56 protein-coding genes and 2 tRNA genes (1 of these 58 running past the window's edge) are annotated in these 52,535 nt (G+C 66.7%); 30 read left to right on the top strand and 28 right to left on the bottom strand.

Translation table 11 applies throughout. From position 1 onward, the window contains the following. A protein-coding gene (locus tag ACIGKL_RS05510; protein ID WP_397485686.1) for an MBL fold metallo-hydrolase RNA specificity domain-containing protein crosses the window boundary here: on the bottom strand, positions 1 to 279 show its 5' portion. It extends 1,125 nt beyond the left edge of the window; 279 of the gene's 1,404 nt are visible here — the first part of the coding sequence; its start codon is at positions 277 to 279; the stop codon falls past the left edge of the window. Positions 280 to 469: 190 nt separating this feature from the next. On the opposite strand from ACIGKL_RS05510, the gene ACIGKL_RS05505 reads away from it, so the two are divergent. Then, positions 470 to 664, top strand: coding sequence for a hypothetical protein (locus ACIGKL_RS05505; RefSeq protein WP_021445475.1), 195 nt, complete (start codon positions 470 to 472; stop codon positions 662 to 664). A 4-nt stretch (positions 665 to 668) separates the two neighbouring features. Here ACIGKL_RS05505 and ACIGKL_RS05500 read toward each other — a convergent pair whose 3' ends face one another. Further along, positions 669 to 1,067 (bottom strand): quorum-sensing-regulated virulence factor family protein, encoded by a 399-nt coding sequence (locus ACIGKL_RS05500; protein ID WP_397485685.1) that lies wholly within the window; start codon positions 1,065 to 1,067, stop codon positions 669 to 671. A gap of 121 nt (positions 1,068 to 1,188) precedes the next feature. Between ACIGKL_RS05500 and ACIGKL_RS05495 the strand changes: the two genes are divergently transcribed. Next, positions 1,189 to 1,914, top strand: coding sequence for a tRNA-uridine aminocarboxypropyltransferase (locus ACIGKL_RS05495; RefSeq protein ID WP_397485684.1), 726 nt, complete (start codon positions 1,189 to 1,191; stop codon positions 1,912 to 1,914). Here ACIGKL_RS05495 and ACIGKL_RS05490 read toward each other — a convergent pair. Next, positions 1,829 to 2,800, bottom strand: coding sequence for a DMT family transporter (locus tag ACIGKL_RS05490; RefSeq protein ID WP_397485683.1), 972 nt, complete (start codon positions 2,798 to 2,800; stop codon positions 1,829 to 1,831). The genes ACIGKL_RS05495 and ACIGKL_RS05490 overlap by 86 nt on opposite strands. Positions 2,801 to 3,003: 203 nt before the next feature. On the opposite strand from ACIGKL_RS05490, the gene erdR reads away from it, so the two are divergent. Continuing rightward, positions 3,004 to 3,651 (top strand): response regulator transcription factor ErdR, encoded by a 648-nt coding sequence (erdR, locus tag ACIGKL_RS05485; RefSeq protein ID WP_021445471.1) that lies wholly within the window; start codon positions 3,004 to 3,006, stop codon positions 3,649 to 3,651. Positions 3,652 to 3,714: 63 nt separating this feature from the next. Here erdR and ACIGKL_RS05480 read toward each other — a convergent pair whose 3' ends face one another. Next, the gene (locus tag ACIGKL_RS05480; protein ID WP_397485682.1) at positions 3,715 to 4,641 is read right to left on the bottom strand and encodes a LysR family transcriptional regulator; all 927 of its coding nucleotides are present in this window, start codon (positions 4,639 to 4,641) and stop codon (positions 3,715 to 3,717) included. A 114-nt stretch (positions 4,642 to 4,755) separates the two neighbouring features. On the opposite strand from ACIGKL_RS05480, the gene fpr reads away from it, so the two are divergent. After that, complete coding sequence (fpr, locus tag ACIGKL_RS05475; protein WP_397485681.1) at positions 4,756 to 5,535, top strand: ferredoxin-NADP reductase; 780 nt, start codon at positions 4,756 to 4,758, stop codon at positions 5,533 to 5,535. A gap of 159 nt (positions 5,536 to 5,694) precedes the next feature. Here the strand turns inward: fpr and ACIGKL_RS05470 are convergent, their stop codons facing one another. From ACIGKL_RS05470 to ACIGKL_RS05460, 3 genes are read right to left on the bottom strand one after another with little or no spacing between them, the layout of a single operon-like run. Continuing rightward, positions 5,695 to 6,249 (bottom strand): peptidylprolyl isomerase, encoded by a 555-nt coding sequence (locus ACIGKL_RS05470; RefSeq protein WP_397485680.1) that lies wholly within the window; start codon positions 6,247 to 6,249, stop codon positions 5,695 to 5,697. 5 nt (positions 6,250 to 6,254) lie between these two features. Next, complete coding sequence (locus tag ACIGKL_RS05465) at positions 6,255 to 7,052, bottom strand: alpha/beta fold hydrolase (RefSeq protein ID WP_397485679.1); 798 nt, start codon at positions 7,050 to 7,052, stop codon at positions 6,255 to 6,257. A 10-nt stretch (positions 7,053 to 7,062) separates the two neighbouring features. Further along, on the bottom strand, positions 7,063 to 7,989 hold the full coding sequence (locus tag ACIGKL_RS05460) for a LysR family transcriptional regulator (RefSeq protein ID WP_397485678.1): 927 nt from the start codon (positions 7,987 to 7,989) through the stop codon (positions 7,063 to 7,065). Positions 7,990 to 8,074: 85 nt separating this feature from the next. Here ACIGKL_RS05460 and ACIGKL_RS05455 point away from each other — a divergent pair, with 85 nt between their 5' ends. The 4 genes from ACIGKL_RS05455 (at position 8,075) to rarD (ending at position 11,117) form a co-directional block, all read left to right on the top strand. Next, positions 8,075 to 8,389, top strand: a complete 315-nt coding sequence (locus ACIGKL_RS05455; RefSeq protein ID WP_397485677.1) for a 3-phosphoglycerate kinase — start codon at positions 8,075 to 8,077, stop codon at positions 8,387 to 8,389. Positions 8,390 to 8,524: 135 nt separating this feature from the next. Then, entirely contained in the window at positions 8,525 to 9,124 is a 600-nt protein-coding gene (locus ACIGKL_RS05450; RefSeq protein ID WP_397485676.1) for an FMN-dependent NADH-azoreductase, read from the top strand. A gap of 227 nt (positions 9,125 to 9,351) precedes the next feature. Next, a complete protein-coding gene (locus tag ACIGKL_RS05445; protein WP_397485675.1) occupies positions 9,352 to 10,224 on the top strand; it encodes a carboxylate/amino acid/amine transporter in 873 nt (290 codons plus the stop codon). After that, complete coding sequence (gene rarD / locus ACIGKL_RS05440; RefSeq protein WP_397485674.1) at positions 10,224 to 11,117, top strand: EamA family transporter RarD; 894 nt, start codon at positions 10,224 to 10,226, stop codon at positions 11,115 to 11,117. Before ACIGKL_RS05445 ends, rarD begins: the two co-directional genes overlap by 1 nt. Here the strand turns inward: rarD and ACIGKL_RS05435 are convergent, their stop codons facing one another. The 3 genes from ACIGKL_RS05435 to ACIGKL_RS05425 all read right to left on the bottom strand — a co-directional run bounded on the left by ACIGKL_RS05435 (position 11,118) and on the right by ACIGKL_RS05425 (position 13,559). Continuing rightward, complete coding sequence (locus tag ACIGKL_RS05435; protein ID WP_397485673.1) at positions 11,118 to 11,696, bottom strand: dihydrofolate reductase family protein; 579 nt, start codon at positions 11,694 to 11,696, stop codon at positions 11,118 to 11,120. A gap of 99 nt (positions 11,697 to 11,795) precedes the next feature. Further along, on the bottom strand, positions 11,796 to 12,203 hold the full coding sequence (locus ACIGKL_RS05430) for an anti-virulence regulator CigR family protein (protein ID WP_397485671.1): 408 nt from the start codon (positions 12,201 to 12,203) through the stop codon (positions 11,796 to 11,798). Between the two features lie 54 nt (positions 12,204 to 12,257). Next, on the bottom strand, positions 12,258 to 13,559 hold the full coding sequence (locus tag ACIGKL_RS05425; RefSeq protein ID WP_397485670.1) for a mechanosensitive ion channel family protein: 1,302 nt from the start codon (positions 13,557 to 13,559) through the stop codon (positions 12,258 to 12,260). A 162-nt stretch (positions 13,560 to 13,721) separates the two neighbouring features. Between ACIGKL_RS05425 and ACIGKL_RS05420 the strand changes: the two genes are divergently transcribed. Beyond that, a complete protein-coding gene (locus tag ACIGKL_RS05420) occupies positions 13,722 to 15,041 on the top strand; it encodes a DEAD/DEAH box helicase (protein ID WP_397485669.1) in 1,320 nt (439 codons plus the stop codon). A gap of 285 nt (positions 15,042 to 15,326) precedes the next feature. Here the strand turns inward: ACIGKL_RS05420 and ACIGKL_RS05415 are convergent, their stop codons facing one another. Together ACIGKL_RS05415 and ACIGKL_RS05410 are read right to left on the bottom strand one after the other, a co-directional pair. Beyond that, positions 15,327 to 17,159, bottom strand: coding sequence for an ABC transporter ATP-binding protein (locus ACIGKL_RS05415; protein WP_397485668.1), 1,833 nt, complete (start codon positions 17,157 to 17,159; stop codon positions 15,327 to 15,329). 35 nt (positions 17,160 to 17,194) lie between these two features. Further along, positions 17,195 to 18,259 carry a metal-dependent hydrolase gene (locus ACIGKL_RS05410; protein ID WP_397485667.1) on the bottom strand — a complete coding sequence of 355 codons (1,065 nt, stop codon included), beginning with the start codon at positions 18,257 to 18,259 and terminating at the stop codon, positions 17,195 to 17,197. Positions 18,260 to 18,388: 129 nt separating this feature from the next. Here ACIGKL_RS05410 and arfB point away from each other — a divergent pair, with 129 nt between their 5' ends. Next, positions 18,389 to 18,802: an alternative ribosome rescue aminoacyl-tRNA hydrolase ArfB gene (gene arfB, locus ACIGKL_RS05405; protein ID WP_397485666.1), complete on the top strand. Its 414-nt coding sequence runs from the start codon at positions 18,389 to 18,391 to the stop codon at positions 18,800 to 18,802. 111 nt (positions 18,803 to 18,913) lie between these two features. Here arfB and ACIGKL_RS05400 read toward each other — a convergent pair whose 3' ends face one another. Next, entirely contained in the window at positions 18,914 to 19,378 is a 465-nt protein-coding gene (locus ACIGKL_RS05400; RefSeq protein WP_397485665.1) for a methylglyoxal synthase, read from the bottom strand. Between the two features lie 13 nt (positions 19,379 to 19,391). Beyond that, positions 19,392 to 20,393 carry a type I glyceraldehyde-3-phosphate dehydrogenase gene (gene gap, locus ACIGKL_RS05395; RefSeq protein ID WP_397485664.1) on the bottom strand — a complete coding sequence of 334 codons (1,002 nt, stop codon included), beginning with the start codon at positions 20,391 to 20,393 and terminating at the stop codon, positions 19,392 to 19,394. A 130-nt stretch (positions 20,394 to 20,523) separates the two neighbouring features. On the opposite strand from gap, the gene edd reads away from it, so the two are divergent. From edd to ACIGKL_RS05375, 4 genes are all read left to right on the top strand, one after another. Beyond that, entirely contained in the window at positions 20,524 to 22,347 is a 1,824-nt protein-coding gene (edd, locus tag ACIGKL_RS05390) for a phosphogluconate dehydratase (RefSeq protein ID WP_397485663.1), read from the top strand. Continuing rightward, on the top strand, positions 22,344 to 23,300 hold the full coding sequence (locus ACIGKL_RS05385) for a glucokinase (RefSeq protein WP_397485662.1): 957 nt from the start codon (positions 22,344 to 22,346) through the stop codon (positions 23,298 to 23,300). Before edd ends, ACIGKL_RS05385 begins: the two co-directional genes overlap by 4 nt. Positions 23,301 to 23,371: 71 nt before the next feature. Next, positions 23,372 to 24,097, top strand: a complete 726-nt coding sequence (locus tag ACIGKL_RS05380) for a response regulator (protein WP_021443528.1) — start codon at positions 23,372 to 23,374, stop codon at positions 24,095 to 24,097. 19 nt (positions 24,098 to 24,116) lie between these two features. Next, positions 24,117 to 25,526, top strand: a complete 1,410-nt coding sequence (locus ACIGKL_RS05375; RefSeq protein ID WP_397486254.1) for an ATP-binding protein — start codon at positions 24,117 to 24,119, stop codon at positions 25,524 to 25,526. Positions 25,527 to 25,636: 110 nt separating this feature from the next. Here ACIGKL_RS05375 and rdgC read toward each other — a convergent pair whose 3' ends face one another. Then, positions 25,637 to 26,557: a recombination-associated protein RdgC gene (gene rdgC, locus ACIGKL_RS05370; RefSeq protein ID WP_397485661.1), complete on the bottom strand. Its 921-nt coding sequence runs from the start codon at positions 26,555 to 26,557 to the stop codon at positions 25,637 to 25,639. 286 nt (positions 26,558 to 26,843) lie between these two features. On the opposite strand from rdgC, the gene ACIGKL_RS05365 reads away from it, so the two are divergent. The 4 genes from ACIGKL_RS05365 to ACIGKL_RS05350 all read left to right on the top strand — a co-directional run bounded on the left by ACIGKL_RS05365 (position 26,844) and on the right by ACIGKL_RS05350 (position 28,696). Next, positions 26,844 to 26,919: transfer RNA gene (locus ACIGKL_RS05365), tRNA-Val, on the top strand. Positions 26,920 to 26,934: 15 nt separating this feature from the next. After that, positions 26,935 to 27,011, top strand: a tRNA-Asp gene (locus ACIGKL_RS05360). A gap of 187 nt (positions 27,012 to 27,198) precedes the next feature. Beyond that, a complete protein-coding gene (locus ACIGKL_RS05355) occupies positions 27,199 to 27,906 on the top strand; it encodes an FKBP-type peptidyl-prolyl cis-trans isomerase (RefSeq protein ID WP_397485660.1) in 708 nt (235 codons plus the stop codon). A gap of 346 nt (positions 27,907 to 28,252) precedes the next feature. Continuing rightward, positions 28,253 to 28,696, top strand: a complete 444-nt coding sequence (locus ACIGKL_RS05350; protein WP_397485659.1) for a YkvA family protein — start codon at positions 28,253 to 28,255, stop codon at positions 28,694 to 28,696. Here ACIGKL_RS05350 and ACIGKL_RS05345 read toward each other — a convergent pair. Then, positions 28,647 to 29,417 carry a substrate-binding periplasmic protein gene (locus tag ACIGKL_RS05345; RefSeq protein WP_397485658.1) on the bottom strand — a complete coding sequence of 257 codons (771 nt, stop codon included), beginning with the start codon at positions 29,415 to 29,417 and terminating at the stop codon, positions 28,647 to 28,649. The genes ACIGKL_RS05350 and ACIGKL_RS05345 overlap by 50 nt on opposite strands. Positions 29,418 to 29,568: 151 nt before the next feature. On the opposite strand from ACIGKL_RS05345, the gene ACIGKL_RS05340 reads away from it, so the two are divergent. Genes ACIGKL_RS05340 through ACIGKL_RS05330 form a run of 3 tightly spaced genes read left to right on the top strand, consistent with a single transcriptional unit; the run spans position 29,569 to position 30,729 of the window. Beyond that, on the top strand, positions 29,569 to 29,892 hold the full coding sequence (locus ACIGKL_RS05340; protein ID WP_397485657.1) for a helix-turn-helix domain-containing protein: 324 nt from the start codon (positions 29,569 to 29,571) through the stop codon (positions 29,890 to 29,892). Next, the gene (locus tag ACIGKL_RS05335) at positions 29,889 to 30,254 is read left to right on the top strand and encodes a hypothetical protein (RefSeq protein WP_122107526.1); all 366 of its coding nucleotides are present in this window, start codon (positions 29,889 to 29,891) and stop codon (positions 30,252 to 30,254) included. The genes ACIGKL_RS05340 and ACIGKL_RS05335 overlap by 4 nt, the downstream gene beginning before the upstream one ends. Then, positions 30,247 to 30,729, top strand: coding sequence for a sel1 repeat family protein (locus ACIGKL_RS05330; RefSeq protein ID WP_397485656.1), 483 nt, complete (start codon positions 30,247 to 30,249; stop codon positions 30,727 to 30,729). The genes ACIGKL_RS05335 and ACIGKL_RS05330 overlap by 8 nt, the downstream gene beginning before the upstream one ends. On the opposite strand, the gene ACIGKL_RS05325 is transcribed toward ACIGKL_RS05330, so the two are convergent. Both ACIGKL_RS05325 and ACIGKL_RS05320 read right to left on the bottom strand, forming a co-directional pair. Continuing rightward, positions 30,718 to 32,472: a bifunctional diguanylate cyclase/phosphodiesterase gene (locus ACIGKL_RS05325; RefSeq protein ID WP_397485655.1), complete on the bottom strand. Its 1,755-nt coding sequence runs from the start codon at positions 32,470 to 32,472 to the stop codon at positions 30,718 to 30,720. The two genes, ACIGKL_RS05330 and ACIGKL_RS05325, sit on opposite strands and share 12 nt — an antisense overlap. A 102-nt stretch (positions 32,473 to 32,574) precedes the next feature. Further along, positions 32,575 to 34,656 (bottom strand): carboxy terminal-processing peptidase, encoded by a 2,082-nt coding sequence (locus ACIGKL_RS05320; protein WP_397485654.1) that lies wholly within the window; start codon positions 34,654 to 34,656, stop codon positions 32,575 to 32,577. Positions 34,657 to 34,785: 129 nt separating this feature from the next. Here ACIGKL_RS05320 and ACIGKL_RS05315 point away from each other — a divergent pair, with 129 nt between their 5' ends. The 3 genes from ACIGKL_RS05315 to ahpF all read left to right on the top strand — a co-directional run bounded on the left by ACIGKL_RS05315 (position 34,786) and on the right by ahpF (position 38,177). Then, positions 34,786 to 35,748, top strand: a complete 963-nt coding sequence (locus tag ACIGKL_RS05315) for a zinc-binding dehydrogenase (RefSeq protein WP_397485653.1) — start codon at positions 34,786 to 34,788, stop codon at positions 35,746 to 35,748. Positions 35,749 to 35,903: 155 nt separating this feature from the next. Then, positions 35,904 to 36,467: an alkyl hydroperoxide reductase subunit C gene (gene ahpC, locus ACIGKL_RS05310; RefSeq protein ID WP_397485652.1), complete on the top strand. Its 564-nt coding sequence runs from the start codon at positions 35,904 to 35,906 to the stop codon at positions 36,465 to 36,467. A 153-nt stretch (positions 36,468 to 36,620) separates the two neighbouring features. Continuing rightward, positions 36,621 to 38,177: an alkyl hydroperoxide reductase subunit F gene (gene ahpF / locus ACIGKL_RS05305; RefSeq protein ID WP_397485651.1), complete on the top strand. Its 1,557-nt coding sequence runs from the start codon at positions 36,621 to 36,623 to the stop codon at positions 38,175 to 38,177. 148 nt (positions 38,178 to 38,325) lie between these two features. Here ahpF and ACIGKL_RS05300 read toward each other — a convergent pair whose 3' ends face one another. Then, positions 38,326 to 39,168, bottom strand: a complete 843-nt coding sequence (locus tag ACIGKL_RS05300; RefSeq protein ID WP_397485650.1) for a bifunctional allantoicase/(S)-ureidoglycine aminohydrolase — start codon at positions 39,166 to 39,168, stop codon at positions 38,326 to 38,328. A 143-nt stretch (positions 39,169 to 39,311) separates the two neighbouring features. Here ACIGKL_RS05300 and ACIGKL_RS05295 point away from each other — a divergent pair, with 143 nt between their 5' ends. Then, positions 39,312 to 40,166: a LysR substrate-binding domain-containing protein gene (locus tag ACIGKL_RS05295; RefSeq protein WP_397486253.1), complete on the top strand. Its 855-nt coding sequence runs from the start codon at positions 39,312 to 39,314 to the stop codon at positions 40,164 to 40,166. Positions 40,167 to 40,244: 78 nt separating this feature from the next. Here the strand turns inward: ACIGKL_RS05295 and ACIGKL_RS05290 are convergent, their stop codons facing one another. The 6 genes from ACIGKL_RS05290 to ACIGKL_RS05265 all read right to left on the bottom strand — a co-directional run bounded on the left by ACIGKL_RS05290 (position 40,245) and on the right by ACIGKL_RS05265 (position 45,519). Then, complete coding sequence (locus tag ACIGKL_RS05290; RefSeq protein WP_397485649.1) at positions 40,245 to 40,898, bottom strand: HAD family hydrolase; 654 nt, start codon at positions 40,896 to 40,898, stop codon at positions 40,245 to 40,247. Beyond that, complete coding sequence (locus ACIGKL_RS05285; RefSeq protein ID WP_397485648.1) at positions 40,898 to 41,884, bottom strand: ABC transporter ATP-binding protein; 987 nt, start codon at positions 41,882 to 41,884, stop codon at positions 40,898 to 40,900. Before ACIGKL_RS05285 ends, ACIGKL_RS05290 begins: the two co-directional genes overlap by 1 nt. A gap of 47 nt (positions 41,885 to 41,931) precedes the next feature. Then, entirely contained in the window at positions 41,932 to 42,726 is a 795-nt protein-coding gene (locus ACIGKL_RS05280) for an ABC transporter permease (RefSeq protein WP_397485647.1), read from the bottom strand. Next, positions 42,713 to 43,555: an ABC transporter permease gene (locus ACIGKL_RS05275; protein WP_397485646.1), complete on the bottom strand. Its 843-nt coding sequence runs from the start codon at positions 43,553 to 43,555 to the stop codon at positions 42,713 to 42,715. The genes ACIGKL_RS05280 and ACIGKL_RS05275 overlap by 14 nt, the downstream gene beginning before the upstream one ends. Next, the gene (locus ACIGKL_RS05270; RefSeq protein ID WP_397485645.1) at positions 43,552 to 44,358 is read right to left on the bottom strand and encodes an alkaline phosphatase family protein; all 807 of its coding nucleotides are present in this window, start codon (positions 44,356 to 44,358) and stop codon (positions 43,552 to 43,554) included. The genes ACIGKL_RS05275 and ACIGKL_RS05270 overlap by 4 nt, the downstream gene beginning before the upstream one ends. 102 nt (positions 44,359 to 44,460) lie before the next feature. Continuing rightward, complete coding sequence (locus ACIGKL_RS05265; RefSeq protein ID WP_397485644.1) at positions 44,461 to 45,519, bottom strand: ABC transporter substrate-binding protein; 1,059 nt, start codon at positions 45,517 to 45,519, stop codon at positions 44,461 to 44,463. 315 nt (positions 45,520 to 45,834) lie between these two features. On the opposite strand from ACIGKL_RS05265, the gene ACIGKL_RS05260 reads away from it, so the two are divergent. The 4 genes from ACIGKL_RS05260 to ACIGKL_RS05245 all read left to right on the top strand — a co-directional run bounded on the left by ACIGKL_RS05260 (position 45,835) and on the right by ACIGKL_RS05245 (position 48,390). After that, positions 45,835 to 46,551, top strand: a complete 717-nt coding sequence (locus ACIGKL_RS05260; protein WP_397485643.1) for a UTRA domain-containing protein — start codon at positions 45,835 to 45,837, stop codon at positions 46,549 to 46,551. Positions 46,552 to 46,751: 200 nt separating this feature from the next. Further along, positions 46,752 to 47,126, top strand: coding sequence for a YciI family protein (locus ACIGKL_RS05255; RefSeq protein ID WP_397485642.1), 375 nt, complete (start codon positions 46,752 to 46,754; stop codon positions 47,124 to 47,126). Positions 47,127 to 47,159: 33 nt separating this feature from the next. Beyond that, on the top strand, positions 47,160 to 47,942 hold the full coding sequence (locus ACIGKL_RS05250) for a DUF899 domain-containing protein (RefSeq protein WP_397485641.1): 783 nt from the start codon (positions 47,160 to 47,162) through the stop codon (positions 47,940 to 47,942). 25 nt (positions 47,943 to 47,967) lie between these two features. Further along, complete coding sequence (locus ACIGKL_RS05245) at positions 47,968 to 48,390, top strand: YybH family protein (protein WP_397485640.1); 423 nt, start codon at positions 47,968 to 47,970, stop codon at positions 48,388 to 48,390. A gap of 7 nt (positions 48,391 to 48,397) precedes the next feature. Here ACIGKL_RS05245 and ACIGKL_RS05240 read toward each other — a convergent pair whose 3' ends face one another. Both ACIGKL_RS05240 and ACIGKL_RS05235 read right to left on the bottom strand, forming a co-directional pair. Then, positions 48,398 to 48,901 carry a hypothetical protein gene (locus tag ACIGKL_RS05240; RefSeq protein ID WP_397485639.1) on the bottom strand — a complete coding sequence of 168 codons (504 nt, stop codon included), beginning with the start codon at positions 48,899 to 48,901 and terminating at the stop codon, positions 48,398 to 48,400. Between the two features lie 115 nt (positions 48,902 to 49,016). Continuing rightward, complete coding sequence (locus ACIGKL_RS05235; protein ID WP_397485638.1) at positions 49,017 to 49,553, bottom strand: tetratricopeptide repeat protein; 537 nt, start codon at positions 49,551 to 49,553, stop codon at positions 49,017 to 49,019. Positions 49,554 to 49,834: 281 nt separating this feature from the next. On the opposite strand from ACIGKL_RS05235, the gene ACIGKL_RS05230 reads away from it, so the two are divergent. Then, complete coding sequence (locus tag ACIGKL_RS05230) at positions 49,835 to 50,965, top strand: M14-type cytosolic carboxypeptidase (protein ID WP_397485637.1); 1,131 nt, start codon at positions 49,835 to 49,837, stop codon at positions 50,963 to 50,965. Between the two features lie 121 nt (positions 50,966 to 51,086). On the opposite strand, the gene ACIGKL_RS05225 is transcribed toward ACIGKL_RS05230, so the two are convergent. Beyond that, positions 51,087 to 52,346 (bottom strand): OprD family porin, encoded by a 1,260-nt coding sequence (locus tag ACIGKL_RS05225; protein WP_397485636.1) that lies wholly within the window; start codon positions 52,344 to 52,346, stop codon positions 51,087 to 51,089. Positions 52,347 to 52,535 lie beyond the last annotated feature (189 nt).

The following is a 52,535-nucleotide window of genomic DNA, read 5'->3' as shown; positions in this document are numbered from 1 at the left end:
CAGCTCGCCGCTGGCCTCGGTGACATGGATAGCGCCGCGGTAACCCTCGGCCACCAGGCGCGGCAGCAGGCCGCTGTGGTCGAGGTGGGCGTGGGACACCACCACCGCATCCAGGCTGCGCGGGTCGAAGGGGAAGGCGCTGCGGTTGTGCTCCTCCTCCTCGCGGCGGCCTTGGTGCATGCCGCATTCGAGCAGCACCTTGGCGCCGTCGCGGCTCTCCACCAGGTAGCAGGAGCCGGTGACTTGGCGAATGGCGCCGAGAAAGCTCAGTAGTGCCATGATCCTCATCTCCAGTAGGCGACGGCCCATCTTGCCGAGCCGCGCGGACGATGCCGTTGATGCAGGTCAGTATGGTCGCTGGCGCGCCGTTCGTCCGGGCGAGCCGGCCATGGCGCGTCGTCTGATTTACTGGAGGGGTGAGGGCGCGTCGTCTGGCGCAGGTGCACGCAGAGGAAAGGGAGGGGCAGGCATGCCCAAGTTGATTCTGGAGATAGATGTGGATTTGTACCGCCTGCTGCAGCAGGCGGCGCGTACCAATCAGTTGAGCCTGGAAGACGAATGCCTGCGTCGCCTGGAGGGCGGCGTGCGCCGTTCGCGCTATATGGAGGCGCTGCTCGCCGAGCTGCGCGCCGACGATGCGCAGCGCCGGGCCGAGAAGGGCTGAAGGCTTACAGGCCGCAGTCGGCCCGGTCGAACTGCTCGGTGGTGACCGGGCGGTTGCTGCGGTACTCGCTGAACTGGTAGCGCAGCTGCGCGCCCTGGGCCAGCAGCTGGCGATAGCCCGGGTTGCGGCATACGCTGGCGGCCAACTGGGCGCGCACCGTGTCCGGATTGCCGCGCATCTGCGCGGCGTGGGCCGGCCGGACGCTGAGGTGGTTGACCAGGGTGTGGCCTTCGACGGTGTAGCCCTGATCGAGAATGTCCTCGTTGATCGCCCGCGGCGTGCCCTCGCTGCTTTGCCGGGCGACCTGCTCGAGGGCGCGGGTCAGTTCGAGCTCCTTGAGCGAGGCGGCCTGGGCGGCGACGGGCAGGGCCAGGGCGAGGACGAGGGCGGTAACGCGGGACATGCGGATTCTCCTGAACGAGTGCGGGCTTTGACCCGCCAGGCGTGGCCGGGTTCAGCGCCTGGCGCATCATAGCCTGCCCGGCTTTGTTAAACTGCCGCGTTTTTTCTGCCGAGCCTTGTTCGTGGACCAGTCCCATCCCCCGCATGCCGTCGCCCGGCTGCGCGCCGAGCGCCTGGCGCGCAGCGTGAAACCCTTCGTCGCCCGCGGCTCGCGCGCCGAGCGCTGCCCGGCCTGCCGGGTGCAGCCGGACTACTGCCTGTGCGCCTGGCGCCCGCGGGTCGCGGCGGATGCCGGCATGTGCCTGGTGATGCACGATATCGAGGCGCTCAAGCCGAGCAACACCGGCTGGCTGATCGCCGACGTGGTGGCCGACACCCACGCCTTCGGCTGGACGCGCACTGCGGTCGATCCGGCGCTGCCGGCGCTGCTCGCCGAGCCGCAGTGGCAGCCCTACCTGGTGTTCCCCGGCGAGTACGCCGCGCCCGAGCGGGTGGTGGACGAGGTGCATCTGGCGCCGGGCAAGCGCCCGCTGTTCGTGCTGCTGGATGCGACCTGGACCGAGGCGCGCAAGATGTTTCGCAAGAGCCCCTATCTGGACGCGCTGCCGGTGCTCAGCCTGACCCCGGCGCAGCTGTCGCGCTACCGCCTGCGCCGCTCCAGCCGCGGCGAGCACCTGTGCACCGCCGAGGTGGCGGCCATGTGCCTGGAGCTGGCCGGCGACGCCCGCGCCAGCGAGGCGCTGGACTGCTACCTGGATGTCTTCAGTCAGCACTACCTGGCGGCCAAGCGGCGCCTGCCGCTGGATCTTTCCGACGCGCTGCATCGGCGCCTGCAGGCATTGCGCTGAGCGCGGCCGGCAGCGGCTTGGGCCACAGCTGGGCCAGCAGCATGCCGGCGAACATCAGCGCGCAGCCCAGGTAGCCGCGCAGCGCCAGCACCTCGCCGAGCAGCAGGGCGCCGGCGATGGCGGCGAACACCGCCTCCAGCGAGAGGATGATCGCCGCGTGCGAGGCGATCGCGTGCTGCTGCGCCACCACCTGCAGGGTGAAACCGATGGCCACGCCGAACAGGCCGCCGTAGAGAATCGCCGGGCCGGCTTTGATAATGCCGTCCAGGGTCGCCGTCTCGAAGATCAGCGCCAGCAGCAGGCTGATCGCGGCGCAGGTGGCGAACTGGATGAAGGCCAGGCGCAGCGGATCGTGGCGGCTGGCGAAGAAGCCCACCAGCAGCACGTGCACGCCCCAGACGAAGGCGCCGGCCAGCTGCAGCCAGTCGCCGGAGGCGACGCTGAAGCCTTCGCCGACGCTGAGCAGGAACATGCCGAACACCGCCAGGCTGGCGCCCAGCCAGATGCCCAGGCCGCTGCGCTGGCCGATCAGCAGGCCGAGGATCGGCACGACTATGACGTACAGCCCGGTGATGAAGCCGGAGTTGGTCACCGTGGTGAACAGCAGGCCGACCTGCTGCAGGTTGATCCCCAGCGACAGCGCCAGGCCCATCACCACGCCGCCGAGCAGCAGGCCGCGGCTCAGCGGCGCCGCCGGGCGTCGGCTGCGGCGTTGCAGCAGGGCCAGCAGCGGCAGCAGCACCAGGCAGGCCAGGGCGAAACGCAGGCCGGTGTAGAGGAAGGGGCCGATGCTGTCCATGCCCAGGCGCTGGGCGACGAAGGCGCTGCCCCAGATCATCGCGGTGATCAGCATCAACAGGTCGGCGCGCAGGGCTTGGCTTGGCATGGCGGTGTCTCGGCGGGCAAAGCGGCGAATCGTGCCGCAAAGCGCGGCGCTTGACCACCCCGTCACGGCTCGGCATGCTGGGCGCCGCCGTCGCTCCGTATGGGGAGCCTGTCGCGCCGAGCGCGCAGGCTTGAGCGGGTCGTCCGGCGCCAGGCACTGCCATACTCAGCGCAGTGCACTCATAACAAGAACAGGATCCGCCAATGGCCGCCTACGAAATCCTGATTGCCGACGACCATCCGTTGTTTCGCAGCGCCCTGCAGCAAGCCCTGACCCTGGGTCTGGGGCCCGAGGTGCGGCTGGTGGAAGCCGCCAGCATCGCCGAACTGGAAGGCCACCTGGCCGCCAAGAGCGACTGGGACCTGGTTCTGCTCGACCTCAACATGCCCGGCGCCTACGGCTTCTCCGGCCTGGTGCTGCTGCGCGGGCAATACCCGCAGATTCCCGTGGTGATGATCTCCGCGCAGGAGGAGGCCTCGGTGGTCAACCGCTCCCGCGAGTTCGGCGCCAGCGGCTTTATCCCCAAGTCCAGCCCGCTGGAAACCATCCAGCAGGCCGTGCGCCAGGTGCTCGACGGCGACACCTGGTGGCCGCCGCTGGCCGAGGAGGGCGCGCCGGTGTCGGCCGAGGCCAAGGCCGCCAGCGCCGGCCTGGCCAGTCTGACCCCGCAGCAGTTCCGCGTGCTGACCATGGTCTGCGAAGGCCTGCTGAACAAGCAGATCGCCTACGAGCTGAGCGTCTCCGAGGCCACGGTCAAGGCCCATGTCACCGCCATCTTCCGCAAGCTCGGGGTGCGCACCCGCACCCAGGCGGCGCTGCTGCTGCAGCAGATGGAGTCGATTCCGGGTTAATGGCCCGCGCGGACGCAAGCGTTCGCCGTGTAGGACGGTGGACAAGCCTGCGGCCTGTCCACCCTAGGCAATCGACGGCAAGACGATCTGATCGCTGCGCGCCACCCCGACGGTGAGCGCGCGGCACTGCTCGAGAAACTCGCGCATGGCCGCGGTCTGGTACTTCTGCTTGTGCCAGATGAAATAGAACTGCCGGCGCAGATCCAGCTGCGGCGTCTCTACCGCCACCAGGCTGCCGCGGCGGAAGGCGTCGCGCAGCGCCAGGCGCGAGATGCAGCCGATGCCCAGGCCCGATTCCACGGCGCGTTTGATCGCCTCGGTGTGTTCCAGCTCCAGGCGGATATTCAGGCTGCGCGGGTGATGGCGCATGGCCTGGTCGAAGGTCAGGCGGGTGCCCGAGCCCTGTTCGCGGAGAATCCAGGCCTCTTGCGTGAGTTCCTCCAGCGTCGCCGTGCCGCGCGCGGCCAGCGCATGCTGCGGCGCGCAAAACACCACCAGTTCGTCCTCGACCCAGGGCTGCACCTCGATGTCCGGATGCTGGCAGTCGCCTTCGATCAGGCCCAGGTCCAGCTCGTAGTGGGCGATCTGCTGCACCACGTGCGCGGTGTTGTGCACCTGCAGCTTCACCCGGCATTCGGGATGGCGCTGCATGAAACTGCCGATCAGCAGGGTGGCCAGGTAGTTGCCCACGGTGAGGGTGGCGCCGACGTTGAGCGAGCCGAAGCCGCTCTTGCCGCCGAGCAGGCGTTCGATCTCGCGCGCCTGGTCGAGCAGCGCCACCGCCTGCGGCAGCAACTGTCGGCCCAGGGCGTTGAGCGCCAGGCGCTTGCCGGCGCGGTCGAACAGCTGGCAGTCGGAGTGGCGCTCCAGTTCCGTCAGCGAGGTGCTGGTAGCCGATTGCGACAGGGCCAGCGACTCGGCCGCGCGCGAGACGCTTTCCTGCTGGGCCACGGCGACGAAGACCTGGAGTTGTCTGAGAGTAAATCGCATATCGATATAACCGATAACCTATATCTTGATAATCCACTTAACAGATATTCTGCGCCCGCCTAGAATGCCGCGCAATTCGTCTTTTTTGGTTGCCGTCTGCGCGAGGAAGTCCGCATGAGCAATATGAACGTCGAGCGTGTGCTCAGCGTCCACCACTGGAACGACACCCTGTTCAGCTTCAAGTGCACCCGCGATCCGGGCCTGCGCTTCGAGAACGGCCAGTTCGTCATGATCGGCCTGCAGCAGCCCAACGGTCGTCCGCTGATGCGCGCCTACTCCATCGCCAGCCCGAACTGGGAAGAGCATCTGGAGTTCTTCAGCATCAAGGTGCCGGACGGTCCGCTGACCTCGCAGTTGCAGCACCTCAGGGAGGGCGACGAGATCATCATCAGCAAGAAGCCCACCGGTACCCTGGTGCTCGATGATCTCAACCCCGGCAAGCATCTCTACCTGCTGTCCACCGGCACCGGCCTGGCGCCGTTCATGAGCGTGATCCAGGACCCGGAAACCTATGAGCGTTTCGAGAAAGTGATCCTGGTGCACGGCGTGCGCTACGTGAACGAAGTGGCCTACCGCGAGTTCATCACCGAGCACCTGCCGCAGAACGAGTTCTTCGGCGAGTCCCTGCGTGACAAGCTGATCTACTACCCGACCGTGACCCGTGAGCCGTTCGAGAACCAGGGCCGTCTGACCGACCTGATGCGCAGCGGCAAGCTGTTCGCCGACATCGGCCTGCCGCCGATCAATCCGCAGGACGACCGCGCGATGATCTGCGGCAGCCCGAGCATGCTCGACGAGACCAGTGCCGTGCTCGACAGCTTCGGCCTGAAGATCTCCCAGCGTATGCGCGAGCCGGGCGACTATCTGATCGAGCGCGCCTTCGTCGAGAAGTAGGCCAGTCCGTCAAACGAAGAAGCCGCCCACTGGGGCGGCTTCTTCGTTTATGGAATGGAACCAGTGGGGCCGGGGTGGACATGGCGCCAGACTGGTCCGCCGTCGCCGCCGATTAGGTGGACAAGTCTTCGGCATGTCCACCCTACGGAGGGGCAAGTCTTATAAACGCTTGGCCTCGATAATCAGCACCGGCTCGCGCGGCACGTTCTGGTGCATGCCGCGGTTGGCGGTGGGCACCTGGGCGATCTTGTCCACCACCTCCATGCCGCGGGTCACCTTGGCGAACACCGCGTAGCCGAAGTCGCGCGAGCCGTGGTCGAGGAAGGCGTTGTCCTTGTGGTTGATGAAGAACTGGCTGGTGGCCGAGTCGCGCACCTGGGTACGGGCCATGGCCAGGGTGCCGCGCACGTTGTGCAGGCCGTTGTCGGCCTCGTTCTTGATCGGCGCGTCGGTGTCCTTCTGCTGCATCTGCGCATCGAAGCCGCCGCCCTGGACCATGAAGCCGGGGATCACCCGGTGGAACTGGGTGCCGGCGTAGAAGCCGCTGTCGACGTATTTGAGGAAGTTGGCGGTGCTGATCGGCGCCTTGTCGGCGGCCAGCTCCACCTCGATCTCGCCGAGGCTGGTGGTCAGCAGTACCTTGGGATTGTCCGCCGCCAGCAGGCTGGTGGACAGCAGCAGGGAGCAGGCGGCGAAGGCGAGTTGCTTGAGCATGATGGTCAGTTTTCCTTGTTGGCGGTTTCTTCGAGAAAGGCGAGCAGGGCGCTGTTGAAGCGTTCGGGTTGATCCAGCGGGGTGGCGTGGCGCGAATTTTCGATCACCAGCAGGCGCGCGTCGGGCATTTCGGCGACGTACTCGCGCTTGCGCTCGACCGGGGTGTAGTCGCGGTCGGCCGTGATCACCAGGGTAGGACAGGCGATGCGGTGCAGGCGTTCCCGCACGCCCCAGCCGATGATGGCGTCGAGACTGGCCAGGTAAGCGCGCTTGTCGTTCTGCGGCCAGCGCTCTTCGATCTTGCGCCGCAGCTCGGCCTGCTCCGGCTTGGGAAACAGCAGCTTGCCCAGCGCCTTGGCGATGGTCTCCAGGCTGAGCAGGCGCGACAGGCTCCAGCGCTTGCCGATTTCCAGCCAGTCGCGCGGGCTCTTCGCCTTCACCTCCGGGCCGCTGTTGACTATGGTCAGGCTGCGCAGCAGCTCCGGGCGGTCGACGCCGAGCTGGAAGCCGATCATGCCGCCCATGGAGATGCCCACCAGGTGCACTGGTGGCAGCTGCAGGTGCTCGATCAGCGCGGCCACGTCATCGGCGAAATCGGCGATGCGATAGGCCTCGCGCGGTTTGTCCGAGCGGCCGTGGCCACGCACGTCGAGCGCCAGCACGCGGTAGTGCTGGCTGAGCACGGGAATCTGGTACTCCCAGTCGCGGGTGCTCGAACCCAGGCCGTGCACCAGCAGCAGCGGCGCGCCGTGGCCGTAGTCCTCGTAGTGCAGCTGGCAACCGTCGTTGTCGAAGTAGGGCATGGCCGGGGTCTCAGTTGGGCGACTGCGGGGCGGCGAAGGCGGCATCCAGGGGGGCGGCGTCGAAGTTCTTGATCAGCTCGATGAGGATCTGCGTGGCCGGGCCGAGCACGCGCTCCTTGTTGCTGTAGAGGAAGAAGCGCGGCTTGCGCGTGCCGCCCTGGGCCAGCGGCAGCGGCTTGAGCAGGCCCTCGTCCAGCTCGCGGGCGATCAGGTGGCGCGGCAGCCAGGCAAAACCCAGGCCGCTGCCGACGAAGGTGCGCGCGGTGGGCAGGCTGCCGACGGTCCAGCGTTGTTCGGCGCCGAGCCAGCCGCTGTCGCGCGGCTGCACCCGGCCGCTGTCGCGGATCACCACCTGCATCTGGGTTTCCAGGTCCTGGAAGCTCAGCTCGCGCTGCAGGCGGTGCAGGGCATGTTCCGGATGGGCCACGGCGATAAACTCCACCTCGCCCAGTTCCTGCGGCAGGTAGCCGGTGATGTTGAGGGCGCTGATGGCCAGGTCGGCGGAGCCTTCGTGCAGCACCTCCTCGACCCCGGACAACACCTCCTCGCGCAGGCGCACGCGGCAGCCGCGGCTCTGCGGCATGAAGGCCGACAGCGCGCGGACGATATTGGCGGTGGGGTAGGCGGCGTCCACCACCAGGCGCACCTCGGCCTCCCAGCCTTGCTCCATATGGTGGGCCAGGTCTTCCAGCTGGCTGGCCTGCTTGACCAGTTGCCGCGAGCGGCGCAGCAGCACGTCGCCGGCTTCGGTGAGCACCGCCTTGCGCCCGTCGATGCGTAGCAGCGGCACGCCGAGCTGTTCCTGCATGCGCGCCACGGTGTAGCTGACCGAGGACTGCGAGCGGTGCAGCACCTCGGCGGCCTGGGCGAAGCCGCCCTGGTCGACCACCGCCTGCAGGGTGCGCCACTGATCCAGGGTTACGCGGGGAGCCTTCATCGCACCGTCCTGTTTATTGCCGCGCGGCGGGTTTTATCGCCGACGATCCCGACCTACACTGGCGCTCCCCCGTTGGAGAGCGCCGATGAAAAAACTCTGCTGCCTGCTGTTCGCCCTGCTGCCGCTGGGCGCCCATGCCTACCCCATCGAGCTGGCCAAGCAGCTCAACGGCGCCGAGGTGTCCGCCAGCACCCAGGAGATCGACCACAACATGGCGGCGCTGATGCTCTACAACTATGGTCAGAGCGAGGCCGAATGCAGCGCGGTGTTTCGCAACGGCCCCGAGGCGCCGCGTACCCGTCGCGCCGTGCTGGCGCCGGGGGCGAACACCAATCTGACGGTCAAGTTCACCCGCAGCGTGATTCGTCTGCGGGTCAGCCTGACCTGTGGCCTCAAGTAAGCAGAGCCTAGTGCCGGGTCATAGATAAATCAACTTTGTCGATATATGTAAGCGGATTTTTGCGCTTTTTAATCGATAGTTGCGACTCTAATCTCTGCTCCATCGACCTTCACCCACCTCGATGGAGTCTCAAACATGTCCCGTGTTCTGGTAATCGAAAGCAGCGCCCGTCAACAAGGCTCGGTGTCCCGCGAGCTGACCCAGCAGTTCATCGCCAACTGGCAGGCCGCCCATCCCGCCGACCAGGTGCAGATCCGCGACCTGGCCGCCGAGCCGGTGCCGCACCTGGACGCCACCCTGCTGGGCGGCTGGATGACCCCGGCCGAGCAGCAGAGCGAGGCGGAGCAGGCCGCGCTGGCGCGTTCCAACCAGCTCACCGACGAGCTGCTGGCGGCCGACGTGCTGGTGCTGGCCGCGCCGATGTACAACTTCGCCATCCCCAGCACCCTCAAGGCCTGGCTGGACCACGTGCTGCGCGCCGGGGTCACCTTCAAGTACAGCGAAACCGGCCCGCAGGGCCTGCTCAGCGGCAAGCGCGCCTTCGTCCTCACCGCTCGCGGCGGCATCTACGCCGGCAGCGGCCTGGATCACCAGGAGCCCTACCTGCGCCAGGCGCTGGCCTTTATCGGCATCCACGAGGTGCAGTTCATCCATGCCGAAGGCCTGAACATGGGCGGCGAGTTCAGCGAAAAGGGCCTGGCCCAGGCCAAGGCCAAGCTGGCCGCAGTGGCCTGATCGCGCCTTCACTCTCCTGAGTCGCCCGCTCGCGGGCGCTTGTGCCGGTCGCCTCGACAAGGGGCGGCCGGTTTTTTCTTTGGTCCGGCGCATAGCCGCAGATCTTCACGCGGATCCGTCCGGATTGCGACCGGGCCCCACCCTGTTCGCGGCTTACGCCGCTGCTACGGATTGTCCGCCAGTAGCGAACGCGCTAAGGTCGCCGCCTTCGTTACCTGGAGCTCGCCGTGCGTTACCTGCTGATTGTGACCCTGCTGTGGGCCTTCTCCTTCAGCCTGATCGGCGAGTACCTGGCCGGGGCGGTCGACAGCTATTTCGCCGTGCTCAGCCGCATTCTCATCGCCGGCCTGCTGTTCGTCCCGCTGACCCGCTGGCGCGGCCAGGCGCCGGCCTTCGTGCGCGGCATGCTGCTGATCGGTGCGCTGCAGTTCGGCGTCACCTACGTCTGCCTGTACCTCAGCTTCAACCTGCTGACGGTGCCCGAGGTGCTGCTGTTCACCATCCTCACGCCGCTGCACGTGACCCTGATCGAGGACGCCCTCAATCGCCGCTTCAACCCCTGGGCGCTGCTCGCCGCGCTGGTGGCGGTGCTGGGTGCCGGGATCATCCGCTACGACGGCGTCAGTCAGGGGTTCCTGCTCGGCTTCCTGCTGCTGCAGTTGGCCAATTTCACCTTCGCCGCCGGCCAGGTGCTGTACAAGCACCTGCTGCTACGCCATCCCTCGAGCGAGCCGCAGTACCGGCGTTTCGGCTTCTTCTACCTGGGCGCGCTGCTGGTGGCGCTGCCGGCCTTCCTGCTGCTGGGCAATGCCGAGCGTCTGCCGAGCACCCCGTTGCAGTGGACTGTGCTCGCCTGGCTCGGTGTGATGGCCTCGGGGCTGGGGCTGTACTGGTGGAACCAGGGCGCCAGCCTGGTCGACGGCGGCACCCTGGCGGTGATGAACAATGCGTTGGTGCCGGCCGGGCTGCTGGTCAATCTGCTGCTCTGGAACCAGGACGCCGATCTGCTGCGCCTGGCCCTGGGCGGTGCGGTGATCGTCGTGTCGCTGCCGCTGGCCGGCCTAGGTCGCAGGCGCCCGCTACAGGGTAGGACGGCCTGATGCAGCTGTCCGGACGTGGGTTGGCGCTGTCGGTGGGGGCTTCGCTGTTGTTCGCCGTGTTGCCGGGTTACGTGCAACTGCTGGCGCCGCTGGACGGCATTCAGATCTTCGCCCAGCGCGTGCTCTGGTCGATTCCGCTGGTGCTGTTGCTGGTTCTGCTGACCCGCCAGGGAGCACTGCTGCGCGAGACCTTCGCCCGTCTGCGCCGCGAGCCGTTGCTGCTGGCCGCCTGGCCGCTGGCGGCGGTGCTGATCGGCGTGCAGTGGGGGCTGTTTCTCTGGGCGCCGCTGGCCGGGCGCATGCTCGAGGTGTCGCTGGGCTACTTCCTGCTGCCGCTGGCCATGGTACTGGCCGGGCGGCTGTTCTACGACGAACGCCTGCGCCCGCTGCAGCAGCTGGCGGTGGCCTGCGCCGTGCTCGGCGTGGCGCACGAGCTATGGCGCAGCCAGGCGTTCTCCTGGCTGACCCTGGTCACCGCGCTGGGTTATCCGCCTTACTTCATGCTGCGCCGCTGGATGCGTCTGGATGCGCTGTCGGGCTTCGTGCTGGAGATGTTGATGCTGGCGCCGCTGGCGATCTGGCTGATCGTCGCTTACGCGCCGGTGGGTGCCTTCGAGGAGCGGGCCGCGCTCTGGCTGCTGGTGCCCGGCATGGCGTTGATCGGTACCCTGGCCTTCGCCGCGATGATGGCCTCCAGCCGCCTGCTGCCGCTGGGGTTGTTCGGCATTCTCAGTTACGTCGAGCCGGTGCTGCTGTTCGGCGTGGCCCTGCTGGTGCTCGGCGAGTCCTTCGATGCCGGGCAATGGCTGACCTACCTGCCGATCTGGCTGGCGGTGCTGCTGGTCGGTTGGGACAGCGCCCGGCTGCTGCGCAAGCAGCAGCGCGGGCACTGATCAGGCGGCGCTGATGCGCGGCATGGGAATCTGCGTCGGCTGGCTGGCCTGCTTCTTCACCTGGTAGTGCAGCTGCACCGTGCCGCTGTTGAAGCGCCTTTGGTCGCTCAGCACCAGGCTGCGCTCCATGCCGCTGGCCAGCAGCGGAATGCCGGCGCCGAGCAGGTGCGGTACCAGGTTGATCACCACTTCGTCGAGCAGGCCGGCGGTGTAGCAGGTGCCCGCCAGGGAGCTGCCGCCGACCAGCCAGATGCGCTGGAACTTGGCTTCCTTCAACGCCGCCACGGCCTGCCCCGGCGTGCAATGGGTCAGCTGCACCTCGGTCGCCGCGCGCGGTAACTGGGAGCGGGTGAGCACCACGCAGGGCTTGCCCGGATAGGGCCAGGGCCCGCCGCGGTTGAGCAGCGCCTCGTAGGTGCCGCGGCCCATCAGTAGGGCGTCGACGCTGGAGTAGAAGTATTGGAAGCTGTATTCCTCGTCCGGCTGGCGCTGGGCTTCGAACCAGTCGAGGCGACCATCGGGGCGGGCGATATAGCCATCGAGGCTTGAGGTGACGTGGTAGATCAGCGAGGGGTTCATCATGCCTCCGCAACGAGTCATCTGAGCGTTGGAGCGATGCGTAGGCGACAAGTTCGGCGGGCGCGGCGACCGCTGGTCGGCGGCGCCCGGGGCTCTGGTTTAGTCCAGCACGTTCCTCAATATCTCATAGACGATCCCGCTGGCGATTGCCACCAGCACCACGTCGCGGCCCACCTGTTTCCACTGGTAACCCTCGTAATAGGGTAGGCGCGCCGACAGACGGCTGTCGAAGTTCTTGGCGATGCCCGGCGGCAGCGGCTTGCCGCGGGCCAGGTTCTTGGCGATGCCGGGCGGCAGGGCGGAGGTCGGGCCGATCAGCTGGCGGTTGTCGCCGAGCACGATGCGCACCTGGCCGATATCCACGGTCGGGCCGCGCAGGTCGATCTGCACCTCGTCGTGGCCGCCGCCATGCTTGCCCTTGCCCGGCGGCGGGCTGGCCAGCAATGGCGAGGCGACCAGCAGCAGGCTGAGACCGAGGGCGAGGGGCGTTCGGGATATGGCAGGCATGGGCGGGGCTCCAGCGAAGGGGTATGCCGATTAGAACGCCGCGGCCGGGGCGGTTCAAGCTTCCGGCGTCGGCGCCGCTGACGATTGTGACGGCAGCCTTTGGCTCAGCGCCTGCAGGCCCTGGCGCAGGTCGTTGCCGGCCGGCTGCTGGTACAGCGCCAGGTCGAACTCCGGCAGCAGGGCCAGCAGGTAGTCGAAGATGTCGCTCTGGATGCGTTCGTATTCCAGCCAGTTGGTGGTGCCGGTGAAGCAGTAGATCTCCAGCGGGATGCCTTCGGCGCCGGGTTGCAGCTGGCGCACCATGCGGGTCATGTCCTGGCGGATCTGCGGGTGGTTCTTCAGGTAGGCCTCGGCGTAGGCGCGGAAGGTACCGATATTGGTCATGCGCCGGCGGTTGGCCGAGGGTCCGTTCTCGACCTTGTGCTCGGCGTTCCACTGGCGCAGTTCGGCCTGCTTGTGGCCGAGATAATCGGTGAGCAGGCGCACGCCGGCCAGGCGCTGTTCCTCGGCGGCGTCGAGAAAGCGCACCAGGCCGGCGTCCAGGTGCAGGCTGCGCTTGATCCGCCGGCCGCCGGCCTGGGTCATGCCGCGCCAGTTCTTGAACGACTCGGCCATCAGCCGCCAGGTGGGGATGGAGACGATGGTCTTGTCGAAATTCTGCACCTTGACCGTGTGCAGGCTGATGTCCACCACGTCGCCGTCGGCGCCGACCTGGGGCATCTCGATCCAGTCGCCGACGCGCAGCGAGTCGTTGCTGGTCAGCTGCACACCGGCGACGAAGGACAGCAGGGTGTCCTTGTACACCAGCAGGATCACCGCCGACATGGCGCCGAGGCCGGACAGCAGCAGCAGCGGCGAGCGGTCGATCAGGGTGGCGACTATGACGATGGCGGCGAACACGTACAGCAGCATCTTGGCCAACTGCACGTAGCCCTTGATCGAGCGGGTGCGCGCGTGCGGGGTGCGCGCGTAGAGGTCGAGCAGGGCGTTGAGCAGGGCGCTGACGGCCAGGGTCAGCGACAGCAGGGTGAAAGCCAGGGCCAGGTTGCGCAGGAAGTGCTCGGCCTTGTCGCTCAGCTCCGGCACCAGCACCAGGCCGAACTGCACCAGCAGCGACGGCACCATCTGCGCCAGGCGGTTGAACACCTTGTTGTGGCGCAGGTCCTCCAGCCAGAACAGCGCCGGCTGGCGCGCCAGCAGCTTGCTTGCATGCAGGATCAGAAAGCGTGCCAGGCGTCCGGCCAGCAGCGCCACCAGCAGCAGCACCAGCAGGCCGGCGATGGCGCCCAGCCAGGGGTACTGGTCGAAGTGGTTCCAGAGTTGCTCGGCCTGGCTCAGCAGCTGATCCGTATCCATGGGCGAAAATGACCTGTCGATGCTCGGGAAGGGGCCAATTAGACCATCCTCATGGCATGGGTTCGCAACCCAGGCGGCGCCGCGGTGCAAAGAAATTCGGCCGCGGCGGCGGAAACCGTTAGGCTATGCACCGTTTTGTCGATTTTTCGAGGTAGTGCCCCCGTGTTTGCCCAATTCGCCCTGCATGAACGCCTGCTGAAAGCCGTGGCCGAGCTTAATTTCGTCGAGCCCACCCCGGTGCAGGCGGCAGCGATTCCGCCGGCGCTGGAGGGCAAGGACCTGCGGGTGATCGCCCAGACCGGCAGCGGCAAGACCGCCGCCTTCGTCCTGCCGTTGCTCAATCGCCTGCTCGGTGACGGCAACTCGCAGCAGCGCCTGAGCATCCGCGCGCTGATCCTGCTGCCGACCCGCGAGCTGGCCCAGCAGACCCTCAAGGAAGTCGAGCGCTTCGCCCAGTTCACCTTCCTCAAGGCCGGCCTGGTCACCGGCGGCGAGGACTTCAAGGTGCAGGCGGCGAACATGCGCAAGATCGACATCCTGATCGGCACCCCGGGCCGTCTGATCGAGCACGCCAACGCCGGCAACCTGCCGCTGAACGAGGTCGAGGTGCTGGTGTTCGACGAGGCCGACCGCATGCTCGACATGGGCTTTGCCGAGGACGCCCAGCGCCTGGCCGAAGCCTGCGGGCCGCACCAGACCCTGCTGTTTTCCGCCACCACCGGCGGCAACGGCCTGCGCGAGATGGTCGCCAAGGTGCTCAAGGCACCGCAGCACCTGATGCTCAACAGCGTCAGCCAGCTCAACGAGGGCACCCGTCAGCAGATCGTCACCGCCGACCACAATTACCACAAGGAGCAGCTGGTCGACTGGCTGCTGGCCAACGAGAGCTACGACAAGGCCATCGTCTTCACCAACACCCGGGTGCAGGCCGACCGCCTTTACGGCAAGCTGGTGGCGGCCGGGGTCAAGGCCTTCGTGCTGCACGGCGAGAAGGACCAGAAGGATCGCAAGCTGGCCATCGAGCGCCTGCGCCAGGGCGCGGTCAAGGTCCTGGTGGCCACCGACGTGGCCGCCCGCGGCCTGGACGTCGAGGGTCTGGACCTGGTGATCAACTTCGACATGCCGCGCTCCGGCGACGAGTACGTGCACCGCATCGGCCGTACCGGCCGCGCCGGTGGCGAAGGCCTGGCGGTATCGCTGATCTGCCACGGCGACTGGAACCTGATGTCGAGCATCGAGCGCTACCTCAAACAGCGTTTCGAGCGCCGCACCATCAAGGAACTCAAGGGCGTCTACCAGGGCCCGAAGAACCTCAAGGCCTCGGGCAAGGCCGCCGGCAGCAAGAAGAAAAAGACCGACAAGGACGCCAAGAAGGCCGCGCCCAAGCGCAAGACCGGCCCGCGCCCGGCCGGCAAACCCTCGGCGCTGGTCAGCGAGGACGGCCTGGCGCCGCTCAAGCGCAAGAAGCCGGCGGCGGAGTGATCGAACCGGCTGACTGACCCGTAGCCCGGATGAAATCCGGGCTACGTTGCTCTGGCGGTCGCGGCTAAAGCCCCTCTCGCAGGGTAATGCTGCTCACTTAATCGTCGGCCGGACGCGATCAGTCCCCTCTGGGGGGAGGGTTAGGGCGGGCCGCGTTCGGAGAGGGGGAAACCGGCAGTTTCGCGGTGTTTTCGACCCTCCCCCCAACCCCTCTCCCATAAATGGGAGAGGGGAGCAGAACGCGCGCATCCTTAAGTGAACAGCATCACCTCCCACAGGGGCTCGTCAATCCACCCCGACGAAGCCGCCGGTCTGGTGCTGCCACAGGCGCGCGTACAGGCCGCCGCGGGCGACCAGTTCGGCGTGGCTGCCGCTCTCGACGATGCGGCCCTGGTCGATCACCACCAGGCGGTCCATGCGCGCGATGGTCGACAGGCGGTGGGCGATGGCGATCACCGTCTTGCCCTGCATCAGCTCGTCCAGGCTGTCCTGGATCGCCGCCTCGACTTCCGAATCCAGCGCCGAGGTGGCTTCGTCCAGCACCAGGATCGGCGCGTCCTTGAGCAGCACCCGGGCGATGGCGATGCGCTGGCGTTGGCCGCCGGACAGCTTGACCCCGCGTTCGCCGACCTGGGCGTCCATGCCGTAGCCGCCCTGGCCGTCGTCCAGCAGCGGGATGAAGGCGTCGGCGCGGGCCTTGCGCGCCGCCTCCAGCAACTGCGCCTCGCTGGCGTCCGGGCGGCCGTAGCGCAGGTTGTCGCGGATCGAGCGGTGCAGCAGGGCGGTGTCCTGGGTGACCATGCCGATCTGCGCGCGCAGGCTCTCCTGGCTCACCGCGGCGATGTCCTGGCCATCGACCAGGATGCGTCCGCTCTCCAGGTCGTACAGGCGCAGCAGCAGGTTGACCAGGGTCGACTTGCCGGCGCCGGACGGCCCGACCAGGCCGATCTTCTCGCCCGCGCGCACGTTCAGGCTGAGCCCGGCGATCACCCCGCCGGCCTTGCCGTAGTGGAAGTGGATGTCCTCGAAACGCACCTCGCCGCGCTCCACGCGTAGCGGCTGGGCGTCCTCGCGGTCGAGCACCTGGCGCGGCTGGACGATGGTGCGCATGCCGTCCTGCACCGTGCCGACGTTCTCGAAGATGCCGTTGACCACCCACATCACCCACTCGGCCATGTTGTTGATGCGCAGCACCAGGCCCAGCGCCAGGGCGATGGCGCCGGTGCTGATCGACCCCAGGCTCCACAGCCACAGCGCCAGGGCGCCGGTGGCGACGATCAGCACGCCGTTGAGGCTGGTGATGCTGACGTCGAGCAGGGTCACGGTGCGGGTCTGCTGGTGCACCCTGTCCAGCAGCTCCTGCATGGCCTCGCGGGCGTAGCTTTCTTCCTCGCGGGTGTGGGCGAACAGCTTGAGCGTCGTGACGTTGCTGTAGCCGTCCACCACCCGGCCCATGACCTTCGAGCGCGCCGCCGAGGCGGCGGCCGAGCGCTGCTGGATGCGCGGCACGAAATACCAGAGCAGCAGGCAGTAGCCGACGATCCAGGCCAGCAGCGGCAGGATCAGGCGCAGGTCCGCGGCGGCGAACAGGTACAGCGCGCTGCCGGCGTAGACCACCACGAACCACAGCGCGTCGACCAGCTGCATGGCCGACTCGCGCAGGCTCGGCCCGGTCTGCATGATGCGCTGGGCGATACGCCCGGCGAAGTCGTTCTGGAAGAAGCTCAGGCTCTGCTTGAGCACGTAGCGGTGGTTCTGCCAGCGGATCAGGTTGGTCAGCCCCGGATTGACCGCCTGGTTGGCCAGCAGGTCGTGCAGGCCGAACACCAGCGGGCGCAGGATCAGCGCCACCAGCAGCATCCACAGCAGCTCGCCGCGGTACTGCTGGAAGAACTCGGCGCTCGGCGTGCGCTGCGCCATGTCGATCAGGCGGCCGAGGAACTCGAACAGCGCCACCTCGATCACCGCGGCGAAGAAGCCCATTACCAGCAGGGCCAGCATCAGCGGCCAGACCTGGCGCAGGTAGTGCAGGTAGAAGCGCACCAGCCCGGCGGGCGGCTGCACGTCCGGGCTGGCTTGGAAGGCGTCGATCAGCGACTCGAAACGGCGGAACAGCATCTCAGGCATCCTGCCTCGGGGAGTGGATGCCGATGTTAGCGCGAGCGCGTCTCGCTTAGCAGGGGTTTCTCCAGCTCGCCGGCCCAGGCCAGCAGCGGCACCTGCAGATCCGGTTGCCAGATGCGCCGCAGCAGGAGCTTGAGGTGCGTCGGGTCGCCGCGCTCGAAGGGCAGGCGGTCGATGTGTCGGTGCACCCGCCACTGGCCGTCCTGCAGGCGGGCGAAGTCGAAGCGGAAGGGGTGGAAGCCGGTCATGCCCAGGCGCAGGTCGGTGACGATCAGGCGATCGCCGATCTGGTCGTAGCGCAGCACGCCGTCGGTGAACCAGGCCAGGCGCTGGTGCGCGGGCGAGTCGAGCAACTGCTCGCGCAGCTGCGTGCCGCGCGGCAGGCGTTGCAGCTGCGGCGGTGCGTCGTCGAACCAGCCGACCAGCGCCTCGTGATAGTGCTCGCCGTCCAGCACTATGACTCGCCACAGCAGGCTGTTGAGCGGCGTCGGGGTGACGAACAGCTGCTCGGCGACGATGCCCTGGCGCGCCAGCTCGGCCTCCACGCGCTGCTCGGCCATGTATTTGCCGGCCAGGCTGAAGCCGATATAGAGCGTGGACAGCGCCAGGGCCACGGCCGGCACCCGCCAGGCCTGTTCGCGCAGCCCGCCGAGCAGGCCGAGCGCTACGGCGACTATCAACGGCAGGGTAAACAGCGGGTCGATGATAAACAGGCTGGACCAGGCGGTGGGAATCGGCATCAGCGGCCAGAACAGCTGGGTGCCGTAGCTGGTCAGGGCGTCCAGCAGCGGATGGGTGATCAGCACCAGCCAGAGGGTGAGCAGCAGGCGATTGGCCGAATAGCCGGGATGCGGCCGGAAGCGCCGGGCCAGCCAGGCCAGCAGCAGGGCCAGGGCGCTGAGGACGAACAGCGAATGGCTGAAGCCGCGGTGGTAGGTCATGTCCGCCACGGCGTCGCCGTAGTCGATGACCACGTCGAGATCCGGCAGGGTGCCGAGCATGGCGCCGTACAGCAGCGCCTTGCGCCCCTGCCAGCGGCCGAGCAGGGCGCCCTGGATGCTGGCGCCGAGTACGGCTTGGGTGATCGAATCCATCAATTGAGCTCGCGTGAGGGCAGGTCGCTACGTTAGCCGAGGCCGTGGCCGAATGCCGCGGAGAAATTTCAAGCAAAGGTTACAGCGTCAGCGGCTATCCTGGCGGCCTGAGTCTCGCGGATCCACGCCATGCTGATCGTCTCCAACGCCGTCCACCTGCCGCTCGAGGAAATCGAGCTGAGCGCCATTCGTGCCCAGGGCGCCGGCGGGCAGAACGTCAACAAGGTGTCCAGCGCCGTGCACCTGCGCTTCGACAGCCAGGCCTCGTCCTTGCCGCCGTTCTACAAGGAGCGCCTGCTGGCGCTCGCCGACAGCCGTATCACCGCGGAGGGCGTGGTGATCATCAAGGCGCAGCAGTACCGCACCCAGGAGCAGAACCGCATGGACGCCCTCGAGCGCCTGGCCGAGCTGATTCGCAGCGCCGGCAAGACCGAGAAGAAGCGCCGCCCGACCAAGCCGACCCTGGGCTCGAAACAGCGCCGCCTGGACGGCAAGAGCAAGCGTGGGGCGATCAAGGCCGGGCGTGGCAGGGTAGATTTCTAGCGGAGTCAGGTGCCACGGCGGGTAACGGCTTTACGTAGGGTGCGCCGTGCGCACCTTAACGGGCGACGCCGCTCTCCTTGGTGCGCACGACCTGGGCTGCCCCGCGTCACCCTACCCGCGCGCCGCCAGATAGGCCTGGTAGTCGGGAATGCGGTACTCGTGCTGCTGCTCCAGCAGGGCGCTGCTGAGCAGATAGTCGGCGCTGCTCTCGTTGCACGCCACCGGGATGTTCCACACCGCGGCGACCCGCAGCAGCGCCTTGATGTCCGGGTCGTGCGGCTGCGGCTCGAAGGGGTCCCAGAAGAACACCAGGATGTCCACGCGCTGCTCGGCGATGCGCGCGCCGAGTTGCTGGTCGCCGCCCAGCGGGCCGCTGATCATGCTTTCCACCGGCAGCCCCAGGCGCTTGCTCAGCAGCAGGCCGGTGGTGCCGGTGGCGAGCAACTGGTGCTTGGCCAGCCGTTCGCGCTGGCGCTCGCACCAGTCGAGCAGGAAACCCTTGCAGTGGTCGTGGGCCACCAGGGCGATGCGTTTGCGCGCCGGCAGGCTGGCGCTGGTGAAGCTGATACGGCTCATCGACATTCCTCGCTCACATCAGGCGCGACAGGGCCAGGCAGTTGTCCAGCATGCGGTTGGAGAAGCCCCATTCGTTGTCGTACCAGGCCATCACCTTGAGCAGCTTGCCGCTGGCCTTGGTGTGGTTGGCGTCGAAGATCGACGACAGCGGGTTATGGTTGAAGTCGCAGGACACCAGCGGCAGGGTGTTGTAGCCCAGCACCGGCGACTGCTCGCTGGCGGCCTTGAGCAGGGCGTTGACTTCCTCGGCGCTGGTCTCGCGCTTGAGCTGCAGGGTCAGGTCGACCAGCGACACGTTGATCACCGGCACCCGCACGGCCATGCCGGTGAGCTTGCCGGCCAGCTCCGGCAGCACCAGGCCGACCGCCTCGGCGGCGCCGGTCTTGGTCGGGATCATCGACTGGGTGGCCGAGCGCGCGCGGTAGGGGTCGCTGTGGTAGACGTCGGAGAGGTTCTGGTCGTTGGTGTAGGCGTGGATGGTGGTCATCAGCCCCTGCTCGATGCCCAGCTCGCGATGCAGCACCTGCGCCACCGGTGCCAGGCAGTTGGTGGTGCAGGAGGCGTTGGAGAGGATCTGCATGGCCGGCGTCAGCACGCCTTCGTTGACCCCGTAGACCAGGGTGGCGTCGGCGCCCTTGGCCGGCGCCGAGATCAGCACCTTGCGCGCACCGGCGGTCAGGTGGGCGGCGGCCTTGTCGCGGTCGGTGAACAGCCCGGTGCATTCGAACACCACGTCGACCTGGTGGGCCTTCCAGGGCAGTTCGGCCGGGTTGCGGATGGCGCTGACGGCGATGCGGTCGCCGTTGACCCACAGGCTCTCGCCGTCGGCCACCACCTCGCCGGCGAACGGGCCGTGTACGCTGTCGTGGCGCAGCAGGTGGGCATTCATGGCGCTGTCGCCGAGATCGTTGATCGCCACCACCTGCAAATGCTGGCGATAATCCTGGGTATAGAGTGCGCGCAGTACGTTGCGGCCGATGCGGCCAAAACCATTGATGGCGATTCGCAGGGTCATGGTGAGGGTTCTCGTAATTTTGTTGTTGGAATTACAAGATTATTCGCATGGGACTAGAAATCAAGCCTTTTGAGTGGCAGTATTTTGTTAAAACTACAAACAGACGCTAGCTGCTAGCCTGGAGAACCCCATGCATCCCCGCGTTGTTGAAGTCACCGACCGCCTGATCGAGCGCAGCCGCGCCACCCGCCAGCGTTACCTGGCGATGATCCGCGCGGCTGCCAGCGAAGGGCCGCAGCGCGGCAAGCTGCAGTGCGCCAATTTCGCCCATGGCGTGGCCGGTTGCAGCGGCCACGACAAGCAGACCCTGCGCCTGATGGACGCGGCCAACGTGGCCATAGTTTCTGCTTATAACGACATGCTCTCGGCGCACCAGCCCTACGAGCAGTTCCCCGAACAGATTAAGCAGGCCCTGCGCGAGCTCGGCTCGGTGGGCCAGTTCGCCGGCGGCGTGCCGGCCATGTGCGACGGCGTCACCCAGGGCGAGCCGGGCATGGAGCTGGGCATCGCCAGCCGCGAGGTGATCGCCATGTCCACCGCCGTGGCGCTGTCGCACAACATGTTCGATGCCGCGCTGTACCTGGGCGTGTGCGACAAGATCGTCCCCGGCCTGCTGATGGGCGCGTTGCGCTTCGGCCATCTGCCGTCGCTGTTCGTCCCGGCCGGGCCCATGACCTCGGGCCTGTCCAACAAGGAAAAGGCCGACGTGCGCCAGCGCTACGCCGAGGGCAAGGCCAGCCGCGACGAGCTGCTGGCGGCGGAGATGGCCGCCTACCACGGCCCGGGCACCTGCACCTTCTACGGCACCGCCAACACCAACCAGCTGCTGATGGAGGTGATGGGCCTGCACCTGCCGGGCGCCTCCTTCATCAACCCCGGCACGCCGTTGCGCGAGGCGCTGACCCGCGAGGCGGCGCGCCAGGTCACCCGCCTGACCAGGCAGAGCGGCCAGTTCATGCCCATCGGCGAGATCGTCGACGAGCGCTGCCTGGTCAATTCCATCGTCGCCCTGCACGCCACCGGCGGTTCGACCAACCACACCTTGCATATGCCGGCCATCGCCCGCGCCGCCGGCATCCTGCTGACCTGGCAGGACATGGCCGAGCTCTCCGAGGTGGTGCCGACCCTGGCCCACGTCTATCCCAACGGCAAGGCCGACATCAACCACTTCCAGGCCGCCGGCGGCATGGCCCTGCTGATTCGCGAGCTGCTCGACGCCGGCCTGCTGCACGAAGAGGTCAACACCGTGGCCGGCCGCGGCCTGTCGCGCTATACCCGCGAGCCCTTCCTCGACGACGGCCAGTTGGTCTGGCGCGACGGCCCCGGCAAGAGCCTGGAGGAGAGCGTGCTGCGCCCGGTGGCGCGGCCGTTCTCGCCGGAGGGCGGCCTGCGCCTGATGCAGGGCAACCTCGGCCGCGGGGTGATGAAGGTCTCCGCGGTGGCCCCCGAGCATCAGCTGGTGGAAGCGCCGGCGCTGGTGTTCGAGGATCAGCTGGAACTGGTCGAGGCGTTCAAGGCCGGCCAGCTGGAACGCGATTTCGTCGCCGTGGTGCGCTTTCAGGGCCCGCGCAGCAACGGCATGCCCGAGCTGCACAAGATGACCCCCTATCTCGGCGTGCTGCAGGACCGCGGCTTCAAGGTGGCGCTGGTCACCGACGGGCGCATGTCCGGCGCCTCGGGCAAGATCCCGGCGGCCATCCATGTCTGCCCCGAGGCTTTCGACGGCGGCCCGCTGGCGCGGGTGCGCGACGGCGACATCATTCGCCTCGACGGCCACAGCGGCGATCTGCTGCTGAAGGTCGATGCGGCCGAGCTGGCGGCGCGCGAACTGGCCGCCACGCCGGCGCCGGCAGCGGGCTGCGGGCGCGAGCTGTTCGCCTTTATGCGGCACAACTTCAGCACGGCCGAGCAGGGCGCCAGCGCCTTCACCGCCAGCCTGGAGTCGCTGACGTGAAGCTGGCGCTGGTAGGCGATATCGGCGGCACCAACGCGCGCTTCGCCCTGTGGCGCGACGAGCAGCTCGATAGCGTGCGGGTGCTGGCTACAGCTGACTACCCAACTCCCGAAGCGGCGATCCTGGCCTATCTGCAAGGCCTGGAGCTGCCGCTGGGCGCGGTGGACTCGGTGTGCCTGGCCTGCGCCGGGCCGGTCGGCGGCGACGAATTCCGCTTCACCAACAATCACTGGCGCCTCAGCCGCAGCGCCTTCTGCCGCGACTTGCAGGTGCGCGAGCTGCTGCTGATCAACGACTTCTCCGCCATGGCCCTGGGCATGACCCGCCTGCGCGAGGACGAGCGCCGGCCGATCTGCCCCGGCCAGGCGCAGGCCGACCGTCCCTGCGTGGTGATCGGCCCCGGCACCGGCCTCGGCGTCGGCACCCTGCTGGCCACGGCCGGCGGCGGCTGGCAGGCGCTGCCGGGGGAGGGCGGGCACGTCGACCTGCCGATCGCCACGCCGCGCGAGGCCGAGCTGTGGCAGCTGATGTATCGCCAGCTCGGCCATGTGCGCGCCGAGGACGTGCTCAGCGGCGGCGGCCTGCTGCTGCTGTACCGGGCGCTGTGTCAGCTGGACGGCGCCGAGCCGCGTTTGGCCTCGCCGGCCGAGGTGACGGCGGCGGCGCTGGCCGGCGATGCGCTGGCCGGCGCGGTGATCGAGCAGTTCAGCGTCTGGCTCGGTCGCGCCGCCGGCAACCTGGTGCTCAGCCTCGGCGCGCGCGGCGGGGTCTATGTGGTCGGCGGCGTGGTGCCGCGTTTCGCCGAGCTGTTTCTGGCCAGCGGCTTCGCCGCGGCGCTGCGCGACAAGGGCTGCATGAACCAGTATTTCGACGGCATCCCGGCCTGGCTGGTGACCGCCGAATACCCCGGCCTGATGGGGGCTGGCGTGGCGCTGCAGCAGGCGATGGCGTAGGGTGCGCCGTGCGCACCGCTTCTGCGATCTGGTGCGCACGGCGCACCCTACGACAATAAGGACGGCGGACCATGAGCCAGCCCGGAAAATCCATTCTCCTGGTCGATGACGACGCGGAGATTCGCGACCTGCTGCAGACCTACCTGAGCCGCGCCGGCTTCGCCGTGCGCGCCGCCTGCGACGGCGCCGGCTTTCGCCAGGCGCTGTGCGCCGAGCCGGCCGACCTGGTGATTCTCGACGTGATGCTGCCCGACGAGGACGGCTTCAGCCTGTGCCGCTGGGTGCGCGAGCACCAGCGCTTTGCCCTGGTGCCGATCATCATGCTCACCGCCAGCTCCGACGAGGCCGACCGGGTGATCGGCCTGGAGCTGGGCGCCGACGACTACCTGGGCAAGCCGTTCAGCCCGCGCGAGCTGCAGGCGCGGATCAAGGCGCTGCTGCGTCGCGCGCAGTTCAGTCAGGTGGCGGGCGGCGAGGTGCTGGCCTTCGACCAGTGGCGCCTGGACATGGTCAGCCACCGCCTGTTCCACGCCGACGGCGAGGAGGTGATCCTCTCCGGCGCCGACTTCGCCCTGCTCAAGCTGTTTCTCGATCACCCGCAGCAGATCCTCGACCGCGACACCATCGGCAACGCCACCCGCGGCCGCGAGGTGATGCCGCTCGAGCGCATCGTCGACATGGCGGTCAGCCGCCTGCGCCAGCGCCTGCGCGACACCGACAAGCCGCCGCGGCTGATCCGCACCGTGCGCGGCAGCGGCTACCTGCTGGCGGCCCAGGTGACGGCGCAGCATGGCTAGCTGGCGGCGCTGGTTGCCGGTGCCGCGCTCGCTGCTCGGGCGCATGCTGCTGCTGACCCTGCTGGTGGTGCTGCTGGCGCAGGCGCTGTCCAGTTTCATCTGGGTCTCGCAGTTGCGCGCCAGCCAGATGGAGGGCCTGCTCACCAGTGCGCGCAGCCTGGCGCAGTCGATGGCCGCCAGCGTCAGCTACTTCCGCTCGCTGCCGATCGGCTACCGGCCGCTGGTGCTCGATCAGTTGCGCAACATGGGCGGCACGCGCTTCTTCGTCTCGCTCAACGACAAGCCACTGCAGATGCAGGTGCTGCCGCCGACGCCGCGCAAGCGCGCGGTGCTCGAGGCGGTCGAGGCCACTTTGCGCGAACGCCTGGGCAGCGGCCTGGACATTTCCCTGCAGTTCGTCGGCCCGGAGGACCTGCGCATCTTCAACAGCGGCCTGAAGCTCGACGAGCTGCCGCGTTCCTGGGCGCACTACGCGCTGAGCCTGGAGCCGCTGAATCCGCCGGTGCTGGTGACGCAGATCCGCATCGCCGAGGGCGAATGGCTGTACCTGGCGTCCTTGCTGCCCGAGCCCTATGTCGGCCTGGAGCAGCAGGGCCTGCCGGCGCAGCAGCTGTGGTTCATCATTCTCACCAGCAGTTTTTTGCTGCTGTTCATCGGCCTTCTGGTGCACTGGCAGAGCCGTCCGCTCAAACGCCTGGCGCGGGCGGCGCGGGAAATGTCGCTGGGCAGCGAAGTCGAGCCGCTGGCCGAGGCCGGCGGCAGCGAGGTGGTCGAGGTCAGCCGCGCCTTCAACGCCATGCGCGAGCGCATCGGCCGTTACCTCAACGAGCGCAGCCAGCTGTTCAGCGCCATCTCCCACGATTTGCGCACGCCGATCACCCGCCTGCGCCTGCGCGTCGAGCTGCTCGATGACGAGGCGCTGCAGGCCAAGTTCGGCCGCGACCTGGACGAGCTGGAGATGCTGGTCAAGGGCGCGCTGCAGTGCGTCAAGGACACCGACATCCACGAGAACATCGAGCCGGTCGACCTCAATCACCTGTTGCACGGGGTGGTCGAGCCCTACCTGGGTAACGGTCGGGTGACGGTCGAAGGCAGGGCGCTGGCGCCTTATCCGGGCAAGCCGCTGGCGCTCAAGCGCTGCATCGGCAACCTGGTGGACAACGCGCTGAAGTACGGCGAGCGCGCCCACCTGCAGATCGAGGACGACGGCCAGGCCTTCGTCCTGCATGTCGACGACGAAGGTCCGGGGGTGCCGGAACAGCGCCTGGAGCAGGTGTTCGAGCCGCATTTCCGCCTGGCCGGCCAGCAGCAGGGTTACGGCCTGGGCCTGGGCATCGCGCGCAATATCGCCCACAGCCATGGCGGCGAACTGAGCCTGCGCAACCTGCGCGAGGGCGGCCTGCGGGTGACCCTGAGCCTGCCCAGGTAGGTTGGGGAGCCCCTGGCTCCGTAGGGTGCGCTGCGCGCACCAATATTCGGGTGGCGCTGCGCTTCAGTAGCGAAACTTCTGCGGGCGACTGAAGCAACAGACGCCGCGGCTCAGATCCCCTGGGGAATTTCTTCGCCGCCGAGGGCGCTGAACAGCTCGGGGAGGAACTCCACCAGGGTCATCATCATCAGGGTGAAGCTGGCGTCTTGCTGGGCCAGGGCATCTTCGCCGCCGTCCTGCTCGGCCTGCTCCTGGAGGATGTCCTCGAAGCGCAGGCGCTTGATCACCAGCTTGTCGTCGAGCACGAACGACAGCTTGTCCTGCCAGGCCAGCGACAGCTGGGTGACCTGCTTGCCGGTGGACAGGTGCAGCTGGATTTCCTCGCTGGTCAGGTCCTGGCGCTTGCAGCGCACTACGCCGCCGTCCTCGTGGGTGTCGCGCAGCTCGCACTCGTCGAGCACGTAGAAGCCCTCGGCGGCCTTCTGCGTCTTCAGCCAGTCGGTGAGGGTGGCGGTCGGCGCGATCTTCACCGACAGCGGGCGCACCGGCAGCGAACCCATGGCCTCGCGCAGGGTGGAGAGCAGGTCTTCGGCTTTCTTGGCGCTGGCGCTGTCGACCAGGATCAGGCCCTGCTTCGGCGCGATGGCGGCGAAGGTGCCGGACTTGCGGATAAAGGCGCGCGGCAGGAAGGCCTGGACGATCTCGTCCTTAATCTGGTCGCGCTCCTTCTTGTACACCTTGCGCATCTGGCTGTTCTCGATCTCGTCGACCTTCTCCTTCAGCGCGTCGCGCACCACCGAGCCGGGCAGGATGCGCTCTTCCTTGCGCGTGCCGATCAGCAGGAAGTCGCCGCTGACATGCACCAGCGGCGCGTCGGCGCCCTTGCCGAAGGGCGCGCTGAAACCGTAGGTGGTCAGCTCCTGGCTGGCGCAGGGGCGCGCCGGCTTGCTCGCCAGCGCGGTTTCCAGCGCCTCGGCGTCGAAGGGGATGTCCTGGGTGAGGCGGTAGACCAGCAGGTTACGAAACCACATGAGCGGGTGACTCTCCATTGGCGTGATGGTCGCGGGGCGGCGCTCGGGCAGCAGGTGGCGCGCCGCGACGGGAAGGGGGCGGGGGTGGTCGCGAGATCGCGGCCTGGCCGCCAGCGCAAAGCGCGCATTATTCTCCCCTCGCGGGCTCAGGCCAACCCTGGCATCGGGCCAGCGGGAAAATTCCCGGGCCTCGCCTAAGTTCTTGCTGGAGCGATAGAATTTTTTTGCATCGGGGCTTGCCAAGGTGCCGGTCGCTCTCTAGAATGCGCCCCACTTCGAGAGTGAAGGGTGATTAGCTCAGCCGGGAGAGCATCTGCCTTACAAGCAGAGGGTCGGCGGTTCGATCCCGTCATCACCCACCAATCTCGCAGTTACGCGCAGCGGTAGTTCAGTCGGTTAGAATACCGGCCTGTCACGCCGGGGGTCGCGGGTTCGAGTCCCGTCCGCTGCGCCATTCTTCTCCTCGCTCCATCCCCTCCTGTGACGCCTCTTCGGCATTCGCCGAAAATCTCAGAAAATTCCTTTGTTTGCTTGAACTTATGCGCAGTGCTCGGCTCCTATGCCGTAGCCAGTGATCGCGGCGGACTGCTAAGCTCGCGCTTTCACACGACGGCCTTTGGGCGCATCTACAAGGAACAAGCATGAAACAGCATCGTTTGGCGGCGGCGGTTGCCCTGGTGGGCCTGGTGCTCGCCGGTTGCGATTCGCAAACCAGCGAAGTCGAACTCAAGACCCCGGCGCAGAAAGCCTCCTATGGCATCGGCCTGAACATGGGCCGCAGCCTGTCCGAGGAAGGCATGGACGATCTGGACTCTCACGCCGTCGCTCAGGGCATCGAGGATGCGCTGGCGAAGAAAGAGCCGCGCATCAAGGACGAGGACATGATCGAGGCCTTCTCCTTCCTGCAGACCCGTGCCGAAGAGCGCATGGCGGCGCTGAACAAGGAAGCGGCCGAAGCCGGCAAGAAGTTCCTCGAGGAAAATGGCAAGCGCGAAGGCGTGGTCACCACCGAATCCGGCCTGCAGTACGAAGTGGTGAAGAAGACCGACGGCGCCCAGCCCAAGGCAACCGACGTGGTGACCGTGCACTACGAAGGCAAGCTGACCGACGGCAGCGTGTTCGACAGCTCGGTCGCGCGCGGCAGCCCCATCGACCTGCCGGTGGGCGGGGTGATTCCGGGCTGGGTCGAAGGCCTGCAGCTGATGCACGTCGGCGAGAAGTACAAGCTGTACATCCCCAGCGAACTGGCCTACGGCGAGCAGAGCCCGTCGCCGGCGATCCCGGCCAACTCGGTGTTGGTGTTCGACCTGGAGCTGATCGGCATCAAGGAACAGGCTGCCGCGGAGTAACACCCGGCAGTTCGACGCAACGCCCCGTCTCGACGGGGCGTTGCCGTTTTTGACGGTCGAGAAAGCGACCAACGGGGCTTGTGCGCGGCCGCAGGTGTTACGCTTATGCACATTATGGGAAACGTTCCCAACAAGGCTCCGTTACACCGGCAGGCTCGCTAAGTCAATTTTCAAGTGATTGATTTTATTGGTTTTTGTGCGCTGGACAAAAAATGCCCGATCTGTCCGCAGGCCGCATGCCGCGGGGCTTTGATAAGCTTGTCGAACGTCTGTTAACAGCTTTATCCACAGCTTCGGTGGATAAGCCGAGCCAGCCCAGGCGGCGCCTGGGTTACGAGGAGGGCCGATGAAAACTCCGTGGAAACTGGCGCGTTACCTGCCCATCGCGGCGCGTTTCCTGCGCGAGGGGCGCCTGCCGGAACTGCTCCGCGCCCTGGGCGACAAGCGCACGCCGCAGGGTGCCCGCTTCGCCGGGCTGCGCGAGGATCTGCGTCTGTTGCGTGCGCTGTGCCTGGCCTGGCTGAAGGGCGATTACCGGCAGATCAGCAGCCAGGCGCTGCTGATGGTGGTGGCCGCCTTGCTGTACTTCCTCTCCCCGCTGGACGCCATACCCGATTGGCTGGTGGGGCTGGGTTTCATCGACGATCTGGCCGTGCTGGCCTGGGTGCTGCGTACCTGGCGCGGCGAGCTGGACGCCTTCAAGGCCTGGCGGGCGGCGCAGACGCCCGAGCAGTTGGCGCTTATCGAGCGCTTGCCGCCTGCGCCGCCGGCGAGTCCGCAGCGCTCCTGAGCGCCTCCTCCAGCCATTGCGCGATCCGCCCCTGGTCGCGCAGCTCCAGCAGCAGCGCGTCCAGGCGTTCGGCCGCCACCGGCAGGTGCGGCCCGTAGGCGCAATGCACCTGATAGCGCTGCACCACCCAGGGGCTGAAAGCCAGGCGCAGTTGCGGGTGCTGGGCGAGCTTGTAGGCCAGGTTGCGGCGCATGTCGATCACCGCGTCCAGGCGCTGCTTGTCGAGCATCTGCAGGCTGGTGTCGAGGTCGCGCACGTCCTGACGCAGGATGCGCTGGTCGGCGAAGGCTGTCATCAGCGGCGCGCTGTAGACATAACCGAGGCTGGTGCCGAGCACCTTGCCGTCGAGGCTTTGCAGGCTGGTCAGCGGCGGCCGGTCGCGGTGCTGCAGCAGCACGTCTTCCTCCTCATACAGCGGCGGCGACCAGTGATAGCGCTGCGGCTCGCCGACCCACTCGGGGTTGGCGTTGCAGATCAGGTGCAGGCGGCCCTGCTGCAGGTAGGTTTCCAGGCGGTTGTTCGGCGTTTCGATGAACTCCACCGGCAGATCCAGGCGCAGCGCCAGTTCCAGGCCGAGGCGGTGGGCCAGGCCGCGCTGCAGGCGCTGCTGCTCCACGCCGACATAGGGCATGGCGTCGGCCGGGCCATAACCCCAGCGCAGGCTGTCGGCGCTGCAGGGCAGCACCAGCAGGCCGCAAAGCAAAGCGTAGAGTCTGCGCAAAAGAAACTCCCCCGCCCAGCGGGCTCTAATGCCAAAGCAGTATAGATCACGCCCCTGGCGGCGGCCGCCTGTTAAGATGGCCGCTCGCAAGGAAGGTGCCGAGGTCGTCGGTGCTGCTTTCCAACGGCGCTGTTTTTTAATGGAGAGCTTCATGACAGTGCAAATCATTGCCCGCGACGGCGAGCCGGAGTACGCCGTGCTGCCCTGGGCCGACTATCAGGCGCTGCTGCTGGCGGCCGGGCGTCAGGGCGGCGCCGAGCCGGTTCAGGCGGTCGGGCCGAGCCAGGGGGCGCGGCCGGCGCTGGCGCAGTTGCAGGCCCTGCGCGAAGCCAAGGGCCTGAGCGCCGAGGCGCTGGCGCGCAGCGTGGGCATCAGCCCGCATTACCTGGCCATGATCGAGCGCGGCGAGCGTCAGCCCGACGCCGCCATCCTGCGCGCGCTGGCCTGGGCGCTGGAACTGGAGGGTTGGTCTTGAGCGTACGCATCAGCCGCCAGCACTGGCAGGCCCTGCTCGACGAGCTGGACGACGCCCGCCGCCAGCGCCACCTGCTGACCTACCGGGCGCTGATCGAGCGCCTGGAGCTGCCTACGCCGGCCATGCAGACCCTCACCGCCGCGCTGGAGCATCTGGCCGCGCTGGATGCCCGCGCCGAGCGCCCGCTGCGCAGCGCCCTGGTGATCAGCCAGGGCGCCAGTCGCCTGCCGCGTACCGGTTTCTTCGACTGCGTGACCCGTTTGGGCCGCTTCAGCGGCGCCCCCGACGGCGTCGCCGCGGCCTCCTGGCATGCCGCCGAAGTGGTGCGGGTGTTCGAGTTCGATTATCCCGCGGATGTCTAGGCTGCTCTGGCGGTTGCGTGCAGGCCTCGGCTACTGGCTGGCCCGGCGCCTGTTCCATTGGCCCTGGCTGCTGCGCCAGCCGCGGGCCTGGCAGTGGCTGCAGGGGCAGTACGCGCGCCAGGCCATGCTGGGCGACGTGCCGGCGCAAAGCTTCTACGGGCATATCCTGCTGTTTCGTGGTCAGGGCCTCGGCGCGCGCGAGGAGGGGCTACGCCTGCTGCGCCTGGCGGCCGAAGGCGGCGACGGCAAGGCCGCTTACCAGTTGGGCGTGCAGGCGCTGCAGGGCGATGCCCGCCAGGCTCCGGACGCTCGGGCCGCGGCCCACTGGTGGGCGTTGGCGGTCGCCGCCGGCCATCCGCTGGCCGCCGCTCGTCTGCACCGCCTGTACCGCGACGGTGCGCCCGGCCTGGCGGCCGACCCTGAGCTGGCCGCGCACTATGCCGCGCCCGGCGAGGCGAGCGACTCAGGCCGATAGCCGCTCGAGGATATGCAGGCTGTAGCCCGGCACCGCCTTGGCCTGGCGCTTGGCCTCCGAGGCCAGTTCGGCCAGCTGCGCCGCGTCCAGCTCCGGGCAATCCTCGGCCTGCAGGCGTACCACGCCGATGGAGAGCGACAGCAGGGCGAATTCCTGGCGCTGGCCCTGGCGGTTGCGCGCGCTGAAGCAGCCGGCCTGCAGGTGTTCTTCGCGGTAGAAGCGTCGGCACTGGCTCTGGAAATCTTCGATCAGGCGGCCGAGCCGGTCGCGCCAGTCGGCCGAGCCGAGCACCAGGAGGAAGTCGTCGCCGCCGATATGGCCGACGAAGTCGCGCGCCGGGTCGACCCGCTCGTTCAGGCACTGCGCCAGACACAGCAGCACCTCGTCGCCCTTGGCGTAACCGTAGAGGTCGTTGAACGGCTTGAAGCTGTCGATGTCGACGTAGCAGATCGCCGCCGTGCGCCCCTGTTGCAGCAGGCGGGTCAGGCACTGCTGGATCGGCACGTTGCCCGGCAGCAGGGTCAGCGGGTTGGCGTGGCGCGCCTGCTGCAGCTTCTGTTCGGTGATCAGCTTGAGCACGTCGATCACCCGGCCCAGGCCGAGGTAGCGGCCGTTCTGGGTGATGATGAAGTCTTCCTCGATGCGCTGGCGGGCGCGGCTGGTGAGCAGGCGGCTGACCTTCTGCAGCGATTGCGCCAGTTCCACGGCGAGAAAGTCCTGGCTCATCAGCCGGCTGATCGGCTTGCGCGCGAACAGGTCGGTGGCGAAGGGCTTGAGCAGCGCTTCGGAGAGCGAATGGCGATGGACGATACCGACCGGTTGGCGCTGTGCGTCGAGCACTGCCAGCGAGTTGAGGTTGGCCTGGGCGCGAAAGGCTTCCAGCACCTCGGCGATGGCGGTGTGCTGGTCGACCGCCGGCTGTTCGTTGAGCAGTGCGCCGAGGTCGCGACCTTCCTCGCCCAGGCCGACCTGGCCGCCCTGCAGGCGCGGCAGCAGCTGGCGGGCTTCGCGCGGCGGCTTTTCCTGCGGGCGGCTGAGCAGGTAGCCCTGCACCAGGTCGACGCCCATCTCGGCCAGCACCGCCAGTTCCTCGGCCAGCTCGATGCCTTCGGCGATCACCTGGGCGCGCGAGGCCTCGGCCATCTTCAGGATCGAGCCGACGAACTCGCGCTTGACCGTGTCCAGGTGGATGCCGTCGATGAAGTGGCGGTCGATCTTCACGTAGTCCGGGCGCAGCTCCGACCACAGGCGCAGGCTGGAGTAGCCGGCGCCGAGGTCGTCGAGGGCGATGGAAAAGCCCATGGCGCGGTAGTGGTGCAGGGCGTTGTCGAGCAGGGCGAAGTCTTCGGTGGGCGACTGTTCGGTGAGTTCGATCACCACCTGGCTCGGCGGAATGCCGAAGGCCTGCAGCAGCTTGAGGGTGCGCCCCGGCTGGTGGCTGGGATCGAGCAGGGATTCCGGCGAGACGTTGAGAAACAGCTTGCCCTCCAGGCCCTGGGCGCTGAAGCGTTGGCAGGCGCTCTTGCGGCAGGCCATCTCCAGTTCGCTCAGGCGGCCGGCGTGGCGGGCCACGGCGAACAGCGTCAGCGGCGAGTGCAGCGGGCTGTTGGAGGGGCCGCGGGTCAGCGCCTCGTAGCCGAGGATGCGCTGCTCGGACAGCGAGACGATGGGCTGGAACAGGCTGTTGAGGTCGCCGTGAGCGAGGATGATCCCCAGTGCGCTCAACTGCTCGGTGACGGTCATGATGGTCTCGATCTGGCGAAAAAACGAAAGGGCCGGTTTTGGGCCGGCCCTCGCATTTCACGACAGTTCGATGACGCTTTGATGACGTTAGATGATTTGCTCTCAGTGCAATGCGAGTGACGGGTTGAGTCCCAGATAGTCGAGCAGGATGCGTCCGGATTCGGCCAGGTAGGCGTCGTCCTCCGGGGTGCTCTTGTCGTCTTCCAGCGGCAGGGCGTCCTCGTCTTCCTTCTGCAGTTCCTTGAGCGGTTCCTCGCCCTTGGCCTGGCGACGGTTGTTCTCCAGCTTCAGCTGCTTGGCCTCGACCTCGGCCTGGCGTGCACGACGGGTGTGCTCGTTGAGGCTGACGCGGGTCTCGGCCATCAGCTGCTTGGCCAGGGTCAGGCGGTCGCGGGTGAAGACGAAGTCCGGGTCGTTGGCGGTGCGCCGGTCATGCCGGGTGGTCAGCTCGGCGAGGAAGGGCTTGATCGGATCCAACTCGGGTTTGATCGCCGGACGGATGCTGTCCCACGGCAAGGCGGCGGGCAGGGCGCTCTCGCCGATGTCCTTGGTGTCCATCACGTCCGGGTAGAGGATGTCGGGGATCACCCCCTGGTGCTGGGTGCTCTGTCCGGAGACGCGGTAGAACTTGGCCAGGGTCAGTTTCAGTTCGCCGTGATTGAGCGGCTGGATGGTCTGCACCGTGCCCTTGCCGAAGGTCTGGCCACCGAGGATCAGCGCGCGGTGGTAGTCCTGCATGGCGCCGGCGAAGATTTCCGATGCCGAGGCGGACAGGCGGTTGACCAGCACCGCCAGCGGGCCGGTGTAGTAGCTGCCGGTGTTCTCGTCGGCGAGCACGTCGACGCGGCCGTCGGCGTTGCGCACCAGCACGGTGGGGCCCTGTTCGATGAACAGGCCGGTCAGTTCGGTGGCTTCCTGCAGCGAGCCGCCGCCGTTGTTGCGCAGGTCGATGACCACGCCGTCGACCTTCTCCGCCTTCAGCTCGCTGAGCAGGCGTTTGACGTCGCGGGTGGTGCTCTTGTAGTTCGGGTCGCCGGCGCGGAAGGCCTTGAAGTCTAGGTAGAAGGCCGGGATCTCGATGACCCCGAGCTTGTAGTTGCGCCCTTCGTGGGCCAGTTCGAGGACCTTCTTCTTCGCCGCCTGCTCCTCGAGCTTGACCGCCTCGCGAGTGATGGTGACCACCTTGCTGGTCTGGTCGCTGGGCGCGTTGCTCGCCGGGATCACCTCCAGGCGCACGGTGGAGCCCTTCGGTCCGCGGATCAGCTTGACCACCTCGTCCAGGCGCCAGCCGATCACGTCGACCATCTCGCCGTTGCCCTGGGCGACGCCGACTATCTTGTCCGCCGGAGCGATCTGCTTGCTCTTCTCCGCCGGGCCGGCCGGCACCAGGCGCACCACCTTGACGTGCTCGTTGTCGCTCTGCAACACCGCGCCGATGCCTTCCAGCGACAGGCTCATGTTGATGTCGAAGTTTTCCGCGTTGTCCGGCGACAGGTAGGTGGTGTGCGGGTCGTAGGTGGTGGCGAAGGCATTGATATAGGCCTGGAACACGTCCTCGCCGCGGGTCTGCTTGAGTCGCGCCAACTGGTTGTTGTAGCGCTTGGTCAGCAGTTCCTGGATGTCCTTGCCGTCCTTGCCGGCGATCTTCAGACGCAGCACCTCGTCCTTGACCCGCTTGCGCCACAGCTCGTCGAGCTCGGCGCGGTTCGCCGCCCAGGGCGCCTTCTCGCGGTCCACTTCGAGGCTCTCGTCGACGCCGAAGTCGATCTTGTCGACGCCCTTGGCCAGCTCGGCCAGGGCGAATTCCAGGCGCTCCTGCAGGCGCACCAGGTGGCGGCGGTAGATGGCGAAGCCAGGTTCGAGGTCGCCGCTTTTCAGCAGGTCGTCGAACTTGTTGCGCCACTGGTTGAACTCGGCGATATCGGCGGCGGTGAAGTAGCTGCGCGCCGGGTCGAGCAACTTCAGGTAGTTGTCGTAGATCTGCAGCGAACGCTCGTCGTTCAGCGGCGGCTTGTTGTAGTGGTGGCGCCTGAGCAGTTCCACCACGTTGAGGCTAGCAATCACCTGCTCGCGATCCGGCTGCAGGTAGTCCCAGTCGGCGGCGCTGGTGGTCTTGGCCGCCAGCGGCAGGGCACTGAGGCCGAGGACGAGGGCGAGGGCGGTGCTTGCGAGAGAGCGCTTCATGCTGATTCGACGTAGTGGCAGGTGATAACGCATATTAGGCCGTAATTGAGGGCGCCAGGTTCCGTTGGCGCTAGGCGGAAGCCCGGCGGTCTGCGCCGGGCCCGGTTTCATTTGCACTATGGAGGCAGCATGAAGGCATTGCAAGGCGTCGAAGGGCGGGCCCAGTGGCTGGAACAGCCGGCGCAGGCGTGCGACGCGGGGCAGATTCGGGTCAGGGTGGCCGCCGCCGGTCTCAACCGCGCCGACCTGCTGCAGCGCGCCGGTCTCTATCCGCCGCCGCCCGGCGCCAGCGAGGCGCTGGGCCTGGAATGCGCCGGGGTGGTCAGCGAGGTGGGGCCGGGTAGCGCCTGGCAGGTGGGCGACCGCGTCTGCTGCCTGCTGGCCGGCGGCGGCATGGCCGAGGAAGTGGTGGTCGATGCCCGTCACGCCCTGCCGGTGCCAGAAGGCTTGAGCTTGGTCGAGGCGGCGGTGTTGCCGGAGGTCTATGCCACGGCCTGGCTCAACTTGTTTCAGCTCGGCGCGCTGAAGCCGGGCGAGAAGGTGCTGCTGCACGCCGGCGCCAGCGGCGTCGGCTCGGCAGCCATCCAGCTGTGCAAGGCGTTCGGCAGCCCCTGCTGGGTCAGCGTCGGTTCGCCCGAGCGGCTGGCCTATTGCGAGGGGCTCGGCGCCCAGGGCGGGGTGCTGCGCGGCGACGACCTGCAGGGCCTGCGCGATTTCGGCCCCTTCGATGTGATTCTCGATCCGGTCGGCGGTCAGTATGCGACGCTCAATCTGGAACTGCTGGCGCGCGATGGGCGCTGGATCAATATCGGCCTGATGGGCGGGCGCGAAGCCAAGCTGGATTTGGCCCAAGTGCTGGGCAAGCGCATCCAGCTGATCGGCTCGACCTTGCGGGGCCGCGACGACCAGTTCAAGGCCGACCTGTTGCGCGACCTGCAGCAGCAGGTCTGGCCGCTGTTCGTCGAGGGCAGGTTGAAGCCGCAACTGGAGCGCAGTTTTGCGCTCAAAGACAGCGAAGCGGCGTTCGAGACACTCGCCGGTAACCAGGTGGCGGGTAAAATCGCGCTGCTTATCGAGCCCAGCCTGGTTTGAGCCAGGGCTGCAGCCCGCGTCCGGCGCGGGCTCGGCCAACGATTGGCTGATTCAATCAATATCATGGCCGTAATCAATAAGCTTTTTTTCGTTAGGCCGCTAAGATACGCCCTGTAAATTTTCAACCCTCACAGAAACCTCAGAAGGAGTCAGAGATGTCCCTCATCAACACTCAGGTACAGCCGTTCAAGGCCAACGCTTTCCACGCCGGCGAGTTCGTCGAAGTCACCGAGCAGAGCCTGCAGGGCAAGTGGTCCGTGCTGATCTTCATGCCGGCCGCCTTCACCTTCAACTGCCCGACCGAAATCGAAGACGCTGCCAACAACTACGCCGAGTTCCAGAAGGCCGGTGCCGAGGTCTACATCGTCACCACCGACACCCACTTCTCGCACAAGGTCTGGCACGAAACTTCGCCGGCCGTTGGCAAGGCGCAGTTCCCGCTGATCGGCGACCCGACTCACCAGCTGACCAACGCTTTCGGCGTGCACATCGCCGAAGAAGGTCTGGCGCTGCGTGGCACCTTCGTGATCAACCCGCAAGGCGTGATCAAGACCGTTGAGATCCACTCCAACGAAATCGCTCGCGACGTCTCCGAGACCCTGCGCAAGCTGAAGGCCGCTCAGTACACCGCCGCTAACCCGGGTCAGGTTTGCCCGGCCAAGTGGAAAGAAGGCGAAGCCACTCTGGCGCCGTCGCTGGACCTGGTTGGCAAGATCTAAATCTGCCAGCTCCCTTTCCGGCCTGTCACCGGCCGGAAAGGACCCACTCTGCGCTGTTAGGGCCAGCAACCGGCCCTTGTGGTGCCCGATGCCCGGGCGCGATCCGTCCGGGCATTTTATTGCCCGAATTTTCGTATTTGAGGAATTTCCGCCATGTTGGACGCCAATCTTAAAGCCCAGTTGAAGGCCTACCTGGAGAAGGTCACCCTGCCGTTCGAGATCGTCGCGTCCCTCGATGACAGCGCGAAATCTCAGGAGCTGCTGGGCCTGCTCCAGGACATCGTCGGCCTGACCGACAAGATCACTCTCAAGACCGACGGCAACGATGCCCGCCGTCCGTCCTTCGCCCTGAATCGTCCGGGTGAAGACACCGGCGTTGCCTTCGCCGGTATCCCCATGGGCCACGAGTTCACCTCGCTGGTGCTGGCGCTGCTGCAAGTGGGCGGTCATCCATCGAAGCTGGATGCCGACACCATCGCGCAGATCAAGAGCATCGAAGGCAAGTTCGAGTTCGAGACCTATTTCTCGCTGTCCTGCCAGAACTGCCCGGACGTGGTTCAGGCGCTGAACCTGATGGCCGTGCTCAACCCCAATATCCGCAACGTCTCCATCGACGGTGCGCTGTTCCAGGAAGAAGTCGAGCGTCGCCAGATCATGGCCGTGCCGAGCATCTACCTGAACGGTGAGGTGTTCGCTTCCGGGCGCATGGAAGTGAAGGAAATCCTCGCCAAGATCGACACCGGCGCCGCCAACCGCGATGCCGAGAAGATGAGCGCCAAGCAGGCCTTCGACGTGCTGGTGGTCGGCGGTGGCCCGGCCGGCGCTGCGGCTGCCATCTACGCCGCGCGCAAGGGCATCCGCGCCGCCATCGCCGCCGAGCGCTTCGGTGGTCAGGTGCTGGACACCATGGCCATCGAGAACTTCATCTCCGTCAAGGAAACCGAAGGCCCGAAACTGGTGCGCGCTCTGGAAGAACACGTCAAGGAATACGAAGTCGACGTGATGAACCTGCAGCGTGCTTCGGCTCTGGTGCCGGCCAGCAGCGAAGGCGGCCTGCACGAAGTGAAGTTCGAGAACGGCGCGTCGCTCAAGGCCAAGACCGTGATCCTCTCCACCGGCGCACGCTGGCGCGAGATGGGGGTGCCCGGCGAGCAGGAATACAAGGCCAAGGGCGTGTGCTTCTGCCCGCACTGCGACGGCCCGCTGTTCAAGGGCAAGCGTGTGGCGGTGATCGGCGGCGGTAATTCCGGCGTCGAGGCAGCCATCGACCTGGCTGGCATCGTCGCCCACGTGACCCTGCTGGAATTCGCCGACACCCTGCGTGCTGACGCCGTGCTGCAGAAGAAACTCTACAGTCTGCCCAACGTCACCGTGATCAAGAGCGCACAGACCACCGAGGTCAAGGGCGACGGCCAGAAAGTCACCGGCCTGGTGTACAAGGACCGCACCACCGAAGAGCTGCACACCGTCGAGCTGGAAGGCATCTTCGTGCAGATCGGCCTGTTGCCCAACAGCGACTGGCTCAAGGGCACCGTGGAGCTCAACCGCTTCGGCGAGATCATCGTCGATGCCAAGGGCGCGACCAATATCCCTGGCGTGTTCGCCGCCGGTGACGTGACCACCGTGCCGTACAAGCAGATCGTCATCGCCATGGGCGAGGGGGCGAAGGCATCGCTGTCCGCCTTCGACCATCTGATCCGCCATAGCTGATCGGGCGTTGCATGAATGAAGAAGGCCACCCCTCGGGGTGGCCTTTCTTTTTTATCTCTACCCAGGAGCCGCTTCGTAGGGTGCGCTGCGCGCACCGATGCCTCGGTTCTGCTGGTGCGCACGGCGCACCCTACGAGTGGGGTATCACTCAGCGCTTAAGACCGCCCAGGGTCAGCGGCATCTGGCGGTTCACATCCTTGTACAGCAAGTAGCGGAAGCGGCTCGGGCCGCCGGCGTAGCAGGCCTGCGGGCAGAAGGCGCGCAGCCACATGAAGTCGCCGGCCTCGACCTCGACCCAGTCCTGGTTCAGGCGGTACACCGCCTTGCCTTCGAGCACGTACAGGCCGTGTTCCATGACGTGGGTTTCGGCGAAGGGGATCACGCCGCCCGGCTCGAAATTGACGATGTTGACGTGCATGTCATGGCGCATGTCGCTGATCTCGACGAAGCGCGTGGTGCTCCAGCGGCCCTCGGTGCCGGGCATGACGATCGGCTCGATGTCCTGCTCGTTGGTGACGAAGGCTTCCGGGTAAGGCACGCCTTCGACCGGTTGATAGGCCTTGCGCAGCCAGTGGAAGCGTACGGCTTGGCTGCTGTTGTTGCGCAGCGACCAATCGCTCTGCGGCGGGATGAAGGCGTAGCTGCCCGGACGCAGGGCGTGTTGGGTGCCGTTGAGGGTCAGGTCGCAGGTGCCTTCGACGACGAAGATCACGCCTTCGGCGGTGGCGTCGAGCTCAGGCTTGTCGCTGCCGCCGTTCGGGCCGACTTCGACGATGTACTGCGAGAAGGTTTCGGCGAAGCCGGTCAGCGGGCGGGCGATGACCCACATGCGCATGTTGTCCCAGAACGGCAGGTGGCTGGTGACGATGTCACGCATCACGCCTTTGGGGATCACGGCATAGGCTTCGGTGAACATGGCGCGGTCGGTCAGCAGTTGTTCCTGACCGGGATGGCCGCCATGCGGGGCGTAGTAGTAGGGCGTTTTGCTCATCGAGAAGGTGCCTCGGCGGGAGAATGGCGCGGGGTTCTGTCCCCGTGCGGAAATTTGACTCCCGTGCACTATAGAAAGTCGCAGCTCGATTCTGAAATTAAATAGTAGAATGCCTGTCAGTGGACTTCGTGATGGGTGGCAATATGCTCGATCCGGTGCTGTTACGCAGTTTTCTCACCGTGGTGCAGACCGGTGGTTTCACCCGCGCGGCTGCCAGTTTGCACCTGACCCAGTCCACAGTCAGTCAGCAGGTGCGGCGCCTGGAGGAGCAGCTTGGCGCCGAGCTGCTCGACCGCAGTGGCCGCTACGTGGTGACCACCACCGAGGGCGAACGCCTGCTGGGTTATGCCAACCGCATCGTCGCACTGATGGACGAAGCCATGCTGGCGCTGGGGCAAAGTGCGGTGGAAGGCGAAGTGCGCCTCGGCGTGCCGGACGATTTCGCCGCCAACAGCCTGACGCCCTACCTGGCCGATTTTGCCGATGCCCATCCGGGTATTCGCCTGGAGATCACCAGCGGCCTCAGTCATGACGTGTGGCGTGCGTTCAATGCCGGCGAGCTGGATCTGGCACTGATCAAGCAGCGCGCCGGCAGCGCCAAGGGCCTGGCCAGTTGGGCCGAACCACTGGCCTGGCTCGACAGCCGAACGCGCCCGGTGCTGGCGCGCAACCCGGTGCCGCTGGCGGTGTTCCCGCCCAATGGCCTGTACCGTCTGGAGATGACTCACGCGCTGGACGCCATGGGCAAGCCCTGGCGCATCGCCTATGTCAGCAGCAGTCTGCCCGGCGTCAGCGCCGCTGCCGAAGGCGGGCTGGGTCTGACCCTGTTGCCGCGCCGGTTGATTACTGCCGCGCACCGCGAACTGGGCGAGGCCGAAGGTTTCGCCCCGGTGGCGCCGGTGGAAGTGGCCCTGCATGCGCGCAACCAGTTGCCCGGTTACGCGCGAGAGCTGGCGGCGGCGTTGATCGAGGCGTGCGAAGGCATCATGAGCAAGTAGGGTGTCGCGGGGCCGCCCAGGTTGTGCGCACCAAATTTCCCTGCCCAGGTTGGTGCGCACAGCGCACCCTACGGCGGATCAGCGCCAGCTTAGAATCGGCCAGCCAGCCTGTTCGGCATGGGCGCGCAGGGTCGGGTCGGGGTTGACGGTGAAGGGCTTGTCCACCAGTTGCAGCAGCGGCAGGTCGTTGCGCGAGTCGGAATAGAAGCTGGCGCCGGCCAGGCTTTCGCCCTGTTCGATCAGCCAGCTCTCCAGGCGGATCACCTTGCCCTCGCGGTAGGTCAGCACGCCTTGGGTACGCCCGCTGTAGAAGCCGTGCTGCAGCTCTAGGTCGATGGCCAGCACTTCGTCGATGCCGAAGCGCTCGGCGATGGCGCTGACCAGAAAGTGCGCCGAGGCGGAGATCACCAGCAGGCGATCGCCAGCGGCGCGGTGCGTGGCCAGGGTGCGGCTGGCGTCGCTGTAGAAGATCGGTTCGATCACGTCTTCGACGAAGGGTTTGACCACATGGGCGACCTCCTCGGGCGTGCGGCCGACCAGCGGCGACAGGGTGAAGGCCATATAGTCCTCCATGGCCAGGGTGCCGGCGGCGTACTGGCGCATCAGCTCCTGTTCGTGGGCGATGAAGGAGTCGCCATCGGCCCAGCCGATCTTCACCATTTCCTGGGTCCACAGGCTGGCGCAGTCGCCATGGATCAGGGTTTCGTCGAGATCGAAAATCGCCAGGGCCATCATGCCACCTCCCGGATCGCATCGGCGCCAATGGCCAGGCTGACGCTTTGGCCGTCGTGGTGCAGGTCTGCAGCAGAGCGGTTGAGCACATCCACCAGCAATTCCACGCCGCGCGCTTCGACGCGGTAGCGGATGACGTTGCCGAGCAGGCTGTGGCTGCGAATCTGCGCCTCGATGCCGCCGTCGGCGAAGTGGATGGCTTCCGGACGGATCGCCACGCGGCTGCCGATCGGCTGGCCGAGCAGGCGGCTGGCGGCGTCGGCATCGAGCAGGTTGTAGTTGCCGATAAAACCGGCGGCGAAGGCATCGGCCGGTGCGGTGTAGAGGGTTTCGGCGTCGCCGCTCTGGACGATCTGGCCGCCGTTCATCAGCACGATTCGGTCGGACAAGACCAGCGCCTCTTCCTGATCGTGGGTGACGAAGATGGTGGTCAGGCCCAGCTCGCGCTGGATGGCGCGTATCTGTTCGCGCAGGTGTTTGCGGATGCGCGCATCCAGCGCCGACAACGGCTCGTCGAGCAGCAGCAGGCGCGGGCGGGTGACCAGCGAACGGGCCAGGGCCACGCGCTGGCACTGGCCGCCGGACAGTTGCTGCGGGTAGCGCCCGGCGTAGTCGCTGAGTTCCACCAGCTCCAGCACCTCGGCGACGCGCTGGCTGGCCTCGGCGGCTGGGACTTTCTGCATGCGCAAGCCGAAGGCGACGTTCTGTTGCACGGTCATATTGGGAAACAGCGCATAGCTCTGGAACACCATGCCGATGCCGCGTTTCTGCGGCGCCACGGGTACCAGGTCCTCGCCGCCCAGCAGGATCTGTCCGCCATCGACCGCGGTCAGGCCGGCGATGCAGCGCAGCAGGGTGGACTTGCCGCAGCCGGACGGGCCGAGCAGGGTGATGAACTGGCCCTGGCCGATCTCGATATTGATGTCGGTGAAGATCGGCGTGGCGCCGTAGCTTTTATGCAGGCCGTGGATATTCAGAAAACTCATTGGTCGTTCCTTATCAAGCAATCTGGGTTTCGCACGCTCAACCCAGCCTACGATTTGTCCTTGTTCAGGCGGTTGGCCGCCCAGGTCATCAGCAGCACGAACAGGAAATAGGAGATCACCAGGGCACTGGTGAAGTGGCCGCTGTCGTTACGCATGTTGTACAGGTACACCTGCAGCGTCTCGTAGCGGCTGCCCACCAGCAGGTTGGCGAAGACGAATTCGCCGAACAGGAAGCTGAAGGACAGGAACACCGACACCATCAAACCCTTGCGCAGATTCGGCAGCACCACCATCAAGGCCGCACGCCAGGTGCTGGCGCCGAGCAGGTGGGCGGCGTCCATCAGGTCGCGCAGATTGATCGCCTGCAAATTGTTGGTGATCGCCCGGTACATAAAGGGCAGGGCGATGGTGAAGAAGCAGCCGATCAGGATCCACGGCGTGCCGAGGATCGGCAGCGGGCCGGCGGCGAACAGCTGCATCAGGCCCACCGAGGACACCACCGGCGGGATGGCGAAGGGCAGCAGGATCAGCACGTTCATCACGGCGTCGAGCTTGGGGAAGTGGTAGTTGACCACGAACAGCAGCGGCAGGATCAGCAGCAGCGCCAGCGCCAGGGCAGCGATGCACACCAGCAGCGAGCGGCCGAAGGCGGCGAGAAAGCGCGCATCGCTCCACAGCGCCAGGTACCACTTGAAGGTGAAGCCGCTGGGCAGGATGGTCGCCGACCAACTGGTGGACAGCGAGTACACCAGGGTGCCGAGCAGCGGCAGCAGCAGGATCAGAAACAGCAGGTAGACCACCAGTTGGTGGAACAGCGGCGAGCGTTTTTCAGCGGGCGACATGGTAGCTCCGGCGCAGCAGCCATTGGTGGACGATGGTGATCAGGGTCATCAGGCCGACCAGCACCATCGCCAGCGCGCTGGCCATGTTCGGGTCGAGGAAGATGTCGCCGGAGACCATCGCCGCGATACGGATCGGCAGGATGTTGAAGTTGCCGGTGGTCAGCGCATACACCGTGGCATAGGCGCCCAGGGCGTTGGCCAGGAGGATGACGAAGGTGCCGAGCAACGCCGGGGTCAGCACCGGCAGGCCGATATGCCGCCAGAACTGCCAGGTGCTGGCGCCGAGCAGTTCGGCCGACTCGCGCCAGTCTTCGCGCAGGGCGTCGAAGGCCGGGTAGAGCAGCAATACGCCGAGGGGAATCTGGAAGTAGGTGTAAAGCACGATCAGGCCGGTCTTGGAGTAGAGGTTGAAGTCCTCGATCACCCCCATCTGCTTGAGCAGGATGGTCAGCGCGCCGTTGAAGCCAAGCAGGATGATGAAGGCGAAGGCCAGCGGCACCCCGGAGAAGTTGCTGGTCATATTGGAAAACGCCATGACGAAATCGCGCAGGCGGCTGCTGACCTGGCGCAGCGAGTAGCTGCCGATGATGGCGATGACGATGCCGAACAGACTCGACCAGAAGGCGACTTCCAGGCTGTGGCGCATGGCCTGGCGGTAGAAGGCCGAGGAAAACGCCTGCTGGAAATTGCCCAGGCCCCAGCCTTCGGCGGTGTTCAGGCTGTTGCTCGCGACCCAGACCAGCGGTGCGATCTGGAAGGCGAAGAAGAACAGGGCGAAGGGCAGCAGGCACAGCAGTGCCCACCCCTTGCTGGAAATGGTCGACTTCATGCAAGCAGCTCCCTGTACCAGGGTTTGTCGTGGGCCACGCCGAGCAACTGGCAGATGGTGCCGCATAACTCGGTCTGTTGCGGGCGGGCTGCAGGATCGAGGCTGAAGGCGCTGCCGAGGACGATCAGCGGCACTTCGCGTTCTTCCGGCAGCACGCCGTTATGGCTGCGGTCGGCGTTCATGCCGTGGTCGGCGGTCACCAGGATCTGGTAACCGGCGTCGAGCCAGGTCTGGATATATTCGGCCAGCAGCACGTCGGCCATGCGCGCGGCGTTGCGGTACTGCGAACTGTCAAGGCCGTGCTTGTGGCCGGCATCGTCGATGTTCATCGGGTGCACCAGCAGCAGGTTCGGCTGATGGCGCTGGCGCAGGCTGTCGGCATCGGCCAGCAGGTGCGAATCCGGATAATGGTCGGCGTAATAGAAGTGGCCGTGCTGGATCGGTAGCGACTCATCGCTGGTGTGACGGTCGCGCGCGGCCTGGAAGGGCGCGCGGTTATACAGCTCGCTGACCCAGTGATAGGCCGCGGCGGCGGTGCTCAGGCCGGCGTCACGGGCGTAGTGGAAGATGCTGCGCTGATTCGACAGGCGCACCACATCGTTGTGCACGATGCCGCTATCGATGGGCGCTACGCCGGTGAGGATGCATTCGTAGAGCGGGCGGGACAGTGCCGGCAGTGCGCAGTCCAGCTTGTACAGCGCGGCGCGCCCGGCCTGGCAGTAAGCCAGCAGGTGGCCCAGCGCATGCTGAGCCACCTGATAGCTCAGGCCATCCAGTACCACCAGGATGACGTTGTGCTTCATGGGGTTCTCTCTTTCGCTCGTAGCCCGGATGCAATCCGGGGGCGTACTTGACGATTGCCCCGGATTTCATCCGGGCTACGGATCAATGGTGTCGCGGCCGCATCAATTCATATTGATGATCACGTGCTCCTGCCACAGGCGCGGCAGGGCCTTGGAAGTGGCCTCCCAGGCAGCGGCGTCCTTGATCGGCTGGACCTTGGCGTACTGCTCCTGCGGCAGCAGCTTGGCCTGCACCTCGGCCGGCAGCTCGATGTGCTCGGCGCGGATCGGCCGGGCGTTGCCCTTGGCCAGGTTGATCTGCCCGGCGTCGCTCAAGATGTATTCGCGGGCCAGCTTGGCGGCGTTGGGGTTCTTCGCCCATTTGTTGATGATGGTGCTGTAGCCGGAGATCACCGAACCGTCGGACGGGATCAGCACCTCGAAGCGCTCGGGGTCGATCTGGTCGCGGTAGGACAGGCCGTTGAAGTCCCAGACGATGCCGACTTCCACCTCGCCCTTTTCCAGGGTCTGGATGGTCGGGTTGGCCAGCGACAGGCGACGCTGCTTGGCCAGTTCGCCGTAGAAGTCCAGCGCCGGCTGCACGTTGCTCTCGTTGCCGCCCATGGCAATGGCCGCGGCCAGTACGCCGTTGACCGCTTGCGCAGCGGTGCTGACGTCACCGGCAGAGACCTTGTAGGTGCCGGTCTTGAGGTCGGCCCAGGAACGCGGAATGTCCTTGACCAACTGCTTGTTGACGATGAAAGCGATGGAGCCGGTGTAGGCCAGCATCCAGTGACCGTCCTGGTCCTTGGCCCAATCCGGAATCTGCGCCCAGGTGCTCGGCTTGTACGGCTGGGTCACGCCCTGCTGCACGGCGATGGGGCCGAAGGCGGCGCCGACGTCACCGATATCGGCGGTGGCGTTTTCCTTCTCGGCGGCGAACTTGGCGATTTCCTGCGCCGAGCTCATGTCGGTGTCCTGGTGCTTGAGGCCGTAGAGGCGCGCCAGGTCCGCCCAGGTGTCTTTCCAGTTGGCCCAGCTGTCGGGCATACCCACGCTATTCACCGCGCCCTCGGCGCGTGCAGCCTGTTCCAGTGCCTGCAAGTCGGTGCCTTCGGCCATGGCCGAGGTCGCCAGGGCGATGGCCGAACCCATCAGTGAAGCCAGCAGCAGTTGTTTCATCGGAAACTCCTTTGCATGAGAGTGTTGGTCTAGATCAGCAAGACCTGAGCCAATCTAGGCGCCTTCAATGACAGTTTTATGTCGGGTCGCCGGGGGCGGATGTCTAAGCTTGACCGGCTGGCGCGCTCAACAAGCGTAGACCATGGCTAACTAACTGATTTCGCGGCCTGTGGGCCTTGGCGGCGGTGGCATGCGGCATGCTTGTAGTCGGGCTGTCATCTGCCGGTCATCTAGACTGTCTAGGCTTGTAACCCGTCTGACCGACCGACTTTTGCCCTGCGATGGGGCTGGACTAGTCCATAAGGGGAAGAAGTGATGCGCGAAGAAGCGCCGCGGGCCGTCACCCTCATCTGCCGCGCGTTGCAGGAGCAGATCGACCGCGGCCTGCTGCCCTCCGGTAGCAAGCTGCCGGCCGAACGCAAGCTCAGCGAACTGTTCGACACCACCCGCATCACCCTGCGCGAGGCGCTCGGCCAGTTGGAGGCGCAGGGCCTGGTCTACCGCGAGGAGCGCCGCGGCTGGTTCGTCTCGCCGGCGCGGGTGGCCTACAACCCGCTGGTGCGTACCCACTTCCACGCCATGGTCGCCGGCCAGGGGCGAGTGCCGGCCACCGAAGTCCTCAGCGCGCGGCTGATGCCGGCCAGTGCGCAGATCTGCCAGGTGCTGGAGCTGCCGGCGCTGTCCAGCGTCTACCAGGTGTGCCGCGCGCGGCGCATCGACGGGCGCCTGGTGCTGTACGTCGAGCACTACCTGAACCCGGCCTACTTCCCCGGCATTCTCGAGTTCGACCTGACCCGCTCGCTGACCGACCTGTATGCCAGTGAATACGGCATCCACTATGGCCGCGTGCGTTTCGACATGGTGCCCACCGCGCTGCACGCCGAAGCCGCGGCCAGCCTCAAGGTGGCGCCCGGCAGCCCGGCGCTGCGCATCACCCGGGTCAACCGCGACCAACACGGGCGCATCATCGACTGCGATCTGGAGTTCTGGCGCCACGACGCCATCCACGTCAGCGTCGAAGTCCCCGAGTAGAGTGCGCCGCGCGCACCGAGGCTGCCGGCAGACTTCGACTCGCCAGTGCGCAAGGAGGGTTGGGGGTAATCCGGGGAGGCCGGTGCGCACGGCGCACCCTACCGTTCGTCGGCTTCTGTGATGTTTTTGCGGCCAATGTCGAAATGCGCTCGCCGCGTTCGACTATCCAGTACCCACCCGCCAAGGAACAGGAGCACGCCATGAAATACCTCTGCCTCGTCTACGCCAACGAACAGGAGCTGCACAGCTCCCCCGACAGTCCGCATGACAGCGAGTGCCTCGCCTACGCCAACGCCGTGCAGGAGAGCGGGCGCATGCTCGCCGCCGAGGCGTTGCAGTCGGTGCAGAGCGCCACCACCGTGCGCATGCGCGGCGGCAAGCTGGCGATCACCGACGGCCCCTTCGCCGAAACCAAGGAGCAACTGGCCGGCTTCTACCTGGTGGAGGCGCGCGATCTCAACGAGGCCATCCAGCTCGCCGGGCACATTCCCGCCGCCCGCGTCGGCTGCGTGGAGGTGCGTCCGGTGCGCGAGCTGGATATCCAGCCGGCGCAGTTGCAGGCCGGTCGACACTGAGCCGGCAAGGCTCGATCAATAGGGAGAATCGCTATGGACCGCCGTTATATTCCCGAGGTCGCCAGCCGCGAGCAGTGGCTGGCGGCGCGCAAGGCCCTGCTCGAGCAGGAGAAGGCACTGACCCGCCAGCGCGACGCGATCAACCGTGCGCGTCGTGCGCTACCCATGGTGCTGGTGGAGGAGGACTACCGCTTCGACGGCCCGCAGGGCGAGGTGGGGCTGGAGGCGCTGTTCGAGGGGCGCAGCCAGCTGATCGTCTACCACTTCATGTACCACATGGAGCGTGGTGAGGGTTGCGACGGCTGTTCCTGCCTGGTCGACAACATCGGCCATACATCCCACCTGCATGCCCGCGACACCAACCTGGTGCTGGTCTCGCGCGCGCCCCTGGCCGATCTCGAGGCCTTCAAGCGGCGCATGGGCTGGACCCTGCCCTGGTACAGCTCCTACGGCAGCCGCTTCAACTACGACTACCACGCCACCACCGACGAGCAGGTCGCGCCGGTCGAATACAACTACCGCGACAAGGAGGAGCTGGAACGTCTGGGGCTGACCTATCACATCCAGGGCGAGCAACCCGGCGTCAGCGTGTTCCTGCGTGACGGTGGGCAGGTGTTCCACACCTATTCCTGCTATGCGCGCGGCCTGGAGATGCTGATGAGCAGCTTCCATTTCCTCGACTTCACCCCCTTCGGCCGCGGCGAGGGCTGGGACGGCATGCCCGATCTGGACGGCAAGGGGCTCAACTGGACGCGCCTGCACGACGAGTACCAACAGGCGGCGCCCGCCCATGACTGCTGCGCCCAAAAGGCCTGAATTAAAAGAAAGAGGGAGATTCGATATGAGTCGGCACGAATTGCAAGAAGCCCTGGACAGCTGGACCGAAGCCTGCCGCAGCAAGGACGTGGCACGTATCATCAGCCACTACGTCGAGGAGCTGGTGGCCTACGACGCCGTAGGCCCCTTGCGCTTTCAGGGGCGCCCGGCGTACCAGGCACATTGGCAGGCCTGCATGGAAATGTGCAGCGGCCCGGGGATGTTCGAGCCGCACGAGCCGACCTTCACCGCCGCCGGCGATCTCGGCGTGACCCATTACCTGCTGCACTGTGGCGGCAGCAACGACAAGGGCGAGCTGGAGACCTGCTGGATGCGCGTGACCCAGTGCCTGCGCCGCCAAGGCGGGCGCTGGCTGATCTTCCACGAGCACTTCTCCGCGCCCTGCGACATGGCAAGCGGCAAGGCGCTGTTCGATCTGCAGCCCTGAGCGCCGCTCAGGACGCCCAGTCCGTGGCGCTGTCTTCGGCGTACTTGAGCGCGGGCGCGTAGTCGCGGTAGTCGCTCCAGTTGCGCTGGCCGTTGGCGATGTCCTGCATCAGCGGATAGAGCGACCCTTCCAGGGCCGATACGTAACCGCGTCCGACCTCGGCCAGGTGGGTGATGATGGCCAGGTCCTGCAGCTCGACCGGTAAATCCAGCAGGCCGACTTCATCGCCGGTCGCCCAGTCGAGAAATTGCTGGGCGACGGCGCGGCCCTGGTTCGCTTGCCGCGCCGCCCAGGCGGCGATTTGCGCGTAGCTGGAAGGGCGGCCGCCCGTGCGGCGAATCACCGGGTCGTAGTTCTGCCAGCCGCGCCCCAACTTGAAGCCCAGGCCAGCCAGTTCGCTGTTGACGTGGGCGATGAGTTCGTCGCGTTTGTCCTGCTGGTTGCCGATCCACATGTTGGCGAACCAATGACGGCCCCAGGTGACGAGGATATTCGCTTCCGCCTGTGACATGCCGTGCCTCCTTTCGTGATGTCCGCAGTCGCAAGCGTAGCCGTTGCGGCGGATCGCGAGGTGGCGCACGACCGATGGCGAGGCGACGCGGATGCAGCTGGACGAGCCGAGCCCGTCACTGCTGACCCAGCGCCGCGCAGGAGGCTTGGTAGCGCTGCTGGCAGGCACTCTGGTACAGGCGCCGCGCTTGGTCCGGGTCGCGCGGCACGCCGCCTTCGCCACGGCGGTAGAGGTTGCCGAGAATATGCTGGGCCATGGGGTTGCCGGCGGCCGCCGACTGGTTGAGGTACTTGAGCATGCCCCGCTGGTTGGCGAATTCCGGCGCGTCGCGCCCGGTGTAAAGATAGGCCAGGCTCACCGCGGCCATGGCGTGACCCTTGTCGGCGGCCTGTTTCCACCAGTATTCGGCCTGCTTGAGGTTCTTCTCCGGCTGGCCGACGAAGTAGCTGCTGCCGAGTTGGAACTGGCTCTCCAGATCGCCGCGCTGGGCCTGCTGGCGCAGCTCGCGCAGTGGGTCCTGCGGCGTCTGTTGCTGCGGTTGCGGCTGCGTCGGCGGGCTCGCCGGGCTGGGCTCGCGGGCGGCGCAGCCGGCCAGCAGCGTCAGGGCGAGCAGGGCGGCGAGGCTGTGGCGCAGGGGGATGGGGCTGGGCATGGCGGGATTCTCTGGTTGAGTCGGCTCAGGCTGTTAGAACCTGTTTACGATCTGCTGCGCGTCGGCCTTCCTGCGTTAAAAACAGGCTCGGAATGCTCATTTACACCAGTAAACTCCGCTTCCTCGCCTGTTTTCGCCTTGTAAGGCTCTAGCTCGCGAGATCGTAAACAGGTTCTTAGGCCGGCCCTGCTTACCTTAGTTCGCCGCCGCCGCGCTGTCTGCCTTCACAGCGGTGCGGCGAGCTGCAATCCTGACGACTGATTTCGGCTCACGAGGCATGCATGAAGATCAGCGCGGATTTCGACAGCGGCAATATCCAGGTCATCGACGCCAGCGACCCGCAGCGCGTGCTGCTGGCCATGCGTGCGGACCTCAACAGCCATCATTTCCAGTGGTTTCACTTTCGGGTGGACGAGATGCAGCCGGGGCAGCGCCACGCCTTCAGCCTGACCAACGCCGGCCAGTCGGCCTACAACCGCGCCTGGGACGGCTACCAGGCCGTGGCCAGCTACGACCGGCAAGACTGGTTTCGCCTGCCCACCCGCTTCGCGGACGGCCAGCTGCACTTCGAGTTGCAGGCCGAGCATGCGCAGGCCTGGTTCGCCTATTTCGAGCCCTATCCGCGGGTGCGCCACGACGCGCTGATCGAGCAGGCGCTGAGCAAGGCCGGCGCCGAGCTGCTGGCTTGCGGCAAGAGTCTGGAAGGGCGCGATATCCAGCTGCTGCGCATCGCGCGCCAGGCGCAGGCGCCGCGCAAGCTGTGGATCATCGCCCAGCAGCATCCCGGCGAGCATATGGCCGAGTGGTTTATGGAGGGGCTGATCGAACGCCTGCAGGACCCGCAGGATGCCGAGTTGAATACGCTGCTGGCTCAGGCCGAGCTGTACCTGGTGCCGAACATGAACCCCGACGGCGCCTTTCGCGGCCACCTGCGCACCAACTATGCGGGTCAGGATCTCAATCGCGCCTGGCAGTCGGCCAGCGCCGAGCGCAGTCCGGAAGTGCTGTTCGTGCTGGAACAGATGCGGCGCAGCGGCGTCGACCTGTTCCTGGATATCCACGGCGACGAGGAAATTCCCCAGGTGTTCACCGCTGGCTGCGAGGGCAACCCCGGCTATACGCCGCGCCTGGCCGCGCTGGAGGAGGACTTCCGCCAGCGCCTGGTGGGCATCGGCGCCGAATTCCAGACCCGCTTCGGCTACCCGCGCGACGAACCCGGCCAGGCCAATCTGACCCTGGCTTGCAACGCCGTGGGCCAGGCCTTCGACTGCCTGTCGTTCACCATCGAGATGCCGTTCAAGGACCACGACGACAACCCGCAGCCACGCACCGGCTGGAACGGTGCGCGCTCCAAGCGCCTGGGGGCGGATGTGCTGACGGTGCTGGCGCAGATGGTGGGCCAGCTGCGCTGAAGGGGGGAGTAGGGGGCAGCGGCAAGCCGTTGGATCTGCAGGCAAAAAAAGCCCGTCGCGAGGACGGGCGGAAAGTGCCGTAAACACATGGAGACAATCGGACGCGCTGGCGCGTCGGGCGTTACAGGATCGACAGCGGGTAGTTGATGATCAGGCGATTCTCGTGCAGGTCCTGGCCGACGTCGCGACGCAGGTCGGAGTTGCGCCAGCGCACGCTGAGGTTCTTCAGGCTGCCTTCCTGGACGGTGTAGGCCAGTTCGGACTCGCGACCCCATTCCTCGGCGTCGGTGCGGCCGCCGGCGTGGATGTTGGAGCCGCTGGTGTAGCGGTTCATCAGGGTCAGGCCGGGGATGCCGAGGCCGGCGAAGTTGTAGTCGTGACGGATCTGCCAGGAGCGCTCCTCGGGGGCGTCGAAGGCGTTGGTGAAGCCGTCGTTGACCAACGAGCCGCCGCTGGCACCGTCGATGCGCAGAAACTTGGTGTCGCCGCTGAGCTTCTGGTAGGTGACCATGAAGCCGTGGTTGCCCTTCTTGGCCGACAGCGCGCCTTGGTAGACCTTGTTGTCCAGATCGCCGGCCTTGGCCGCGCCTTCGTCCTTGCCGTCGAAGTAGCCGAGGTTGGCGCCCAGCACCCAGTCGCCGACCGGCTGGCTGTGGGTCAGTTGCAGGAAGCTCTGCTGGTAGACGTCTTCCAGGCGGGCGTGCCAGACGCCGACCATGGTGTTGTTGCCGTTGAAGCGGTATTCGCCGCCGCCGAAGTTGAAGTCGTCGCCCTCGACGCCGCCGAAGGTCATTTCTTCGCGGCTGGCATCGTGACGCTGGCTGTTCTTCCAGAACTGGCCGCCGTACAGGGTCAGGCCGTCGATCTCGTTGGAGGTCAGCTGGGCGCCCTGGAAGGTCTGCGGCAGCGAACGGCCGTCGTCGGCACGCAGGATCGGCAGCACGGCGAACCATTCGCCGACCTTCAGCTCGGTCTTCGACAGCTTGGCCTTGGCGGCCACCGCGGTGCGGCCGAAGTCGTCGGCGGCCTGGCCGTCGTCGTGAATCGGCATCAGGTTGGTGTTGGCGGCGCCGCGGTTGCCGTCCAGCTTGACGCTGTACAGGCCGAGTACGTCGAGGCCGAAGCCGACGGTGCCTTGGGTGAAGCCGGAGCGGGCGTCGAGGATGAAGCTCTGGGTCCAGCCTTCGGCCTGGCCTTGGCGCTCGCCGTTGACCATCGGGTCGGTGCCGTTGAGGTAGTTGCGGTTGAAGTAGTAGTTGCGCAGGCCGAGGGTGACCTTGGCGTCTTCGACGAAGCCGGCGGCGTGGGTGGCGGTGGGCAGGACGAGGGCCAGCGCCGTGCTGCCGATCAGGGCCAGAGGAAGGGCGTTGCGTGCGGTCATTGTTGTTGTGCTCCCAGTTTTTGAACAAACCGTCCCCCTGCCGGCCTGCTCGGGGCCCGCATGGTGGGAGGGTGGTGGGTGCCCCGGCGGGGCGGCAGACCGGCCGTCATGGCCGGTCATTGCCAGGGGCTGGGGTCAGCCTCCGGCGAATCCGGTTCGATGGCGTCTGGCGGCGATGGATGCCGTGCG

It is taken from the genome of Pseudomonas sp. NPDC077186, from assembly GCF_044543505.1.
Taxonomy (GTDB): domain Bacteria; phylum Pseudomonadota; class Gammaproteobacteria; order Pseudomonadales; family Pseudomonadaceae; genus Aquipseudomonas.
Note: the sequence above shows the minus strand (reverse complement) of the source record. Positions and strands in the feature narration are given on the sequence as shown.

What these genes read in the sequence shown, in the direction of transcription:
- ACIGKL_RS05505 (WP_021445475.1), top strand. Translation starts at nt 470, where the DNA reads ATGCCCAAGTTGATTCTGGAGATAGATGTGGATTTGTACCGCCTGCTG.
- ACIGKL_RS05500 (WP_397485685.1), bottom strand. Translation starts at nt 1,067, where the DNA reads ATGTCCCGCGTTACCGCCCTCGTCCTCGCCCTGGCCCTGCCCGTCGCC.
- ACIGKL_RS05490 (WP_397485683.1), bottom strand. Translation starts at nt 2,800, where the DNA reads ATGCCAAGCCAAGCCCTGCGCGCCGACCTGTTGATGCTGATCACCGCG.
- erdR (WP_021445471.1), top strand. Translation starts at nt 3,004, where the DNA reads ATGGCCGCCTACGAAATCCTGATTGCCGACGACCATCCGTTGTTTCGC.
- ACIGKL_RS05480 (WP_397485682.1), bottom strand. Translation starts at nt 4,641, where the DNA reads ATGCGATTTACTCTCAGACAACTCCAGGTCTTCGTCGCCGTGGCCCAG.
- fpr (WP_397485681.1), top strand. Translation starts at nt 4,756, where the DNA reads ATGAGCAATATGAACGTCGAGCGTGTGCTCAGCGTCCACCACTGGAAC.
- ACIGKL_RS05470 (WP_397485680.1), bottom strand. Translation starts at nt 6,249, where the DNA reads ATGCTCAAGCAACTCGCCTTCGCCGCCTGCTCCCTGCTGCTGTCCACC.
- ACIGKL_RS05465 (WP_397485679.1), bottom strand. Translation starts at nt 7,052, where the DNA reads ATGCCCTACTTCGACAACGACGGTTGCCAGCTGCACTACGAGGACTAC.
- ACIGKL_RS05460 (WP_397485678.1), bottom strand. Translation starts at nt 7,989, where the DNA reads ATGAAGGCTCCCCGCGTAACCCTGGATCAGTGGCGCACCCTGCAGGCG.
- ACIGKL_RS05455 (WP_397485677.1), top strand. Translation starts at nt 8,075, where the DNA reads ATGAAAAAACTCTGCTGCCTGCTGTTCGCCCTGCTGCCGCTGGGCGCC.
- ACIGKL_RS05450 (WP_397485676.1), top strand. Translation starts at nt 8,525, where the DNA reads ATGTCCCGTGTTCTGGTAATCGAAAGCAGCGCCCGTCAACAAGGCTCG.
- rarD (WP_397485674.1), top strand. Translation starts at nt 10,224, where the DNA reads ATGCAGCTGTCCGGACGTGGGTTGGCGCTGTCGGTGGGGGCTTCGCTG.
- ACIGKL_RS05435 (WP_397485673.1), bottom strand. Translation starts at nt 11,696, where the DNA reads ATGAACCCCTCGCTGATCTACCACGTCACCTCAAGCCTCGATGGCTAT.
- ACIGKL_RS05430 (WP_397485671.1), bottom strand. Translation starts at nt 12,203, where the DNA reads ATGCCTGCCATATCCCGAACGCCCCTCGCCCTCGGTCTCAGCCTGCTG.
- ACIGKL_RS05425 (WP_397485670.1), bottom strand. Translation starts at nt 13,559, where the DNA reads ATGGATACGGATCAGCTGCTGAGCCAGGCCGAGCAACTCTGGAACCAC.
- ACIGKL_RS05415 (WP_397485668.1), bottom strand. Translation starts at nt 17,159, where the DNA reads ATGCTGTTCCGCCGTTTCGAGTCGCTGATCGACGCCTTCCAAGCCAGC.
- ACIGKL_RS05410 (WP_397485667.1), bottom strand. Translation starts at nt 18,259, where the DNA reads ATGGATTCGATCACCCAAGCCGTACTCGGCGCCAGCATCCAGGGCGCC.
- arfB (WP_397485666.1), top strand. Translation starts at nt 18,389, where the DNA reads ATGCTGATCGTCTCCAACGCCGTCCACCTGCCGCTCGAGGAAATCGAG.
- ACIGKL_RS05400 (WP_397485665.1), bottom strand. Translation starts at nt 19,378, where the DNA reads ATGAGCCGTATCAGCTTCACCAGCGCCAGCCTGCCGGCGCGCAAACGC.
- gap (WP_397485664.1), bottom strand. Translation starts at nt 20,393, where the DNA reads ATGACCCTGCGAATCGCCATCAATGGTTTTGGCCGCATCGGCCGCAAC.
- edd (WP_397485663.1), top strand. Translation starts at nt 20,524, where the DNA reads ATGCATCCCCGCGTTGTTGAAGTCACCGACCGCCTGATCGAGCGCAGC.
- ACIGKL_RS05380 (WP_021443528.1), top strand. Translation starts at nt 23,372, where the DNA reads ATGAGCCAGCCCGGAAAATCCATTCTCCTGGTCGATGACGACGCGGAG.
- rdgC (WP_397485661.1), bottom strand. Translation starts at nt 26,557, where the DNA reads ATGTGGTTTCGTAACCTGCTGGTCTACCGCCTCACCCAGGACATCCCC.
- ACIGKL_RS05355 (WP_397485660.1), top strand. Translation starts at nt 27,199, where the DNA reads ATGAAACAGCATCGTTTGGCGGCGGCGGTTGCCCTGGTGGGCCTGGTG.
- ACIGKL_RS05350 (WP_397485659.1), top strand. Translation starts at nt 28,253, where the DNA reads ATGAAAACTCCGTGGAAACTGGCGCGTTACCTGCCCATCGCGGCGCGT.
- ACIGKL_RS05340 (WP_397485657.1), top strand. Translation starts at nt 29,569, where the DNA reads ATGACAGTGCAAATCATTGCCCGCGACGGCGAGCCGGAGTACGCCGTG.
- ACIGKL_RS05330 (WP_397485656.1), top strand. Translation starts at nt 30,247, where the DNA reads ATGTCTAGGCTGCTCTGGCGGTTGCGTGCAGGCCTCGGCTACTGGCTG.
- ACIGKL_RS05325 (WP_397485655.1), bottom strand. Translation starts at nt 32,472, where the DNA reads ATGACCGTCACCGAGCAGTTGAGCGCACTGGGGATCATCCTCGCTCAC.
- ACIGKL_RS05320 (WP_397485654.1), bottom strand. Translation starts at nt 34,656, where the DNA reads ATGAAGCGCTCTCTCGCAAGCACCGCCCTCGCCCTCGTCCTCGGCCTC.
- ACIGKL_RS05315 (WP_397485653.1), top strand. Translation starts at nt 34,786, where the DNA reads ATGAAGGCATTGCAAGGCGTCGAAGGGCGGGCCCAGTGGCTGGAACAG.
- ahpC (WP_397485652.1), top strand. Translation starts at nt 35,904, where the DNA reads ATGTCCCTCATCAACACTCAGGTACAGCCGTTCAAGGCCAACGCTTTC.
- ahpF (WP_397485651.1), top strand. Translation starts at nt 36,621, where the DNA reads ATGTTGGACGCCAATCTTAAAGCCCAGTTGAAGGCCTACCTGGAGAAG.
- ACIGKL_RS05300 (WP_397485650.1), bottom strand. Translation starts at nt 39,168, where the DNA reads ATGAGCAAAACGCCCTACTACTACGCCCCGCATGGCGGCCATCCCGGT.
- ACIGKL_RS05295 (WP_397486253.1), top strand. Translation starts at nt 39,312, where the DNA reads ATGCTCGATCCGGTGCTGTTACGCAGTTTTCTCACCGTGGTGCAGACC.
- ACIGKL_RS05290 (WP_397485649.1), bottom strand. Translation starts at nt 40,898, where the DNA reads ATGGCCCTGGCGATTTTCGATCTCGACGAAACCCTGATCCATGGCGAC.
- ACIGKL_RS05285 (WP_397485648.1), bottom strand. Translation starts at nt 41,884, where the DNA reads ATGAGTTTTCTGAATATCCACGGCCTGCATAAAAGCTACGGCGCCACG.
- ACIGKL_RS05280 (WP_397485647.1), bottom strand. Translation starts at nt 42,726, where the DNA reads ATGTCGCCCGCTGAAAAACGCTCGCCGCTGTTCCACCAACTGGTGGTC.
- ACIGKL_RS05275 (WP_397485646.1), bottom strand. Translation starts at nt 43,555, where the DNA reads ATGAAGTCGACCATTTCCAGCAAGGGGTGGGCACTGCTGTGCCTGCTG.
- ACIGKL_RS05270 (WP_397485645.1), bottom strand. Translation starts at nt 44,358, where the DNA reads ATGAAGCACAACGTCATCCTGGTGGTACTGGATGGCCTGAGCTATCAG.
- ACIGKL_RS05265 (WP_397485644.1), bottom strand. Translation starts at nt 45,519, where the DNA reads ATGAAACAACTGCTGCTGGCTTCACTGATGGGTTCGGCCATCGCCCTG.
- ACIGKL_RS05260 (WP_397485643.1), top strand. Translation starts at nt 45,835, where the DNA reads ATGCGCGAAGAAGCGCCGCGGGCCGTCACCCTCATCTGCCGCGCGTTG.
- ACIGKL_RS05255 (WP_397485642.1), top strand. Translation starts at nt 46,752, where the DNA reads ATGAAATACCTCTGCCTCGTCTACGCCAACGAACAGGAGCTGCACAGC.
- ACIGKL_RS05250 (WP_397485641.1), top strand. Translation starts at nt 47,160, where the DNA reads ATGGACCGCCGTTATATTCCCGAGGTCGCCAGCCGCGAGCAGTGGCTG.
- ACIGKL_RS05245 (WP_397485640.1), top strand. Translation starts at nt 47,968, where the DNA reads ATGAGTCGGCACGAATTGCAAGAAGCCCTGGACAGCTGGACCGAAGCC.
- ACIGKL_RS05240 (WP_397485639.1), bottom strand. Translation starts at nt 48,901, where the DNA reads ATGTCACAGGCGGAAGCGAATATCCTCGTCACCTGGGGCCGTCATTGG.
- ACIGKL_RS05235 (WP_397485638.1), bottom strand. Translation starts at nt 49,553, where the DNA reads ATGCCCAGCCCCATCCCCCTGCGCCACAGCCTCGCCGCCCTGCTCGCC.
- ACIGKL_RS05230 (WP_397485637.1), top strand. Translation starts at nt 49,835, where the DNA reads ATGAAGATCAGCGCGGATTTCGACAGCGGCAATATCCAGGTCATCGAC.
- ACIGKL_RS05225 (WP_397485636.1), bottom strand. Translation starts at nt 52,346, where the DNA reads ATGACCGCACGCAACGCCCTTCCTCTGGCCCTGATCGGCAGCACGGCG.